General features: G+C 66.8%; 44 protein-coding genes and 1 tRNA gene (1 of these 45 running past the window's edge). 35 read left to right on the top strand and 10 right to left on the bottom strand.

Going from position 1 to position 57,671, the window contains the following annotated elements:
• The 3 genes from clpB to ARC78_RS05680 all read left to right on the top strand — a co-directional run.
• Positions 1-1,184 carry the end of an ATP-dependent chaperone ClpB gene (gene clpB, locus ARC78_RS05690; protein WP_054659008.1) on the top strand. It extends 1,405 nt beyond the left edge of the window, so the window shows 1,184 of its 2,589 coding nt (coding positions 1,406-2,589); its start codon lies beyond the left edge, outside the window; the stop codon is at positions 1,182-1,184.
• Positions 1,185-1,321: 137 nt separating this feature from the next.
• Entirely contained in the window at positions 1,322-1,891 is a 570-nt protein-coding gene (locus tag ARC78_RS05685) for a hypothetical protein (RefSeq protein ID WP_241772679.1), read from the top strand.
• Between the two features lie 145 nt (positions 1,892-2,036).
• A complete protein-coding gene (locus ARC78_RS05680) occupies positions 2,037-3,323 on the top strand; it encodes an O-acetylhomoserine aminocarboxypropyltransferase/cysteine synthase family protein (protein WP_057505896.1) in 1,287 nt (428 codons plus the stop codon).
• A gap of 113 nt (positions 3,324-3,436) precedes the next feature.
• Here ARC78_RS05680 and ybaL read toward each other — a convergent pair whose 3' ends face one another.
• Complete coding sequence (ybaL, locus tag ARC78_RS05675; RefSeq protein ID WP_057505895.1) at positions 3,437-5,131, bottom strand: YbaL family putative K(+) efflux transporter; 1,695 nt, start codon at positions 5,129-5,131, stop codon at positions 3,437-3,439.
• A gap of 238 nt (positions 5,132-5,369) precedes the next feature.
• Positions 5,370-7,748, bottom strand: coding sequence for a TonB-dependent receptor plug domain-containing protein (locus ARC78_RS05670; RefSeq protein WP_054659283.1), 2,379 nt, complete (start codon positions 7,746-7,748; stop codon positions 5,370-5,372).
• A gap of 312 nt (positions 7,749-8,060) precedes the next feature.
• On the opposite strand from ARC78_RS05670, the gene ARC78_RS05665 reads away from it, so the two are divergent.
• A complete protein-coding gene (locus ARC78_RS05665; protein ID WP_057505894.1) occupies positions 8,061-9,938 on the top strand; it encodes an ABC-F family ATP-binding cassette domain-containing protein in 1,878 nt (625 codons plus the stop codon).
• 58 nt (positions 9,939-9,996) lie between these two features.
• Here the strand turns inward: ARC78_RS05665 and ARC78_RS05660 are convergent, their stop codons facing one another.
• Complete coding sequence (locus tag ARC78_RS05660) at positions 9,997-10,875, bottom strand: LysR family transcriptional regulator (protein ID WP_057505893.1); 879 nt, start codon at positions 10,873-10,875, stop codon at positions 9,997-9,999.
• A 168-nt stretch (positions 10,876-11,043) separates the two neighbouring features.
• Here ARC78_RS05660 and blaCESS point away from each other — a divergent pair, with 168 nt between their 5' ends.
• The 4 genes from blaCESS to ARC78_RS05640 all read left to right on the top strand — a co-directional run bounded on the left by blaCESS (position 11,044) and on the right by ARC78_RS05640 (position 16,648).
• Positions 11,044-11,934: a CESS family extended-spectrum class A beta-lactamase gene (gene blaCESS, locus ARC78_RS05655; protein WP_057505892.1), complete on the top strand. Its 891-nt coding sequence runs from the start codon at positions 11,044-11,046 to the stop codon at positions 11,932-11,934.
• A gap of 56 nt (positions 11,935-11,990) precedes the next feature.
• Positions 11,991-13,232 carry a cation:proton antiporter gene (locus tag ARC78_RS05650; protein ID WP_096144908.1) on the top strand — a complete coding sequence of 414 codons (1,242 nt, stop codon included), beginning with the start codon at positions 11,991-11,993 and terminating at the stop codon, positions 13,230-13,232.
• Between the two features lie 82 nt (positions 13,233-13,314).
• Positions 13,315-15,957, top strand: a complete 2,643-nt coding sequence (locus tag ARC78_RS05645; protein WP_158499975.1) for a serine/threonine-protein kinase — start codon at positions 13,315-13,317, stop codon at positions 15,955-15,957.
• Between the two features lie 43 nt (positions 15,958-16,000).
• Positions 16,001-16,648: a hypothetical protein gene (locus tag ARC78_RS05640; RefSeq protein WP_096144907.1), complete on the top strand. Its 648-nt coding sequence runs from the start codon at positions 16,001-16,003 to the stop codon at positions 16,646-16,648.
• Between the two features lie 65 nt (positions 16,649-16,713).
• Here ARC78_RS05640 and ARC78_RS05635 read toward each other — a convergent pair whose 3' ends face one another.
• Positions 16,714-17,394 carry a DUF3011 domain-containing protein gene (locus ARC78_RS05635; RefSeq protein ID WP_241772682.1) on the bottom strand — a complete coding sequence of 227 codons (681 nt, stop codon included), beginning with the start codon at positions 17,392-17,394 and terminating at the stop codon, positions 16,714-16,716.
• Between the two features lie 463 nt (positions 17,395-17,857).
• Between ARC78_RS05635 and aspS the strand changes: the two genes are divergently transcribed.
• From aspS to ARC78_RS05535, 20 genes are all read left to right on the top strand, one after another.
• Positions 17,858-19,615 carry an aspartate--tRNA ligase gene (aspS, locus tag ARC78_RS05630; protein ID WP_054659721.1) on the top strand — a complete coding sequence of 586 codons (1,758 nt, stop codon included), beginning with the start codon at positions 17,858-17,860 and terminating at the stop codon, positions 19,613-19,615.
• Between the two features lie 153 nt (positions 19,616-19,768).
• Positions 19,769-20,290, top strand: coding sequence for a GNAT family N-acetyltransferase (locus tag ARC78_RS05625; RefSeq protein WP_054659723.1), 522 nt, complete (start codon positions 19,769-19,771; stop codon positions 20,288-20,290).
• Positions 20,291-20,402: 112 nt separating this feature from the next.
• On the top strand, positions 20,403-21,035 hold the full coding sequence (locus ARC78_RS05620) for a lipase family alpha/beta hydrolase (RefSeq protein WP_057505909.1): 633 nt from the start codon (positions 20,403-20,405) through the stop codon (positions 21,033-21,035).
• A gap of 64 nt (positions 21,036-21,099) precedes the next feature.
• Positions 21,100-21,831: a YebC/PmpR family DNA-binding transcriptional regulator gene (locus ARC78_RS05615; RefSeq protein WP_054657577.1), complete on the top strand. Its 732-nt coding sequence runs from the start codon at positions 21,100-21,102 to the stop codon at positions 21,829-21,831.
• 76 nt (positions 21,832-21,907) lie between these two features.
• Positions 21,908-22,429 carry a crossover junction endodeoxyribonuclease RuvC gene (ruvC, locus tag ARC78_RS05610; RefSeq protein ID WP_054657579.1) on the top strand — a complete coding sequence of 174 codons (522 nt, stop codon included), beginning with the start codon at positions 21,908-21,910 and terminating at the stop codon, positions 22,427-22,429.
• Between the two features lie 10 nt (positions 22,430-22,439).
• Positions 22,440-23,027 carry a Holliday junction branch migration protein RuvA gene (gene ruvA, locus ARC78_RS05605; protein ID WP_054657581.1) on the top strand — a complete coding sequence of 196 codons (588 nt, stop codon included), beginning with the start codon at positions 22,440-22,442 and terminating at the stop codon, positions 23,025-23,027.
• Positions 23,028-23,070: 43 nt separating this feature from the next.
• Positions 23,071-24,987 (top strand): potassium transporter Kup, encoded by a 1,917-nt coding sequence (locus ARC78_RS05600; protein ID WP_054657583.1) that lies wholly within the window; start codon positions 23,071-23,073, stop codon positions 24,985-24,987.
• A 45-nt stretch (positions 24,988-25,032) separates the two neighbouring features.
• Positions 25,033-26,079, top strand: coding sequence for a Holliday junction branch migration DNA helicase RuvB (gene ruvB, locus ARC78_RS05595; RefSeq protein WP_054657585.1), 1,047 nt, complete (start codon positions 25,033-25,035; stop codon positions 26,077-26,079).
• Positions 26,069-26,494 (top strand): tol-pal system-associated acyl-CoA thioesterase, encoded by a 426-nt coding sequence (gene ybgC / locus ARC78_RS05590; RefSeq protein ID WP_054657588.1) that lies wholly within the window; start codon positions 26,069-26,071, stop codon positions 26,492-26,494. Before ruvB ends, ybgC begins: the two co-directional genes overlap by 11 nt.
• A 20-nt stretch (positions 26,495-26,514) precedes the next feature.
• Positions 26,515-27,294 (top strand): protein TolQ, encoded by a 780-nt coding sequence (tolQ, locus tag ARC78_RS05585; protein ID WP_054657590.1) that lies wholly within the window; start codon positions 26,515-26,517, stop codon positions 27,292-27,294.
• 39 nt (positions 27,295-27,333) lie between these two features.
• Entirely contained in the window at positions 27,334-27,762 is a 429-nt protein-coding gene (gene tolR, locus ARC78_RS05580) for a protein TolR (protein ID WP_054657591.1), read from the top strand.
• Positions 27,752-28,834, top strand: a complete 1,083-nt coding sequence (gene tolA, locus ARC78_RS05575; protein WP_054657592.1) for a cell envelope integrity protein TolA — start codon at positions 27,752-27,754, stop codon at positions 28,832-28,834. Before tolR ends, tolA begins: the two co-directional genes overlap by 11 nt.
• Before the next feature lie 171 nt (positions 28,835-29,005).
• Positions 29,006-30,322 (top strand): Tol-Pal system beta propeller repeat protein TolB, encoded by a 1,317-nt coding sequence (gene tolB, locus ARC78_RS05570; protein ID WP_054657594.1) that lies wholly within the window; start codon positions 29,006-29,008, stop codon positions 30,320-30,322.
• Positions 30,323-30,386: 64 nt separating this feature from the next.
• Positions 30,387-30,902, top strand: a complete 516-nt coding sequence (pal, locus tag ARC78_RS05565; protein ID WP_054657596.1) for a peptidoglycan-associated lipoprotein Pal — start codon at positions 30,387-30,389, stop codon at positions 30,900-30,902.
• Between the two features lie 3 nt (positions 30,903-30,905).
• The gene (gene ybgF, locus ARC78_RS05560) at positions 30,906-31,715 is read left to right on the top strand and encodes a tol-pal system protein YbgF (protein WP_054657598.1); all 810 of its coding nucleotides are present in this window, start codon (positions 30,906-30,908) and stop codon (positions 31,713-31,715) included.
• Positions 31,716-31,751: 36 nt separating this feature from the next.
• A complete protein-coding gene (gene queE, locus ARC78_RS05555; protein ID WP_054657600.1) occupies positions 31,752-32,441 on the top strand; it encodes a 7-carboxy-7-deazaguanine synthase QueE in 690 nt (229 codons plus the stop codon).
• Positions 32,442-32,558: 117 nt separating this feature from the next.
• Positions 32,559-33,224 carry a 7-cyano-7-deazaguanine synthase QueC gene (gene queC, locus ARC78_RS05550; RefSeq protein WP_057505890.1) on the top strand — a complete coding sequence of 222 codons (666 nt, stop codon included), beginning with the start codon at positions 32,559-32,561 and terminating at the stop codon, positions 33,222-33,224.
• Positions 33,225-33,288: 64 nt separating this feature from the next.
• Positions 33,289-33,364: transfer RNA gene (locus tag ARC78_RS05545), tRNA-Lys, on the top strand.
• 136 nt (positions 33,365-33,500) lie between these two features.
• Positions 33,501-34,052, top strand: a complete 552-nt coding sequence (locus ARC78_RS05540; RefSeq protein WP_054657602.1) for an ECF-type sigma factor — start codon at positions 33,501-33,503, stop codon at positions 34,050-34,052.
• A 28-nt stretch (positions 34,053-34,080) separates the two neighbouring features.
• Positions 34,081-36,840, top strand: coding sequence for a serine/threonine-protein kinase (locus ARC78_RS05535; RefSeq protein WP_054657605.1), 2,760 nt, complete (start codon positions 34,081-34,083; stop codon positions 36,838-36,840).
• 28 nt (positions 36,841-36,868) lie between these two features.
• Here the strand turns inward: ARC78_RS05535 and recQ are convergent, their stop codons facing one another.
• Together recQ and ARC78_RS05525 are read right to left on the bottom strand one after the other, a co-directional pair.
• Positions 36,869-38,671, bottom strand: a complete 1,803-nt coding sequence (gene recQ, locus ARC78_RS05530; protein ID WP_057505889.1) for a DNA helicase RecQ — start codon at positions 38,669-38,671, stop codon at positions 36,869-36,871.
• Between the two features lie 303 nt (positions 38,672-38,974).
• The gene (locus ARC78_RS05525) at positions 38,975-39,523 is read right to left on the bottom strand and encodes a Dps family protein (RefSeq protein WP_054660271.1); all 549 of its coding nucleotides are present in this window, start codon (positions 39,521-39,523) and stop codon (positions 38,975-38,977) included.
• Positions 39,524-39,611: 88 nt separating this feature from the next.
• Here ARC78_RS05525 and hrpA point away from each other — a divergent pair, with 88 nt between their 5' ends.
• Positions 39,612-43,724 (top strand): ATP-dependent RNA helicase HrpA, encoded by a 4,113-nt coding sequence (gene hrpA / locus ARC78_RS05520; RefSeq protein ID WP_057505888.1) that lies wholly within the window; start codon positions 39,612-39,614, stop codon positions 43,722-43,724.
• A gap of 19 nt (positions 43,725-43,743) precedes the next feature.
• Here the strand turns inward: hrpA and ARC78_RS05515 are convergent, their stop codons facing one another.
• Together ARC78_RS05515 and ARC78_RS05510 are read right to left on the bottom strand one after the other, a co-directional pair.
• On the bottom strand, positions 43,744-44,277 hold the full coding sequence (locus tag ARC78_RS05515) for a DUF4124 domain-containing protein (RefSeq protein ID WP_241772681.1): 534 nt from the start codon (positions 44,275-44,277) through the stop codon (positions 43,744-43,746).
• 102 nt (positions 44,278-44,379) lie between these two features.
• On the bottom strand, positions 44,380-44,895 hold the full coding sequence (locus ARC78_RS05510; protein WP_054659794.1) for a hypothetical protein: 516 nt from the start codon (positions 44,893-44,895) through the stop codon (positions 44,380-44,382).
• 54 nt (positions 44,896-44,949) lie between these two features.
• Here ARC78_RS05510 and ARC78_RS05505 point away from each other — a divergent pair, with 54 nt between their 5' ends.
• Both ARC78_RS05505 and ARC78_RS05500 read left to right on the top strand, forming a co-directional pair.
• Entirely contained in the window at positions 44,950-47,115 is a 2,166-nt protein-coding gene (locus ARC78_RS05505) for a RelA/SpoT family protein (RefSeq protein WP_338062225.1), read from the top strand.
• Between the two features lie 181 nt (positions 47,116-47,296).
• Entirely contained in the window at positions 47,297-48,700 is a 1,404-nt protein-coding gene (locus tag ARC78_RS05500) for a tetratricopeptide repeat protein (protein ID WP_096144909.1), read from the top strand.
• A 27-nt stretch (positions 48,701-48,727) separates the two neighbouring features.
• On the opposite strand, the gene ARC78_RS05495 is transcribed toward ARC78_RS05500, so the two are convergent.
• Positions 48,728-50,827 (bottom strand): glycosyltransferase, encoded by a 2,100-nt coding sequence (locus tag ARC78_RS05495; protein ID WP_054659643.1) that lies wholly within the window; start codon positions 50,825-50,827, stop codon positions 48,728-48,730.
• A 96-nt stretch (positions 50,828-50,923) separates the two neighbouring features.
• On the opposite strand from ARC78_RS05495, the gene mrcB reads away from it, so the two are divergent.
• The 4 genes from mrcB to tsaB are packed head-to-tail and all read left to right on the top strand — an operon-like array spanning position 50,924 to position 56,695.
• Positions 50,924-53,335 (top strand): penicillin-binding protein 1B, encoded by a 2,412-nt coding sequence (gene mrcB, locus ARC78_RS05490; protein ID WP_057505886.1) that lies wholly within the window; start codon positions 50,924-50,926, stop codon positions 53,333-53,335.
• Between the two features lie 17 nt (positions 53,336-53,352).
• Complete coding sequence (locus ARC78_RS05485) at positions 53,353-53,874, top strand: hypothetical protein (protein ID WP_057505907.1); 522 nt, start codon at positions 53,353-53,355, stop codon at positions 53,872-53,874.
• A 54-nt stretch (positions 53,875-53,928) separates the two neighbouring features.
• Positions 53,929-55,974, top strand: a complete 2,046-nt coding sequence (gene yoaA / locus ARC78_RS05480; RefSeq protein WP_057505885.1) for a DNA repair helicase YoaA — start codon at positions 53,929-53,931, stop codon at positions 55,972-55,974.
• A gap of 10 nt (positions 55,975-55,984) precedes the next feature.
• On the top strand, positions 55,985-56,695 hold the full coding sequence (tsaB, locus tag ARC78_RS05475; RefSeq protein WP_057505884.1) for a tRNA (adenosine(37)-N6)-threonylcarbamoyltransferase complex dimerization subunit type 1 TsaB: 711 nt from the start codon (positions 55,985-55,987) through the stop codon (positions 56,693-56,695).
• Between the two features lie 105 nt (positions 56,696-56,800).
• Here tsaB and ARC78_RS05470 read toward each other — a convergent pair whose 3' ends face one another.
• Positions 56,801-57,634 (bottom strand): energy transducer TonB, encoded by an 834-nt coding sequence (locus tag ARC78_RS05470; protein ID WP_054660928.1) that lies wholly within the window; start codon positions 57,632-57,634, stop codon positions 56,801-56,803.
• Positions 57,635-57,671: the final 37 nt, after the last annotated feature.

Raw genomic sequence — 57,671 nt, 5'->3', positions numbered from 1 at the left:
TGCAGGGGGCGACAAAGATCAAGGAGCAGGTCGAGAAGGCCAAGCTCGATCTGGAAGCGGCCCAGCGCCGCCAGGATTTCGCCAAAATGAGCGAAATCCAGTATGGCGTGCTGCCCAATCTGGAAAAGCAGCTGGCCGCCGCGCAGGAGGTCGAGCGCAAGGATTTCAAGCTGGTGCAGGACAAGGTGACCGACGAGGAAATCGCCGAGGTCGTCTCGCGCTGGACCGGTATTCCGGTCAGCAAGATGCTCGAAGGCGAGCGCGACAAGCTGCTGCGCATGGAAGAAATGCTGCACAACCGCGTGGTCGGCCAGGAGGAGGCGATCAAGGTCGTTTCCGACGCGGTGCGGCGTTCGCGCGCGGGCCTGTCGGACCCGAACCGTCCGAGTGGCTCGTTCCTGTTCCTGGGCCCCACCGGTGTGGGCAAGACCGAGCTGACCAAGGCGCTGGCCGACTTCCTGTTCGACTCGCCCGACGCGATGGTGCGTATCGACATGAGCGAGTTCATGGAGAAGCACAGCGTCTCGCGCCTGATCGGTGCGCCCCCGGGCTACGTGGGCTATGAGGAAGGCGGCTACCTGACCGAGGCGGTGCGCCGCCGTCCGTACAGCGTGATCCTGCTGGACGAGGTGGAGAAGGCGCATCCGGATGTGTTCAACATCCTGCTGCAGGTGCTCGACGACGGCCGCCTGACCGATGGCCAGGGCCGTACCGTGGACTTCCGCAACACCGTCATCGTGATGACCTCCAACCTGGGCTCGCACCAGATCCAGGACATGAGCGGCGACGACAGCCCGGAGGCCTATCTGCAGATGAAGGCGGCGGTGATGGGCGTGGTGCAGGCGCACTTCCGCCCGGAGTTCATCAACCGGCTGGATGACATCGTCGTGTTCCACCCGCTGGACAAGCAGCAGATCAAGCAGATCGCGCGCATCCAGATGCGTGGGCTGGAGAAGCGGCTGGGCGAGCGTGGCCTGAAGCTGGAAGTCACCGATTCGGCGTTCGAGCAGTTGGCCAACGTCGGTTTCGATCCGGTCTATGGTGCCCGTCCGCTCAAGCGTGCGATCCAGGCGCAGTTGGAGAATCCGCTGGCGCAGAAGATCCTGTCCGGCGAGTTCACCAGCGGCGACACCATCCAGGTGGAAGCCGGCGGCAGTGGCCAGCTGCAGTTCGCCAAGGCCTGATCGCGAGAGTGCGACGGCGTGGCCCGGTGCCCGTCGTCGCAGCGATTCACGCCTTGCAGGAGCAGGTTCGATTGGGCTGAGGGCGCGGGCGTTACGCTGCGGGAAGGCCCGCGCACTCCATGGATGAGGAAGATCTGATGCGGTATGCGATTGCATCGTTGCTGGCATCGCTGCTGGTGGTACCGGCGGCGCTTGCGCAGCGCACCGGCACCGAACAGCTGCTGCGCCCGCAGGTACCGGGTTATGTAAAGGCGTTCGAGAACACCGAAGCTGACGGCGCACGCCTGTGGGAATACGTGCCCACTGGCCAGACCGTGCAGCAATGGACGGAGATGTTGACGGTCACCGCCTCCCGTCCCGGCCTGCAGGCGACGCCGCACGAGTTCCTGGGCTTCATTGAACGCGGGTGGAAAGGCGCCTGCCCGGGTGGCGAAAGCCGCTGGATCCGCGAGGGCGAGGAGAATGGCTATCCCTTCGCCTTGTTGATGCTCACCTGCCCGAACAATCCCGCCAGCGGCAAGCCCGAATACACCTGGTTCAAGGGCATCCAGGGGGCAGACCGTTTCTATGTGGTGCAGAAAGCCTATCGCTTCGCGCCGGAACGGGAGCAGGTGGTGTCCTGGGTGCAATACCTGAGCAAGGTGCAGCTCTGCGATACCCAGAGCGCTGCCCATCCCTGCCCGCAGATGAGCCCCGCCAAACCGTGAGGTGCCGCAGGATGCCGGCAGGCCGGGCAGCTGCTGTCTTGCCTATCCGCTGATACCAGGCGCTCACAAGTAACGGCTGCAACCTTCGGCCGGACGCCATTCCTCCTCGGCTATCGTCAGCGGTCCCTCCTGACCGAGCGCTCCGATGACCAACCTGCAGTGGAAGCCTGAAACCATCGCCGTGCACGGCGGCTATTCTCCCGACCCCACCACCCGCGCGGTCGCGGTGCCGATCTACCAGACGGTGGCCTACGCCTTCGACGACACCCAGCACGGTGCCGACCTGTTTGATCTCAAGGTGGCCGGCAATATCTATACCCGGATCATGAATCCGACCACCGATGTGCTGGAAAAGCGCATCGCCGCATTGGAAGGTGGTATCGGCGCGCTGGCGCTGGCTTCCGGACAGGCCGCGATCACCTACGCCATCCAGACCATCGCCGAGGCCGGCGACAACATCCTCGCCTCCAGCGCGCTGTATGGCGGCACCTACAATCTGTTTGCGCACACGCTGCCGCAGTTCGGCATCCAGACCCGCTTTGCCGACTACCGCGATCCGCAGGCCTTCGCCGCGTTGATCGACGAGAAGACCAAGGCGGTGTTCGTCGAGTCCATCGGCAACCCGCGCGGCAACATCACCGACATCGAAGCGATCGCGAAGATCGCCCATGCCCATGGCGTGCCGGTGATCGTCGACAACACCGTGGCCACGCCGTATCTGCAGCGCCCGTTCGATTTCGGCGCCGATATCGTCGTGCACTCTTTGACCAAGTATCTCGGCGGCCATGGCACCAGCCTGGGCGGCGCGATCGTGGACTCCGGTCGCTTCCCGTGGGCCGAGCACAAGGAGCGCTTCCCGCGCCTGAATACGCCGGATGTGAGTTACCACGGCGTGGTCTATACCGAGGCGCTGGGCCCGGCGGCCTACATCGGCCGCGCGCGGGTGGTGCCGCTGCGCAACACCGGCGCGGCGATTTCGCCGTTCAATGCCTTCCAGATCCTGCAGGGCATCGAGACGCTGGCGCTGCGCATGGACCGCATCAACAGCAATACGCTGGCGGTGGCCCACTATCTGCAGAAGCACGCCAAGGTGGCATGGGTGAACTACGCCGCGCTGCCGGACCATCCGGAGCATGCGCTGGTACAGAAGTACCTGCGCGGCCATGGCTCGGGGATTCTCACCTTCGGCCTGCCCGGCGGACGTGAGGCCGGTGCCCGTTTCCTCGATGCGCTGCAGCTGTTCACCCGTCTGGTGAACCTGGGCGATGCCAAGTCCCTGGCCACGCATCCGGCCTCCACCACCCATCGGCAGTTGAATGCGGCCGAGCTGGAGAAGGCGGGCGTCACCCTGGACACGGTGCGGCTGTCCATCGGCATCGAGCATATCGACGACCTGCTGGCCGACCTGGAACAGGCGCTGGCCAGCGCCTGATCAGGGGCGCCGTCGTCTCGTGGCGGTGGTGGAGAGGGTGCCTGCGACGCCCTCTCGGCCCGGTCACGGAACGCCCCCGCCGCCACTGGCGGGCGGGGCGACAGGGCGATGCGTCAGTAGCCGGGGCCGTGGCGCAGGGCGCGATAGGGCGGGGTGGCCATCACCATTTCCGCCAGCGAGTGCGCCAGTTCGCGCTCGGCCATCACCGTGCCGTCGGCGCCGTGCTCCAGCAGGTGCTTCACTTCGGCATCGCTGTGGGCGCGGGCCAGCAGGGTCAGGTCGGGATTGATCGCACGCAGTTTGGCCAGCGCCTCGCCCGATTCCAGTGGCTGCGGAATGGCCAGCACCGCGATCTTGGCGCGCTCCGGGTGCGCTTCGGCCAGCACCCGGTCGGCCGCCGCGCTGCCGCGGATGCCGGGAATGCCGGCCGCATGCGCGCGCTCGACGTGCTCGCGGTTGTCATCGATCACCAGCACCGGCACGCCGCGCTCGCGCAGCACCTGCGCCAGATGGCTGCCGACCCGGCCGTAGCCGATGACGATGGCATGGTCCTGCAGCTCCAGCGACGGGCCCGGCGGAATCTCCGGTTCCTGCGCCACCTGGGTGGCGATCGGATGCTTGGCCTGCCAGCGGTCGAGCAGGCCGAACACCAGCGGGTTGAGCATGATCGAGACCAGGGCGCCGGCCAGCACCAGCGACTGTCCGGTCTCGGGCAGGATCTCCAGCGCCACGCCGAGTCCGGCGACGATGAAGGCGAACTCGCCGATCTGCGCCAGTGAGGCGGAAATGGTCAGTGCGGTGCTCTTGGAGTGGCCGAACGCGCGCACGATGAAGAATGCCGCGGCCGACTTGCCGAACATGATGATCGCCACCGTCGCCAGTACCTGCCACGGGTGCTCGACCAGGATCATCGGGTTGAACAGCATGCCAACGGAGACGAAGAACAGCACCGCGAAGGCATCGCGCAGCGGCAGCGAGTCGTGCGCGGCCTTATGGCTGAGTTCGGACTCGTTGAGCATCATGCCGGCGAAGAACGCGCCCAGCGCGAACGACACGCCAAACAGCGCGGCGGCGCCGAAGGCCACGCCCAGCGCGATGGCCAGCACGCACAGGGTGAACAGTTCGCGCGAACCGGTGCCGGCCACTTTCTCCAGCACCCACGGGATCACCCGGCGGCCGACCAGCAGCATCACCGCCACAAACAGACCCAGCTGCACGAAGGTCCAGCCGATGGAGGCCAGCACACCGGCGATGGAAGGTGCCTTGCCGCTCGCATCGGGTCCGAAGACGTCGGCGATCACCGGCATCATCACCAGCGCCAGTACACAGGCCAGGTCTTCCACGATCAACCAGCCCACGGCGATCTTGCCGCGGGTGGTTTCCAGCAGGCGCCGCTCTTCCATCGCCCGCAGCAGCACCACGGTGGAGGCGGTGGCCAGCGAGAAACCGAAGATCACCCCGTGCAGTACCGGCCAGCCCATCACCGAGGCCACGCCCCAGCCCAGCAGGGTCGCCACGAGGATCTGGCCGACGGCGCCGGGGATGGCGATCGCCTTGACCGCCATCAGATCCTTCAGCGAGAAGTGCAATCCCACCCCGAACATCAGCAGCATCACCCCGATTTCGGCCAGCTGGTTGGCCAGCGCCTGGTCGGCAACAAAGCCCGGGGTGAAGGGGCCGACGATGACACCGGCAACCAGATAGCCCACCAGCGGCGACAGCCGCAGCTTGTTGGCCAGGACGCCGAGTACGAAGGCAAAGCCCAGGCCGATGGCCAGCATGTTGATCAGGGCGGTGTCATGGTGCATTACAGCTCGCAGTTATGGGGGATAGCTCGATTCTACGGACGCGGCCGGCATCGACAAAGCGGAAATACGCCGGAAAAAGCAAAAAATTCAAGATGATGGATTGCCGGCTCCGGCCCGTGCCGTTGGTGGCGGATGCGGCAACGGCGAGTCTGTGCCAGGCGACGGCGGGGCACCGGCCAGGCCCAAAAAGATGCCCCGGTTTCCCGGGGCATCTTCCTTCCACGACGCGGCTGCGGTCTTACCAGGTGTAGCTGATACGGCCGTAGACGTAGGCGCCATTGAAGCCAAACGGCGAGTAGTTGCTGTACGGCAGCATGCCCCAGGTCGAGTTCTGCAGGTCGGCGGTGCGCTCCGGGTAGGTATCCAGCAGGTTGTCCGCACCCAGGGTCAGCTTCCACTGCTCGCTGGGCTTGAAGCTGGCCGAAGCGTCCAGCACCCACTTGGCGTCGTAGGTCTGGTCGCGGGCGGCGGTGGCCGAGTTGCGCACGGTGAAGCTGCCATAGCGGGTGGCTGACAGGCCCAGCTCCCAGCGGTCCGAGCGCCAGGTGCCGCTGAGGATGGCCTTGTCACGCGGGTAGCTGTCCTCGATGCGGCCGATCTCGTCGCGGCCGATCAGCGACTGGGTGATGCCCAGGCTGCCGAATACGGCTGGTGAGGCGAGGAACTTCTTCACCTCGGTCTCGTTGTAGCTGTAGGCGGCGGTCAGCTCCAAGCTGCTGGCCGCCAACGGCAGGGTGTAGCTGGACACCGCATCCACACCGCGGGTACGGGTGTCCATGCCATTGGTGAAGTAGGAGAACGCGGTGACCTGCGGCAGCCCCAGCCCGGCCAGCAAGGCGTTGGCGGCGGCATTGGTGGTGATGTTGGTGGACAGCACGATGCGGTCGTCGATGTCGATCTGGTAGGCATCGACGGTCAGGTACAGCCGGTCCACCGGCTGCAGCACCAGGCCGACGCTGTAGGAGGTGGAGCTTTCGGCCTTGAGCGGGCTGGCACCCAGCACCTGTGCGGCGGTGCTGGTGGTCGGGAAGGTGCCGCGCTCAACGAAGACGCCGTTGATGATGGTGCTGGTCACCGCCTGGTAGCTCTGCTGGGCCAGCGACGGGGCGCGGAAACCGCTGGAGGCGGTGGCACGCAGCGCCACCTTGTCGGTGAAGGCGTAGCGCGCCGACAGCTTGCCGGAGAACTTGTCGCCGAAATCCGAGTAGTCCTCGTAGCGGCCGGTCAGGCCGGCGGAGAACTTCTCGGTCAGGTCGGCTTCCAGGCCGGCATAGACCGCGTAGTTGTGGCGATCGGCGTCGACCGCGTTGATCGGGGTGAAGCCGCCGAAACCCTGCGCGCCGCTGCCGGTGTACGACTCCAGCTGGCCGGCGGTCTGCTCCCACTTCTCGCGACGGTACTCGCCGCCGAAGGACAAGGTGACCGGATAGGCCAGGCCCCAGTCCAGCGACTTGGTGAGGTCGGCGTTGACGATGTCCTGCTGGTACTTCAGCGTGCCGTCGTAGAACGAGCTGGGGCTGTTCACGCCCAGGCTGTAGTTGATGCTGTTGCGGGTGTGGAAATCCAGGGTGTTCTCGCCGTGGTTGAGGCTGACGTCCCAGGTCCAGCCGCTCTCGGTGTTGCCCTTCACGCCTGCCACCAGCGAGCGGTCCTTGGAGTACTGGTTGATCTGCGGCACGTAGCCGTCCGGATAGACCTGGGCCAGCAGCGCGCCCTGGCCGCTGTGATTGGGCGAGCGGTAGAACGCGAACGAGGTGATGTCGCGGTTGCCCAGCAGCGCGTTGGCATAGCCGCTGATGTTGTCGGTGAAGGCGAAGCTCAGGTTGGCCGAAGCGGCGCTGGCGTCCACGCGCGGGTCGCCGACGATGAAGGTGGTCTGGCCGATCGCCGGGAAGTTGCCGGTGTTGGGCGTGGTGCCGCGGTAGGGGCCGGCACGGTTGCTCTCGTCTTGCTGGCTGACCTGGCCGGCCAGGTGCAGCTTGCCGCGCCCGTCGGCGAAGCTGACGCCGGTGTCGCCGGAGAGCTGATATTTGGCACCGTCGCCGGCCGAATACTGGCCCGCGTCCACCGCCAGGCTGCCGCCTTCACCGCTGCCCTTGAGCACGATGTTGACCACGCCGGCGATGGCGTCCGAACCGTACTGCGCCGAGGCGCCGTCGCGCAGCACTTCCACCCGTTCGATCGCGGCGATCGGAATGGCGTTGATATCCACCGCGGCCGAACCGCGGCCGATGCTGCCGTTGACGTTGATCATCGCCGAGGTGTGGCGGCGCTTGCCGTTGACCAGCACCAGCACCTGGTCCGGCGAGAGCCCGCGCAGCTGCGCCGGACGGATGCCGCTGGTGCCGTCGGTCAGCGCCGGGCGCGGGAAATTCAGCGAGGGCAGGGCGCGTGACAGCGCGGTGGCCAGCTCGGAGGTGCCGGTGGACTGCAGCACTTCCGGGGTGATGATGTCGATCGGCGACTGCGATTCGGCCACGGTACGGTCGGCCACGCGGGTACCGGTGACGATCACCGTGTCCAGCGTGTTGGCACTGGACTGGGCCAGGGCGGGGACGGCGGAGGTGCCCAGGGCGAGGGCAATGGCGACGGCGAGGGTACTGGACTTGCGGTTCATCAGGTTGCAGCTCCGGTATTGAGTGGCGGCATCGGCGAGGCGTGGGGTTCGCGGCTGTTGCGGTGCGCCATCAACGGATTAATGGAATTTTTACCTCGTGTCAAACCGGATGCCTCGGCTAATTTGTTGCTTTTGAAAGCTTTTTCAGCTCGGCAGTAGCGATTTGGCAGGGGGAGTAGGGGAGTCCTGCGGTTAAACGCCGGGAGGGCGCCTGCCGGTGCAGGAGGTGAGTCAAGTATTGGATAACGTTAGAATCACGTCGCAGGAATGCTGCTCACATGCACATTCCTTTTCGTTATAACGGACCTATTCATGATTTCCCTTCGTAATTTCGCCCTGCGCCGGGGCGAACGCCTGCTGCTGTCCAATGTCGACCTCACCCTGCATGCCGGCTACCGCGTTGGCGTGGTGGGGCGCAATGGCGCGGGCAAGTCCAGCCTGTTTGCCGCCGTGCGCGGCGAGCTGGAGGCGGACAAGGGAGATGTGTCGCTGCCGGGCAAGATCCGCATCGCCGACGTGGCCCAGGAAACCCCGGCGCTGCCGGACCGCGCCATCGACTACGTGCTCGGTGGCGATGACGTGGTGGCCGCGGTGCTGCTTGAAGAGGCCGCCGCCGCCGCACGCGAGGACTGGGAAGCGGTTGCCAACGCGCACCAGAAGATGGCCGAGCTGGGCGCCTATGACGCCGAGGCCCGTGCCGGCAAACTGCTGCACGGCCTGGGCTTTCCGGCCGAGACCCACAGCCGGCCGGTGGCTGCGTTCTCCGGTGGCTGGCGCGCGCGCCTGAACCTGGCCCGCGCGCTGATGATGCCCAGCGACCTGCTGCTGCTGGACGAACCGACCAACCACCTGGATCTGGATGCGGTGTACTGGCTGGAACAGTGGTTGCTCAAGTACCCGGGCACCCTGTTGCTGATCTCGCATGACCGCGAGTTCCTGGACAACGTCGCCACCCACACCCTGCACCTGCATGGCGGCAGCGCCAAGCTGTACCCGGGTGGCTATACCGATTTCGAGCGCCAGCGTGCCGAGCACCTGCGCCAGCAGCAGATCGCGCACGAGAAGGAACAGGCCGAGCGCGCCCACCTGCAGAGCTTCATCGACCGCTTCAAGGCGCAGGCCTCCAAGGCCACCCAGGCGCAGAGCCGGATCAAGCGTCTGGCCAAGATGACCGGCACCGAAGCGGTGCGCGCCGAGCGCGAGTTCCGCATCGAGTTCTCGCCACCGGCCAAGCTGCCGTTCTCGCTGATCCGGCTCAACGATGTGACCGCCGGCTACGGCCCGGACGCGGTGATCCTGGACAACGTCGGCTTCGGTCTGGAAGCCGGCCAGCGCGTGGGCCTGCTCGGCCCCAACGGCGCCGGCAAGACCACGCTGGTCAAATCGCTGGTGGGCGAGCTGCCGCTGCTGGCCGGTGACCGCATGGCGCATCCGGACCTGCAGATCGGCTACTTCGCCCAGCACACGGTGGAATCGCTGCGCGAAGGCGCCACGCCGATGGACCACTTCCGTGATCTGGACCCCAATGGCGTGAACCAGAGCTTCCGCGATTTCCTGGGCAAGTGGAATTTCCCGGGCGATCGCGCGTTCGAACCGGTCGACGGCTTCTCCGGTGGCGAGCGCGCGCGTCTGGCGCTGGCGCTGATCGCCTGGCAGCAGCCCAACGTGCTGCTGCTGGACGAACCGACCAACCACCTGGATCTGGAAATGCGCGAAGCGCTGGCCGAAGCGCTGGCGCTGTTTGAAGGCGCGATCGTGATGGTCAGCCATGACCGCCATCTGATCGGTCTGGTCTGCGACACCTTCTGGCGCGTGGCCGATGGCGTGGTCGAGCCGTTTGAAGGTGATCTGGACGAGTACGCGGCGTGGCTGCGCACCCGTGCCAGTGCCCAGGGGGCACGCAGCAAGGCCGACAAACAGGAAAAGCCGGCCGCTTCCGCGCCGCCGGCAGCCGTGGCGCCGGTCAAGCCGGCTGCGGCCAGAAAGCCGGTCAATCCGCACAAGCTGGAAGCGGCCGAAAAGAAGGTGGAGCAGCTGGGGGCCGCGTTGGCCGGGATCGACCGCCAGCTCGCCGATCCGGGCAACTACGCCGATGCGGCCAAGATGGCCAGGCTCGGCGGCGAGCGCGAGGTGCTGGCCCAGCAGCTGGAACAGGCCGAAGCCACGTGGATGGAGATGCTGGAAGACTGAGCTTCCCGCGGCGCCTGGCCTCGCAGCTTGGCCGGCGGTGGACAGCTCCCGCCGGTGATCAAGGACCGGCCGGCGCTTCCTGCGCCTGCAGCCAGGCCTTGAACCGGCGCATCGGCTCGCGTTCCGGGCGCGAGCGCAGCCGCGTCAGCCAGTAACGGCCGAGTGACAGTGTCGGCGTGAACGGCTGCAGCAGGCGGCCGTCGGCAAGCTCCTGCTCGAACATGCGCAGCGGCAGCAACGCCACCCCGGCACCGGCCGCCGCCGCGCTGGCCAGCGTCAATGACGAATCGAACACCGGCCCGCGCGCTTGAACGCCGCTGATGCCGGCCAGTTTCAGCCAGCGCGGCCACTCGTCATTGCGGTAGGAGCGCAGCAGCGGCACGTTGCCCAGCTCGCGCGGCTGCCGCAGCCGCCGGGCCAGCGCCGGGGCGCACAATGGCGCGAACGGGGTATCGACAATGGCCGTGCAGTCTTGGCCCTGCCAGTCGCCCTCCCCGAAGCGGATCGCCAGGTCCAGCCCTTCACCGGCCAGGTCGATGCGGTTGTTGTGGGTCTGCACACGCAGTTCGATATCCGGATGGGCAGCCTCGAAGGCCGCCAGCCGTGGCAGCAGCCAGCCGGTGGCGAAGGTGCCGACCACGCCGACGGTGAGCACTTCGCGGAAGCGGCCGTCGCTGAAACGCGCCAGCGCGATCGCGATGCGGTCGAACGCCTCGGTCAGCACCGGATGCAGCGCCGCCCCTTCATCGGTCAGGGCCACGCCGCGTGGCAGGCGGTGGAACAGACTGACCTGCAGGCGGTCTTCCAGCGAGCGGATCTGGTGGCTCAGGGCGGCCTGGCTGACGCACAGCTCCAGTGCGGCCCGGGTGAAGTTCAGGTGCCGTGAGGCGGCCTCGAAGGCACGCAGGGCGTTGAGGGGCAGCGGCGGGCGGATCATGCAAAGCCATTAGGGCGGGTGATGGGTTGTCCGCATTATTCCGCCTTTGCTGCGGCAAGGGCGGGGTCAGCTGCAAATTCAGCTCATGGCTGATGCTGGTTTTTCGCGCTGGTCACAGGCCGCCGCGGCTTTCACCATCGTTGTCAGCCAATGCCCAGGAGAGTCCGCATGTTCGCCCGTCGCCAGTTCCTGAAGTTCGGGGGTGCCGCCCTGGCCAGTGCCGTTGCCGTGCCGGCACTGGCGCGGTTGGCCAACGCTACGGCACCTGCCCCGCCGGCCCGCGATTTCGCCGCGCTGGAAGCCGAAAGCGGCGGTCGGTTGGGCGTGTGCCTGTGGCATCCGGCCAGCGGTGCGCGCTATGGCCACCGCATGCAGGAACGCTTTCCGATGTGCAGCACCTTCAAGTTCCTGCTGTCGGCCGCGGTGCTGTATCGCGCCGATCGGGGCCAGCTCGCGCTGGACCGGCGCGTGCCGGTGCGGGCGGCGGACATCATCGACCACTCGCCGGTCAGCCAGCGCCACGTCGGCAAGGACCTGACGGTGCGCGATCTGTGCCGGGCGACGATGATCACCAGTGACAACGCCGCGGCCAACCTGCTGCTGCCGCTGGTCGGCGAGCCGGCCGGGCTGACCGCCTTCCTGCGGGCGCAGGGCGATGCGGTAACCGTCTGCGCGCGCTACGAGCCGGAGGCCAACCGCTTCGCGCCCGGCGATCCGCGCGACACCACCAGTCCAGCGGCGATGGCCGCCAACCTGCAGCGCTTCGTGCTGGGCGACGTGCTCGCCCCGGCATCACGGCAGCAACTGGCCGACTGGCTGATCGACAACCAGACCGGCGATGCGCGCCTGCGTGCCGGCCTGCCGCGCGGTTGGCGGGTGGGCGACAAGACCGGCAGCAACGGGAGTGACGCCACCAACGACATCGCCGTGCTGTGGCCCGAGGCCGGCGGCAGTCCGTGGCTGCTGGCCAGTTTCCTGCAGGGGTCTGCACTGGATGATGACGGTCGCAATGGGATTCTTCGCCGCGTGGGGGAGCTTGCGGGGGCCTGGTTGCACTGACAGCCGGTCTGTTCCGGCGCCCGCGTTGTCAGTTGTCCATCAAGGATGCCGGGCTCATGAACAAAGATGTCATCTACCTGTTGCTGATCTTCGCGTTGCTGGTGATCCCGCGCGCGATCCAGCGCTTCAGCATTCCCGCCCCGCTGACCTGCCTGGCGTTCGGTATCGGCGCGGTGCTGTGGCTGGACGATGGTGCCCACGATCCGGTGGTGAGCCTGCTGTCGATACTGGGAATCTCCTCGTTGTTCCTGTTCGCCGGGCTGGAGGTGGATATCGCCAGCCTGCGCAAGGGCCTGTGGCCGCTGCTGGCGCACCTGCTGATCCGCAGTGCCTCGCTGGTCGGGGTGGCCTGGCTGGCATGGCGCTACGCCGGCCTGTCGTGGCAGGCCGCGGGGCTGCTGGCGTTGGCGCTGCTGACGCCGTCGACCGGCTTCATCATGGATTCCCTGTCGCAGCTCGGGCTTGGTGACGAGGAGCGGTTCTGGGTGACCAGCAAGGCCATCGCCGGCGAGCTGCTGGCGCTGGCAGCGATGTTCGTGGTGATGCAGGCCGATGATCCGGTGCACCTGGGGCTCTCCAGCCTGGCGCTGGTGGCGATGATGGTCGGGCTGCCGCTGCTGTTCGTCGGCCTCGGCCGCTGGGTGGCGCCGCACGCGCCGGGCTCGGAGTTCTCGTTGCTGGTGATGGTGGGCATGCTCGCGGCCTACATCACCTACTGGCTGGGGGTGTACTACCTGGTCGGCGCGTTCATTGCCGGGCTGGTGGCACGCCTGCTGCAACAGCGGATGCCGTCGCTGGCCTCGCACGAGAACCTGCACGCGTTGCGCCTGTTCTCCTCGTTCTTCGTACCGTTCTACTTCTTCAATTCCGGCACCCATGTGCCCGGCGACGCGCTCAGTTTCGAAGCGCTGGGACTGGGAGTGGTCATCACCCTGGTGGTGCTGCCGCTGCGCATCGCGGTGGTGAGCCTGCAGCGCCGGCTGATCTTCGGCGAGAGCCTGCGTTCGAGCCTGCGGGTGGCACTGGCGCTGTCGCCGACGTTGATCTTCACCCTGGTGCTGGCCGGGATCATGCGCGAGCGTTTCGATGTCTCGCCGGTGCTGTATGGCGCGCTGCTGTTCTACGCGGCGGTGACCACACTGCTGCCATCGCTGGTGTTCCGCACGCCGATGGATGTGGATCCGTTGCAGCACGAACGCGCAATGGACGCCGCGGCGACGAACGTAAGAGCGCAGCTGACTGCAGACGGGCCGCTGGACGTCGCCTCGAAACCGGCTGATCTGTCGCGCAAGACCTGAGGCCTGGGCCAGCCGGCCCGCTATCATCGGCACCCGGAAAGCGGGATGCCAAAGCGGCGCCCTGCAGGCACAGGGGATGCGGGTGGATCGGGACAGTTGGCAGCAGGTGCGGGAGCTTTTCGACTCGGTGTGCGCGCTGGATCCGTCGCAATGGCGGACCGAGCTGGCGCGGTTGAGCGCCGATCCGCAGGTCATCGCGGAAACCCTGGGGCTGCTGGAGGCACAGACCTGCGATCTGGGCCGCGCACGCGCGCCGATGGAACAGTTGCTGACCGCCGCGGCAGTGTCGGAATTGAATGAGGGTGAACGGATCGGACCGTGGCGTCTGTGTGAGCGGTTGGCCAGTGGGGGCATGGGCGTGGTGTTCCGCGCCGAGCGTGCCGATGGCCTGTACGCGCAGCAGGTGGCGATCAAGTTCCTGCTCGGTCAACCCGGACCCCGGGTGGCCGAGCGGCTGGCCGCGGAACGGCGCATTCTGGCCGGATTGCAGCATCCCAACATCGCGCGGCTGTATGACGGTGGCAGCACGCCGGCGGGCAATCCCTATCTGGTCATGGAGTACGTCCGTGGCGAATCGCTGGATCAGTACTGCCGCCGCCAGGCCCTGGATATTCCCCAGCGCCTGGCTCTGTTCCTGAAGGTCTGCGGCGCGGTGCAGGCGGCGCATGCGCAGCTGGTGCTGCACTGCGACCTGAAGCCCTCCAACATCCTGGTGCGCGCCGATGGCGAGCCGGTGCTGCTGGATTTTGGCGTGTCGCGGCTGCTGGAGGGCGAAGAGCGCGGCGTGCGCGAGCCGTTCTTCACCGCGGCCTACGCGGCCCCGGAGTTGCAGTCCAACCAGAACGTGGGTGTCGCCTGCGATGTGTTCAGTCTGGGGGTGGTGCTGGGCGAACTGCTGGCAGGCGGATGCGTGCGCCGTGCTGCCGGGGCTTCCGCCGCGGCGGTGGTCGCGCCCAGCCTGCGGGCCGGTCTTGGCTCAAAGCAGCGGCGCGCGCTGCGCGGTGACCTGGATGCCATCGTGGTACGTGCCGGAGCGCTGCTGCCGGAGCAGCGCTATTCCTCGGTCGAGGCGATGGCGGCCGATGTGCAGCGCTATCTGCAACACCGCCCGGTGCGGGCGCGCAAGGGCGGGCGGGGGTACCGCGCCGGTCGCTGGTTGCGGCGCAACTGGAAGGGGATGGCGGCCCTGTCGGCAGGGCTGCTGCTGGCGGCCGGGTTTGTCTGGCGGTTGGGCCAGGCCCGGGCCGAGGCCGAGCGCGAGGCCATGGTCGCCGAACAGGTCAGCGGCTTTCTGGTGTCCATGTTCCAGGCGGCCGATCCGCGCGAGAAGGGACTGCGGGGCGGAGAAACGATCAGCGCCAGGGAGGTGCTGGACCGGGCCGCCGTGCAGGTGGACACCGATCTGGATACCGCACCGGAAGTACGCGCGCGGCTGAAGGCGGTGATCGGGCTGGCTTACAAGAATCTGGGGGATTCCAGCAGGGCCCGGCCACTGATGGAGGCCGCTGCCGAAGCACTGGCGCAGGCCGGTGGCGCAAAGAACATCGATCTGGCCGCGCAGAGTCTGAATATGGCCTCCAGCACCTATTCGGCCGATCGCTTCGGCAAGGAGGGTGAGCGTCTGGCGCGCCGTTCGCTGGCGCTGCTGGGCGAGGGCGCGCCGGACAGCTTCCGGATTGCGCAGTCCTGCAACTCGCTGGGACTGGCGTTGCTGTCCGAGCAGCGCTATGACGAGGCCGAAGCGGCGTTCAAACAGGCCCTGCAACGGCATGAGGCCGGCCGGCGGGAGCAGTTCATCGGCGTGCTGCAGGACAACCTGGGCATGCTCTACCGGCGCAAGGGCGACCTGGCCGCCGCGCTGGCCATGTTCGACCGTTCCACACCGATGTTCGAGCGCCTGTTTGGACCGATGTCGTTCGACTACTGGGGCAGCCATACCGAGCGCAGCCTGGCCGTGGCCGACAGCGGCAGGCTGGCGGAGGCGGTGATGCTGTTCGAGGCCAACCTGGCGCGGGCACCGAAGATTTTCGGCGAACACAGTGTGTATGTGTCCAGCGAGAACAACCGGCTGGCCGCCACGCTGATCCGCAAGGGTGAGTATGTCCGCGCGCGGCCTTATCTGGATGAAGCGCTGCGGCTGACGGTCGCGGTGCAGGGCAAAGACAGCTACGGCTATTCGCTGGTACTGGAAACGGCGGCGCAGCTGGCGGTGGGGACCGGCGACCTGCGCCGTGCCGAGGCCGACTACCGCACGGTGCTGGCCACGCGCGAGGCGGTGATCGGCGCCGATCATCCCGATACGCTGGATGCGGCGTTGCAGCTGGGCCTGTTGCTGACCCGGCTGGGCAGGAACGAGGGTGACGCGCTGCTGCAGCGGGCGTATCGGCAATGGCTGCCGCGTATTCCCGCCAACAGCGCCAACGGCATCCGCGTGCGCCAGGCCTGGACGGAGTGGCTGATCGGCAAACAGCGTCTGGACGAGGCGGCGGCGATGCTGGCGGCGCTGGAACCGGTCGTGCACGGCAGTCCGTTCGCGGCGATCAACCAGCAGGTACTGCGTGCGCGACTGGCGCAGCAGCGTGGTGCGTGGGCCGAGGCGGTGACGGCGTGGCAGGCGGTGCTCGCCGCGGCGGTGCCGGTATATGGCGATGATTCGCCGATCACCCGCCAGTGGCGGGCGGCATTGGCAACCGCCCGCGCCGCATCAGCCAATGCGAGGCCCTAGGCAGGCGCTTGCCCGGCAATCCACGGCGGGCTAGGGTCGCTGGATGAACAAAAAACTTTCGCATTCCCTGATGTGCGTGCTGGCCCTGGCCGGCGGTGCGGTTTTCCCTGCCTTTGCGGCCCCCCTCAATGCCGGGCGCATCGCCCGTCCGGACCCGGCGCCGGCCGACCAGTTCCTGGCGGCGCTGGCGCGGCATTGTGGGCAGGCGTTCGCCGGGCGCGTGGTCGCCAACCAGCCGGCCACGGCCACACCCGATGCCTTTGAGGGCAAGGCGCTGGTGATGCATGTCCGCGGCTGCGATGCGCCGACCCAGGAGCTGCGCGTGCCGTTCCATGTCGGCGATGACCGGTCGCGGACCTGGGTGCTGACCCGCACCGCCGGGGGGCTGCGCCTGAAACACGATCACCGCCATGAGGACGGCAGTCCGGATGCCACCACGATGTACGGCGGTGACACACAGGACGCCGGCAGCGTGACGCGGCAGCGCTTCCCGGTGGATGCCGAGTCGGTGGCGCTGTTCCAGCGCGAGGGTCTGCAGGGCTCGGTGCGCAATACCTGGGCGATGGAGCTGGAAGCGGGCAAGCGCTTCGTCTACGAGCTGTCGCGCCCGGACGGGCGGCTGTTCCAGGTCGAATTCGATCTCACCGCGCCGGTGGCTTTGCCGCCCGCGCCGTGGGGCAGCGAGAGCTGAGCGGAAAAAGGAAGGGCGCCGAGAGGCGCCCTTCTTCACTGTTCCGGCAGGAGCCGGGCCGGTGCTCAGCGGCTGCCAAAGCGCGCGCGGCAGCCGGCGTTCACCCACACGCTGTTGCCGCTGTAACCCCAGTTGCGGCCTTCGACGCACGGGGTGCTGGACAACTGCTGGATGACCACCGGGCGCCCCTGGCGCCGGTCCCAGGCGCAGGAGCGCATGCGGTTGTCATCGCTGCTGCAGGTGACGCTGTAATCGCTGTTGCCGCCATTCCAGTTGCCACCGTTATTGCCCCAGCCACCGCCACGGCCTTCCGTGAATCCGGCACGGCAGCCATTGCTGACCCAGACCGTACCGTTGCCGCTGCCCCAGTTGCGGCCCTCGATGCACTGGGTCTTGGACAGCTGACGCACCAGGGTGGCGCGGCGCCAGCCCGTGGCGCATTCGCGACGACGGTTGTCATTGCTTTCACAGCGGATCGTGCCGGCATTGCCGTTCCAGTTGCCGCCCTGGCCCCCACGGCCCTCGGCAAACTCAGCGCGGCAGCCGTTGCTGACCCAGACGCTGCCGTTGCTGCTGCCCCAGTTGCGGCCCTCGATGCACTGGGTCTTGGACAACTGGCGGACCAGGGTGGCGCGGCGCCAGCCGGTGTTGCAGACCCGCTGGCGGTTGTCATTGCTCTCGCAGCGGAGGGTGCCGGCATTGCCGTTGCCGCCCCCGCTCCAGTTGCCTCCGCCATTGCCGCGCAGCGAGGTGGCGATGTCCTGCTTGATCCGGGAGAAGCCCCAGCCGGAATTGACCTGGTCCAGGTAGAACTCCAGCTGGTCGTCGGGAATGCGGCGTCCGCCGGACTGGTCTGCGTATTCGCGCTCGATCACCCGGGCGCGGTCGGCGCGATTGAGCTGGCGCAGGTCCTCGGGTGCGTAGGCGCGGGTGGCCTGGGCCTGTGCGGTGGTTGGCAGGGCGGTCAACAGCGCGCCGGGCAGGGTCGCGGCAAGGCAGGCAAGCAGGAGGTGGCGTTTCATGGTGACATCCCCATTCAGTTCCGGAGGTGGCCGACTATAGTCCGCCACCCGCTTAAGCGGGCGTGACTGGTCGCCGGATTTGCTCCCGCACCGCCCGGGCCGCAAAATAACCGGCTTGATCGGCCTTGGCTGATATAAAACCTTCACCGGCGCCGCTGCGCGCTGGCATCCCCTGCGGAGCTTTTCCATGCGTACCCATTTCTGTGGCCTGGTCGATGAGACCTTGATCGGCCAAACCATCACTCTCGCCGGCTGGACCGACGTGGCCCGTAACCAGGGCGGCGTCTGCTTCATTGATCTTCGCGATCACGAAGGCATCGTGCAGGTGACGGTGGAGGTGGACAACGCCGAGGTGTTCGCCGTGGCCGCCTCGTTGGGCTACGAGGACGTGCTGCAGGTGGAAGGCGTCGTGCGCGCCCGCCACGCGGTCAACGACAAAATGCGCACCGGCAAGGTGGAAGTGATCGCCACCGCCATCACCGTACTCAACAAGGCCGCGCCGCTGCCGTTCCACGCCCACGAAAACCCGGGCGAGGAAACCCGCCTGAAGTACCGATACCTGGACCTGCGCCGTCCGGAAATGCAGCGCATGCAGCGCACCCGCATCAAGCTGGTGCAGGCCCTGCGCCGTCATCTGGATGGCCGCGGCTTCCAGGATATCGAGACCCCGATCCTGACCAAGGCCACCCCGGAAGGCGCGCGCGACTTCCTGGTGCCGGCGCGCATGCACCCGGGCGAGTTCTACGCGCTGCCGCAGAGCCCGCAGCTGTTCAAGCAGATCCTGATGGTGGCCGGCTTTGACCGCTACTACCAGATTGCCCGCTGCTTCCGCGATGAAGCCCTGCGTGCCGACCGCCAGCTGGAGTTCACCCAGCTGGACATGGAGTTCGCCTTCGTGCGCGAGCGCGACGTGCAGGATTTCGTCGAGGACATGATCCGCTCGATTTTCAAGGAAGTGGTCGACGTCGATCTCGATGCCAGCTTCCCGCGCATGACCTGGGCCGAGGCGATGCGCCGCTACGGGTCGGACAAGCCGGACCTGCGCATCGCGCTGGAGCTGGTGGACGTGGCCGAGCTGGTCAAGAGCAGCGAGTTCCCGGTGTTCACCGCGGCCGCCAATGACGCCGACGGCCGCGTGGCCGCGCTGCGCATCCCGGGTGGTGCCAGTCTGAGCCGCAAGCAGATCGACGAATACGCCGCCCACGCCGCCAAGTACGGTGCCAAGGGTCTGGCCTACATCAAGGTGGGCGAGAACGGTGAAATCAGCTCGCCGATCCAGAAGTTCTTCGCCGAAGACGCCTTCGCTGCGCTGCTCAAGCACATTGGTGCCGGCAATGGCGACATCGTGTTCTTCGGCGCCGGCGGCTACAACAAGGTCTCCGACTTCATGGGCGCACTGCGCCTGAAGGCCGGCAAGGACTTCAACCTGGTCGCCGATGGCTGGGCCCCGCTGTGGGTCACCGACTTCCCGATGTTCGAGTGGGACGAGGAAGAGCAGCGCTATGTGGCCCTGCATCATCCCTTCACCGCACCGGCGGTGGATGACGTGGCCGACCTGCGCGCCAATGCCAAGACGGCGGTGTCGCGCGGTTACGACATGGTGCTCAACGGCAACGAGATTGGCGGCGGTTCGATCCGTATCCATCGTCCGGAGATGCAGAGCGCGGTGTTCGAGCTGCTCGGCATCGGTGCTGAAGAAGCGCGCGCCAAGTTCGGCTTCCTGCTGGATGCCCTGAACTATGGCGCACCGCCGCACGGCGGCATCGCCTTCGGTATCGACCGCATCGCCGCGCTGATGGCCGGTACCGAGTCGATCCGCGACGTGATCCCGTTCCCGAAGACCACCGGCGCACAGTGCCTGATGACCGACGCGCCCTCGCCGATCACCGACGCGCAGCTGGCCGAGGTGCATGTGCAGGTGCGTCCGAAAGCGGCCAAGGAATAAGTTCCGCTCGCCGTTTGATGGCTGCCCGGTCGCGTTGATGAGCGCCGGGCGCCCGCCGCCAATGCGTCTGGAGGGGGGGCGTTGGCGGTCCTATCCGATGGCAATGCCGCCGGATAGATTGGGCATCGTTCCCATACCGCCGGAAACCCCGTGATCGACAATCGCTACACGCTCCGCCGCGCTACTGCTGACGACGCCGACACCTTGTCGGCGCTGGCTACACGTACCTTTGTCGAGACCTTCGGGCATCTGTATCCGCCGGAGGATCTGCAGGCGTTTCTGGACGAAGCGTATCCGGCGGCCCGCCAGCGGGTGATCCTGGAGCATCCGGACTATGCGGTGTGGTTGCTCGAATGCGATGGGGTGGCCGTTGGTCATGCCGCCGCCGGACCGTGTGGCCTGCCGCATCCGCAGGTGCGTCCCGGCGACGGGGAGCTCAAGCGCCTGTATCTGCTCCAGGGCCATCAGAATGGCGGCTGGGGCAGCCGCCTGTTCCAAGCCGCGCTGGCATGGCTGGAGCGCGAGGGCCCGCGCACGCTGTGGATCGGGGTGTGGTCGGAAAACTTCGGCGCGCAGCGCTTCTATGGCCGGCACGGTTTTGAGAAAGCCGGCGAGTACGAATTCCCGGTGGGCCGGGTCCGCGACCGGGAGTTCATCCTGCGCCGTTCACCCTAGCGCCGGCCGTGGCCACCCAACACCTGCTTCACCCGGGATTGCCCGTGGGTCGGCTATCACTCCCCGTATCGATATGGAGCACGGGCGCCGCAAGCGGCGCAAGGTGGACGCAATGACATCACCGGTACTGCTGCTGCATGGCATCTGGAACGCCCGCGCCTGGGTCGGCCCCCTGGCGTGGCGGCTGCGCGCGCAGGGCTTTTTAGTCAACAGTTTCGGCTATCCCAGCGTGTTCGGTGGCCCGGAGGTGGCGGTGCCGCTGCTGATCGAGCGGTTGCGTGGTCGCGGCCCGGTCGCGCTGGTCGGGCATAGCCTCGGGGGGCTGGTGGCGCTGGAGGCTCTGCGGGTGGCGCCGGAGCTGGAAGTGTCCCGGGTGGTGTGCCTGGGCTCGCCGTTGTGCGGCAGCGAAACCGCGCGCGCCCTGGCCGGGCATGGCTGGGCGGCGGCCTTGGGGCGCAGCGGCGGACTGCTGCGGCACGGATTGCCGGCGTGGCAGGGCCGGGCCGAGGTGGGGCTGGTGGCCGGCTCGGTGCCGCACGGCTTGGGAGCCCTGCTGGGCGCGGTGCATGCCGATTCCGATGGCACCGTGGCGCTGGCCGAGACCCGTCTGCAGGGATTGGCCGACCATTGTGTGGTGCCGGTCAGCCACAGCGGGCTGGTGCTGTCGCCGGAGGTGGCGCGGCAGACCGCGGCGTTCCTGCGTGAAGGGCGGTTTGACCGTGATCGGGGACGACGGGTGGCGTGACAGGTGCCGGCGCGGCGATCGGGTAGAATTCACGCCCTGTTCCTGACAGATGTACGGTATTCCCATGGGTAGAGGTCCTTCCATCGAAGGCCGCAAAAACGCGTCTGACGCGAAGCGCGGCAAGATTTTCACCAAGATCATCCGTGAGATCAGCGTGGCCGCACGCGGTGGTGGAGGCGACCCCAACAACAACCCGCGGTTGCGTACAGCCATCGACAAGGCGCTGTCGGCGAACATGTCCAAGGACGTGATCGAGCGCGCGATCAAGAAGGCGACCGGCGAGCTGGAAGGCGTTGAATATGAGGAAATCCGCTACGAAGGCTATGCCCCGGGCGGCGTGGCGGTGATCGTGGACTGCCTGACCGACAACCGTGTGCGTACCGTGGCCGATGTGCGCCATGCCTTCAGCAAGTGCGGCGGCAATATGGGCACCGAGGGCTCGGTGGCTTTCATGTTCAAGCGCCTTGGCGTGCTGGCTTACGCGCCCGGCGCCGATGAGGAAAAAATCACCGAGGCCGCGATCGAGGCCGGTGCAGATGACATCGCAGTCTATCCGGAAGATGGCGCGATCGATGTGATCACCGCCCCGGAATCGTTCCTGGGGGTGAAGGCGGCGATGGAGGCGGCGGCGCTGACGCCGGACCATGCCGAAATCACCTTCCGCGCCGACAACGACATCGCCGTGGATGCCGACACCGCTGTGCAGGTCAAGAAGCTGCTGGACATGCTTGAAGACCTGGACGATGTGCAGGACGTGTATTCCAACGTCGATCAGGCCAGCCTCGAGCGGGCCTGACCGGCCGTTCCCGTCCTACTGATTGAGACGGCGGTGGCGGATCATGGCCGCCGTCCCAATCCAGGCAGACCCTCCAATGACCCGCATCCTCGGCATCGACCCGGGCTCGCAACGCACCGGTGTCGGCATTATCGATATCGATGCCAGCGGCCGTGCCAGCCACGTCTACCATGCCCCGCTGGTGCTGCTGGGCGCCGATGGCTTTGCGTTGCGGCTCAAGCGGCTGGCCGATGGCCTGCATGCCCTGATCGAGGAATACCGGCCGCAGGAAGTGGCCATCGAGAAGGTGTTCATGGCCAAGAACGCCGATTCGGCGTTGAAGCTGGGCCAGGCCCGCGGCGCGGCGATCTGTGCGGTGGTGATGCGGGATCTGCAGGTCAGCGAATACGCGGCCACCGAGATCAAGCTGGCGGTGGTCGGGCGCGGCAGCGCGCAGAAAGAACAGGTCCAGCATATGGTGGGCCTGATGTTGAACCTGAAGGGCAAGCTGCAGGCGGATGCCGCCGATGCGCTGGCCGTCGCCATCACCCACGCGCATGTGCGCGCCACGGCCAACCGGCTGGGCGTGGATGTGCGCCAGGCCTGGAGTCGCAAATGAGGAACTTGGCATGATCGGACGCCTGCGCGGCATCCTCGCGTACAAAGCCCCGCCGTGGCTGGTGATCGACGTCAATGGCGTCGGCTACGAGCTGGAGGCGCCCATGAGCACGTTCTACGACCTGCCCGATGTCGGCCGCGAGGTGATCCTGTTCACCCATTACGCGCAGAAGGAAGACAGCGTGTCGCTGTACGGCTTCCTGCGCGAAGGCGAGCGCCGCCTGTTCCGTGATGTGCAGAAGGTGTCGGGCATCGGCGCGAAAATCGCGCTGGCGGTGCTTTCCGGGGTCAGCGTCGACGAGTTCGGGCGGCTGATCCAGACCGGCGATGTCGCTGCGTTGACCCGTATTCCGGGCATCGGCAAGAAGACCGCCGAGCGTATGGTGGTGGAGCTGCGTGATCGCGCGGCCAATTTCACCGGCGGCGGTGCGCCCATCGCCGGACAGCTCGGGGCCGATCCGGTGTCCGAGGCGACAGTGGCCTTGCAGCAACTGGGCTATAAACCGGCCGAGGCGGCCAAGATGGCGCGCGATGCCGGCGGCGAGGGCGACGATGTCGCCACCGTCATCCGCAAGGCGCTGCAATCGGCGCTGCGCTGAGGCGCGGTGCCCATCCGGCTGTATGACGTCAATCGAGACTTCCATGTCCCACGTTTCCCCGCAGTCTGATTCTTCCGCGCCACATTCCGGCCACGGTACCGCTGGTGGTCTGGCGCTGGTCATCGGCGCCATCGGCGTGGTGTTCGGCGACATCGGCACCAGTCCGCTGTACACCCTGAAGGAGGCGTTCTCGCCGCACTACGGGCTGACCAGCGACCACGACACCGTACTGGGGGTGCTGTCACTGGCGTTCTGGGCGCTGAACATGGTGGTCACGCTCAAGTACGTGACCATCATCATGCGCGCCGACAACGATGGCGAGGGCGGCATCATGGCGTTGATGGCGCTGGCCCAGCGCACGCTGCGCAACGGCTCGCGCTCGGCCTATGTGGTGGGCATTCTCGGTATTTTCGGCGCTTCGCTGTTCTTCGGTGATGGGGTGATCACCCCGGCCATCTCGGTGCTGGGCGCAGTGGAGGGCCTGGAGGTCGCAGCGCCCGGACTGGGCCATTTCGTTGTGCCGATCACCCTGGTGGTGCTGGCCGCGGTGTTCGCCGCGCAGCGTTTCGGTACCGAGAAGGTCGGCAAGGTGTTCGGACCGGTGATGACGATCTGGTTCCTGTCGCTGGCGGCGATCGGCATCTGGAACGTGATCAGTGCCCCGGAAGTGCTCAAGGCCTTCAATCCCCTGTGGGGCGCGCGCTTCTTCCTGGAGCATGGCTGGCACGGCATCTTCATCCTTGGTGCGGTGGTGCTGGCGGTGACCGGTGGCGAGGCGCTGTATGCGGACATGGGCCACTTCGGCGCGCCGCCGATCCGCCATGCCTGGTACTTCTTCGTACTGCCGTGTCTGGTGCTGAACTATCTGGGCCAGGGCGCGCTGGTGCTGCAGCGGCCGGATGCGGTGTCCAATCCGTTCTTCGAAGCCGTGCCGCAATGGGCGCTGTACCCGATGATCATCCTGGCGACGATGGCGGCGGTGATCGCCAGCCAGTCGGTGATCACCGGCGCATTCTCGGTGTCCCGTCAGGCCATACAGCTGGGTTACATCCCGCGCATGCGCATCCTGCATACCTCGCACGACACCATCGGCCAGATCTACATCCCGGGCATCAACTGGGGCTTGGCGGTGATGGTGTTCGGGCTGGTGCTGGCGTTCCGCAGTTCCAGCAATCTGGCTGTGGCATACGGCATTTCGGTGTCGGCCACGATGCTGATCGACACCCTGCTGCTGGCGCTGGTGGCGCGTGCGCTGTGGCCCAGGGCGCGGCATGCCATCGTCGCGCTGTGCGTGGTTTTCTTCGTCATCGACCTGGGGTTCGTGATCGCCAACGGCGCCAAGCTGCTGCAGGGGGCGTGGTTCCCGGTCGTGCTGGGGGTGGCCCTGTTCACGATGATGCGCACCTGGCGGCGTGGTCGCGAACTGCTGCGCGATGAGATCCGCAAGGACGGTATCCGCATCGATACCTTCCTGCCCGGGCTGATGCTGGCACCGCCGGTGCGTGTACCGGGCACGGCGATATTCCTGACGGCCGATCCGGCGGTGGTGCCGCACGCGCTGATGCACAACCTCAAGCACAACAAGGTGCTGCACGAGCGCAATGTGTTCCTCCACGTGGAAACCCTACCGGTGCCGTATGCGGCCGATGCGCAGCGACTGAAGATCGATTCGGTGGGGGACGAGTTCTATCGCATCCAGGTGCGCTACGGTTTCATGGAAACGCCGGACGTCCCGCTGGCGCTGATGCGCTCGTGCGACCACGGCGGCATCTATTTCGATCCGATGGAGACCACGTTCTTCGCCAGCCGCGAAACCATCGTCGCCAGCGCCAATCGCGGCATGCCGATCTGGCGTGACAAGCTGTTTGCGTTCATGCATCGCAACGCGGCCCCGGCCACCGGCTTCTTCCGGATTCCGGGCAACCGTCTGGTCGAGCTGGGTGCGCAGGTGGAGATCTAGCCCGTATGCCCGTAACTTGCCGCGCGCTTGGCGCATAATTGCGCGATGACTGATCATCGCATCATCGGCGCCGGCGCCACCCGCGAGGACGAGGTGGCCGATGCCAGCATCCGTCCGCGCACCCTGGCCGACTATCTCGGCCAGGCGCCCGTGCGTGAGCAGCTGGATATCTACATCCAGGCGACAAAATCGCGTGGCGAGGCGCTGGACCATGTGCTGATCTTCGGCCCGCCGGGGCTGGGCAAGACCACCCTCAGCCACGTCATCGCCAACGAACTGGGCGTGGCGCTGCGGGTCACCTCCGGCCCGGTGATCGAGAAAGCCGGCGACCTGGCCGCGCTGCTGACCAACCTGCAGCCGCACGATGTGTTGTTCATCGATGAGATCCATCGCCTCTCGCCCGTGGTCGAGGAAGTGCTGTATCCGGCGATGGAGGATTTCCAGATCGACATCATGATCGGGGAGGGCCCGGCGGCGCGTTCGATCAAGCTGGATCTGCCTCCGTTCACCCTGATCGGCGCCACCACCCGGGCCGGGTTGTTGACCGCGCCACTGCGTGACCGCTTTGGCATTGTGCAGCGGCTGGAGTTCTATTCGGCCGACGAGCTGACCCGTATCGTCCGGCGCTCGGCCGCCATCCTCGGGATCGATTGCAGCGCCGAAGGCGCCGGCGAGATCGCGCGCCGTTCGCGCGGCACCCCGCGCATCGCCAACCGCCTGCTGCGCCGCGTGCGCGACTATGCGCAGGTCAAGGCCAGTGGGCATATCGACCAGAACGTCGCGCAGGCCGCCATGCAGATGCTCAAGGTCGACCCGGAAGGCTTCGATGAGCTGGACCGGCGCCTGCTGCGTACTATGGTCGAGTATTTCGACGGCGGCCCGGTCGGGATCGAATCGCTGGCCGCCGCCCTGTCGGAAGAGCGCGGTACGCTCGAAGACGTGGTCGAGCCCTATCTGATCCAGCAGGGTTTTCTGGTGCGTACCGCGCGTGGGCGGATGGCTACGCACAAGGCCTATCGCCACATGGGGCTGAAGCCCAAGGCCGCGCCGGCACCGGTGGATCTGTTTGTGGAGCAGCGTGATGACGATTGAGGCCCGGTTCAGTTGGCCGACACGCATTTACTGGGAAGATACCGACGCAGGTGGTGTGGTCTACCACGCACGCTATGTGGCGTTCATGGAACGCGCCCGCACCGAATGGATGCGCGCGCTGGGTTATGGGCAGGAAGCCATGCGCAATGGGGGCGGGCAGGTGTTTGTGGTCCGTGCCATGAAGCTGGATTTCCTGAAACCGGCCAGGCTGGATGATGCGCTGACCACCACGGTGGAACTGGTGCAATGCCGGCGGGCCAGTCTGCTGATGACGCAGGCGGTGATGCGAGAGGACCAGCTGCTGGTCAGTGCCGAGGTCCGGCTTGCCGCCGTCAGCGCCGCGGATTTCCGTCCGCAGCCCATTGATGAAACGCTGTACGCAACGCTCAAACCCCTTCAAACACAAACCGCTTAAGCAATACTGAGGAAGACCGGATGATCGCTTTGCTTCTGGCCCTGCAGGCCACCGTGACCGAGGCCCTGCCGGCCGATGTCAGCGCCGCAGCTGCGCAGACCGTTGCCCAGGCCAGCCATGGCGGCGGCATCAACTATCTGGATCTGATGATCAAGGCCAGTATCCCGGTCAAGCTGATCGTGCTGCTGCTGCTGGCCGGTTCGTTCATCAGCTGGGTGATCATTTTCCGCAAGGCACGCGTGTTCAAGGCCGCCGATCGCGAGGCCAACGATTTCGAGAACCGCTTCTGGTCGGGGGCCGATCTGGGCAAACTTTATTCGGCGGCGACTGATCGCAACCGGTCGGTGGACGGGCTGGAAGCGATCTTCGAATCCGGTTTCCGGGAATACACCCGGATGCAGAACCGTCGCGGCCTGGACGGCCGCAGCCAGCTGGAAGGCGCGCAGCGCGCCATGCGCACCGCCTATGCCCGTGAAGTGGACGGGCTGGAGCGCAACCTGGAGCTGCTGGCCAATATCGGTTCAACCGCCCCTTATGTGGGCCTGGTCGGTACCGTGTTCGGCATCATGGTGACCATGCACGACATGATCAGCAGCGGTGAGCAGGCCGGCATCGCCTCGGTCGCGCCCGGCATCTCCGAAGCGCTGTTCGCCACCGCCATCGGCCTGTTCGTGGCCATCCCGGCAGTGTGGGCCTACAACCGTTTCACAACCCGCGTGGAGCGCCTGTCGGTGCGTTATGAAACCTTCGCCGAAGAGTTCAGCTCCATCCTGCAGCGCCAGAGCGGCGCTGACGAGTAAGCGCCTCCGCGCTTTCCTCTGACCGCAGGAGCCCAGAACATGACCGCCGCCATACCCCGCCGCAAGCGCCGCAAGCTCAAGTCCGAGATCAACGTCGTGCCGTACATCGACGTGATGTTGGTGCTGCTGATCATCTTCATGGTGACCGCGCCGCTGCTGACGCTCAGTTTCGAAGTCGATCTGCCCAGTTCCACCGCCAAGGCGCTGGAAAGCCGGCAGGATCCGGTGATCGTCTCGGTGCGTGCCGATGGCCAGCTCAGCCTCAAGCTGCCCGAAGCCAAGGACCCGCAAGCCATGGAGGCTGGTGTGCTGCAGGCGCAGCTGGGCGCGTTGGCCTCGCAGGACAAGGATCTGCGCGTGATCGTCGCCGCCGACAAGACCGTGACCTATGAGAAGGTCGTCGCGGCGATGGACGTGATCAAGGCCGCGAAGATCGAGAAGGTGGGTCTGGCGACCGATGCACGCTGACGCTTTGCCGCCGCCGCGCGATTCCAACAGCGAGTGGGGCCTGCCGGTCGTACTGGCCTTGCTGGTGCATCTGCTGGTTGCGGCGATTTTTATCATCGCCTGGGTCTGGTCGCCTTCGCGCTCGACCGACGCCGCTGCCGGGAGCCCGGCGGTGGAGGCCAGCCTGGAGTTGTCAGCGGCTGAAGCCTCGGCCGCGCGGCAGGCCCTGCGCGCTTCGGAAAAGCTGCCCGACCTGCCCGAGCCGGTGGAGGACGTGCAGCCCGAACCGGTGCCCGAAGACACCGTGCCCCCGCCGCAGCCGATTCCCGAGCCGCGCCCGCAGGATGCGCCGACTCCGCAGCAGCACAATGCACAAGAACGCATCGCCCAGCCCGATACCGTGGACCAGGAGCGCGTCAGTGCACTGGCGATCTCGCAGGAGAAGGCCCGGCAGGAGCAGGAGGCCAAGCGCCGCCAGGAGCAGATCGATCTGACCGAGCGCAAGCGCGTGGAGGAGGCCGAGCAGAAGCTGAGGCTGGCCAAGCAGCAGGAAGAAGCCGACCGCCAGAAGAAGCTGGCCGACCAGCAGCGTCAGGCCAACGAGGCCAAGGCCAAGGCCGAGCAGGAGCGGCAGCAGAAGATCGCCGAGATCCGCCGCAAGCGGGAGCAGGCCGAGCGCGAGGCCAAGCTCGCCGAACAGCGTCTGCGCCAGGTGGCCGATGCGCGCGCCAAAGCCCAGGCTGCATCGTCCAGCAGTACCGGAAGTGCCGGGCCGACATCGCCCGCGCCCGGGCAGGGGGGTACCAGCACGGATCTCACTGCCAAATATGCGGCAGCGATCCAGCAGGCGGTACTCAACCAGTGGATACGCCCGGATTCCATCCCGCGAGGCCAGCGCTGCCGCCTCACCATCCGTCAGCTGCCCGGGGGAGAGGTGATGGATGTCGAATTCGCACCGGGCTGTCCCTATGACGAGGCCGGCAGGCGTTCGGTGGAGGCCGCGGTGCGGCGCGCCCAGCCGCTGCCCTATCGCGGATTCGAATCGGTGTTCCAGCGCAACCTCAATTTCAATTTCGAGGCGCAGGATCGCTGAGCGCAGGGCAGGTCGCGGTAGCCACTTGCTCTGATTGCACAAGAAGCCATGGTAGTGGACTCCGTTTTCCGCAGTTGGCGGAATTTCACAGGGTGTTCGTTCACAATTGCGAAACTGTTCATCCGCGTGCTGCTATCCCTCTTTGACTTGATCCGTACCGTTGAGCCTCCCATGAAGAAAATGCATCGCTGGCTGGTTGCCCTCGCTGTCCTGCTGTTGCCGCTTGCGGCGATGGCGCAGCAGAAGGGCTTGGAAATCGACATCATCGGTGGCAATGCATCGGCAATGCCGATCACTGTCGTGCCGATGCCGTATCAGGGCTCGGTCGCGCCGCAGACCGATGTCGCGGCGGTGGTGCGCGCCGATCTGGAGCGCTCCGGCCAGTTCCGCAGTCTGCCCGAGGCGCAGATTGTCGAGCGTCCGACCCGCGGCAGCGAGGTGCAGTACCCGACCTGGCGCGCGCTCAAGCAGGACTACCTGGTGGTGGGGCGTGTGCTCGATGCCGGCGCCGGTGCCTATCGGGTGGAGTACGAGCTGTTCGATGTCGCCAAGGGCGAGCGCATGCTGGGTCTGGCGATGACCGCACGCTCCAACGCGATGCGTGATGTCGCCCATCAGATGGCCGATGCGATCTACGAGAAGATCACCGGTGTCCGCGGCGCGTTCTGGACGCGTATCGCCTACATCACCGCCAGCGGCAAGGGCGCCAACATGCGCTATGCGCTGATGGTGGCCGACTCCGATGGCTTCAATCCGCAGACCATCGTGCGTTCGGCCGAACCGCTACTGTCACCCAACTGGAGCCCGGATGGCCGCAAGCTGGCCTATGTCAGCTTCGAACGTGGAAATTCCTCCATCTACATCCAGGACATTTCCACCGGCGCGCGCGAGCTGCTGACCAGCTTCCGTGGCATCAACAGTGCCCCGTCGTTTTCCCCGGACGGCCGCCGGCTGGCGCTGTCCCTGTCGCGCAGCGGCAATCCGGAAATCTATGTGATGGATCTGGGCAGCAAGCAGCTCACCCAGCTGACGAACCACTTCGGTATCGACACCGAGCCGACCTGGGCGGCGGATGGCGGCTCGATCTATTTCACCTCCGACCGGGGCGGTCGTCCGCAGATCTACCAGGTCCCGGCCAGTGGCGGCAGCGCCAGCCGTGTGACGTTCCAGGGCAACTACAACGCCACCCCCAGCGTTTCATTTGACGGCAAGAAGATCGTCATGGCGCAAGGCAGCGGCAATACGTATAAGATCGCGATGATGGACAGCAGCCTGGGGTCTCCCCGCTGGAGCACGCTGTCACCGGGATCGCTGGATGAGTCTCCCAGTTTCGCCCCGAATGCAAGCATGGTGCTGTACGCCGCCCGCGAAGGTGGCCGTGGTGTGCTGTATGCCGTGTCGGCGGATGCGCGGGTGCGCCAGCGACTGGTTTTGGCGGATGGTGATGTCAGGGAACCTTCGTGGGGCCCCTACCGTGCCGCGCGTTGATAAAATGTTAATATCGCAGTTGCATTAAACCCCAACACCGGCTTAGGAGCCTTGAGTTATCGCCATGAATAAGTCCACTCGCGTTTTGCTCGTTTCGCTGTTGTCCGTGGCCGCGCTGGCCGGTTGCTCCAAGAAGGTCAAGGAACAGCCTGCTGCTCCGGTCGATACCACCCCGACCGCTCCGGCACCGGCTCCGTCCACCTCGGGTCTGTATGGCCCGGGCGACTTGGATACCGACGCCTGCCTGCGCCAGCGCGTGGTCTACTTCGACCTGGATCAGGATTCGGTCAAGCCGGAATTCCAGGCCATCATGGCCTGCCACGCCAAGTATCTGCGTGACCGTCCGTCCTCGCGCATCACCCTGCAGGGCCACACCGACGAGCGTGGTTCGCGCGCGTACAACCAGGCTCTGGGCGAGCGTCGTGGCAACGGCGTGAACTCCGCGCTGCAGGCCAACGGTGGCTCGGCTTCGCAGCTGACCGTCGTGTCCTACGGTGAAGAGCGTCCGGTGTGCACCGAGTCGAACGAGTCCTGCTGGTCGCAGAACCGTCGCGTCGAAATCGTCTACACCGCGCAGTAATCGATGCGTATCGGCATCACACTGATGCTCGCGGTCGCGGCAGCCGTTTCGGCTGCCGCACCCGCGTATGCACAGCGGCAGAGTCTGGCCGATCGCGTTGGCGTGCTCGAGCAGCAGGTCAACAACAGCCAGGCCAATACCGACATGCTCAACCAGCTGCAGCAGTTGCGTACCGAGCTGCAGTCGCTGCAAGGCACGATCGAACAGCTCCAGCATGAAAATGAACAGCTGAAGCAGCGCAATCGCGATCAGTATCTGGACCTGGATAGTCGTCTCAACCGTCTTGAGGGCGGTGTTGGCGCTCCGGCAGCTCCAGCCACTGGCGCAGTGACGCCCGCCGCTGCGGCCGCAAAGCCGACAGCGGCTGCTGCGGAACGTCCGCCCACGGTGCGTGGTGACGCCGGTGCGCTGGCCTCGGTCGGTGACGAGCGCGCCGCCTACAACGTCGCGTTCGATGCGTTGAAAGCAGGCAACTATGCCGATTCGGCGCAGCTGTTCCAGAGCTTCCTCGAGCTGTATCCCAATGCCGCCTACACGCCCAATGCGTTGTACTGGCTCGGCGAAAGTTATTACGCCACCCGCAATTTCAAGATGGCCGAGACGCAGTTCAGTGATCTCGTCGCCCGCTATCCCACCCATGACAAGGCCGCTGGCGGTTTGCTGAAGCTTGGCCTGTCGCAGCTGGGGGAGGGCGATGCCGCGTTGGCGCAGCAGACCCTGGAGCAGGTGGTATCCCGTTTTCCCGGCAGTGATGCGGCCCGTACCGCCCAGGATCGACTGCAGTCGATCCGGCTTGGCCGGCAGCTGCGTTGAGGTGATGCCGCACCCGTCGGTGCGGCTGATGTGACTATGAATTCTCCCAGTGCCGCTGTCCCCAGCGAGATCGTGCAGTCGCCATTGCCGCGACTGAAGATCACCGAAATTTTCCTGTCCCTGCAGGGCGAGGCCGATAGCGTCGGCTGGCCAACGGTGTTCGTGCGCCTGACCGGCTGCCCACTGCGTTGCCAGTACTGCGATACCGAATATGCGTTCCATGGCGGCACTTGGTGGGACATCGACGCGATTGTCGACGAGGTGCTCCGGCAGGGCGTGCGGCATGTCTGCGTGACCGGGGGAGAGCCGTTGGCGCAGAAGCGCTGCGTGATCCTGCTGCAGAAGTTGTGCGATGCAGGTCTGGAGGTCTCGCTGGAGACTTCCGGCGCCTTGGACATTGCCGAGGTGGATCCGCGCGTGTCGCGCGTGGTCGACCTGAAAACCCCGGATTCGGCGGAAATGGCGCGCAACCGGCTTGAGAACATTCCGTTGTTGACGGCGCGCGATCAGCTCAAGTTCGTGATCTGCAGTCGCGCCGACTACGACTGGGCCAAGTCGATGCTGGTCGAGCATGACCTGCCCGGGCGTTGCATGGTCCTGTTTTCGCCCAGCAAGTCGCAGGTCAGCGCCCGTGAGCTGGCCGATTGGATCGTCGCTGACCGCTTGCCGGTGCGGTTCCAGATGCAGCTGCACAAATTGCTGTGGAATGACGCCCCCGGCCGCTGAGCCGCGTACGCGCAAGCGGATGCGGGATTTCATCCGCGCTTTGATTGTTGATCCGATATTTCAAAAATCCGGCGCGGGACAGCGTGCTGGCATTCCCTCCCCAACCGGACGATCCCCATGAAGAAGGCTGTTGTGCTTCTCTCGGGCGGCATGGATTCTGCCGCCGTCATCGCCATTGCCCAGGAGCAGGGCTATCAGGTCTACGCGCTGAGCGTGCGTTATGGCCAGCGCCACACCTCCGAGCTGGATGCCGCGGCACGTGTCGCGGCGGCCCTGGGCGTGGCTGGGCACAAGGTGGTCGACGTGGATCTGCGCAGCATCGGCGGCTCGGCGTTGACCGATGATATCGCTGTGCCCGAAGCCGGCGGCGCCGGTATCCCCGTCACCTACGTGCCGGCCCGCAACACCATCATGCTGTCGCTGGCGCTCGGCTGGGCCGAGGTGCTGGGCGCCAATGATATTTTCTGCGGCGTGAATGCGGTGGACTACTCCGGTTATCCGGATTGCCGACCCGAATTCATTGCCGCCTTCCAAGCGCTTGCCAATCTGGCGACCAAGGCGGGTGTGGAGGGCGCGGGTATCCGCGTCCATGCACCGTTGCAGCACCTGAGCAAGGCGCAGATCGCCAGCGAAGGACAGCGCCTTGGCGTCGACTTCGGCCTCACCGTGTCGTGCTACCAGGCCGATACGGAGGGCAGGGCGTGTGGCCATTGCGATGCCTGCCGGCTTCGCGCCGACGGCTTCGCTGCAGCGGGCCTGGCGGACCCGACGCATTACGTCTGACTTCCTGTTTTCGGTATTTCTGCGGTAGAATGCGCACCCGGCAAACGGCGCATGCTGTTTGTTTGGGCCGTTAGCTCAGTTGGTAGAGCAGAAGACTTTTAATCTTTTGGTCGATGGTTCGAATCCATCACGGCCCACCAGTTTTCAAAAAGGCCCCGGAGCGATCCGGGGCCTTTTTTGTGGCCTCTGCGAGCCGGCCGGCCAGGCACAGGCGGTTGGCAGTATCAGATGTGCGCTCTACCATCAGGGCATCACATCTGTGTACCGGGACGTTCGTTGAGCAACCAGATCACGCAATTGCTGCACCGGTGGCAGCAGGGAGACCTGCAGGCGCGTGAGCACCTGTTCGATGCGCTGTATGCCGATTTGATGCTTGTCGCCCGCAATCGGCTGGCCAACCATACTGCAGGAACGTTGCAGCCGGCGGCGCTGGTCAACGAGTCCCTGCTGCGCTTGCTGGGGACGCAGGCCGACTACCATGATCGTACCCATTTCATCGCGGTGGCGGCGCTGAAAATGCGCTCGGTACTGGTGGATCACCTGCGCGCGCGGTCGGCGGAAAAGCGTGGCGGCAATGCCGAGCAACTCACCCTGTCCCATGCCGAAGGAGCCGCGGATGACAATGGCATCGGCTACGAGGTGCTGGCGCTGCATCAGGCGTTGAACCAGCTTTCCGAGCTGGAGCCGCGTGCGGCGAGCACCATCGAGCTGACCTATTTCGGTGGCATGAGCCGGGATGAGATCGCCATGGTGTTGGGCATTTCCGCACCGACGGTGGATCGTGATCTGCGGTTTGCCCGGGCATGGTTGAATCGCCAGTTGCTGTGAGGCGTCTGGCAAAGGGGGGGGGCTGCCGATGAATGCTCAGCGTTGGCGGGAGGTGCGCGACCTGTTCGAGGCGGTCTGCGATCTTCCGCGGGACCAGTGGCGGGCGACGCTGATGCAACGCTGTGACGATGCCGGCATTGTCGAAGAGGTGTTCCAGTTACTGCGGGCGCAGACCGTGGGTTTGAGCCGGGTTGCCAGCAGGCTGGATACGGCACTTGCACAAGCCCTCGCGCCGGAGTTCGGTGTGGGCGAGCGTCTGGGGCCGTGGCGGCTGACCGAGCGGATTGCCAAAGGTGGCATGGGCACCGTGTTCAAGGCAGAGCGGGCGGACGGGGTCTACCAGCGTACCGTTGCGATCAAGCTGCTTCATGGCTTGCCGGGGACCATCGAGGTGGAACGGCTGGCGGCAGAGCGACAGGTGCTCGCCGATCTGCAGTTGCCCCAGGTGGCGCGGCTTTACGACGGTGGTACGACGCCCGATGGCCATCCCTATCTGGTCATGGAGTACATCGACGGTCTGCCGCTGGATCGCTACTGCGAGATGCACAAGCTGGATCTTCCCCAGCGCTTGCGGCTGTTCCTGGATATCTGTTCCGTGGTGCAGTCGGCGCATGAGCGGTTGGTTCTGCACTGTGATCTCAAGCCCAGCAATGTCCTTGTGGCACCCGGAGGACAGCCGGTTCTGCTGGATTTCGGTCTGGCCCGGGTGCTCAATGATGCGCGCGCGAAAGAGGACTCCGGCTACTGCACGCCGAGCTATGCCAGCCCCGAGTTGATGCGCGGCGCGCATGTGGGAGCGGCCAGCGATGTCTACAGTCTCGGGGTGATGCTGCTGGAGCTGGTCGCGGCACGTACCTGTGTGCGTGAGCCGCAGGACATCGATGTGCCGATGATTCTGCCCAGCGATCATGCGCCCGAAACGTTGCGCTGGCGGCGGCAGCTGAGGGGGGACCTGGACGCGATCGTCAGGCGCGCCTGTGCAGGCATGGTCGCGCAACGGTACCGTTCGGTGGAGGCGCTTAGCGCCGATATCCGCCGGTATCTGGAGTGGCGTCCGGTGGCGGCGCGGCAAGGCGGCCGCCTGTACGAGTTGAAGCGTGGAGCGCGGCGCAACTGGCGGGCAATCGCTCTGGGCTCGGCGGCGCTGGTGGTGATGGGGGCGTTCGTCACCGGCCTGGTCCGCACCCGCCAGCAGGCGCAAGAGGATGCGGCCATTGCAAAGCAGTTGACGGATTTCATGGTAGGCGTGTTCGAAACCGCGGATCCATTCCTGCGCACCGAGCGCGGCGAGGAGGAGCTGACCTCCAGGCAGCTGCTTGATCGCGCGGCGTTGCAGGTGTCACGCGATCTGGACGGCGTGCCTGCCCAGCAGGCGCGGATGCGCGCCGTGCTCGGTATTGCCTATCAGAACTCCGGCGTCTCCTCCCAGGCCGAGCGCCTGTTGCGGCAGGCGTATGAGGGCTTTTTGCGCGAGGATGTGGATCGTCCGGTGGATGCGGCATCAGCGCTGGCGAGTCTTTCCATCCACAAGACACGCCAGGGCAACGGGATCGAAGGGCTGGCGCTGGCCGATCGTGGCTTGGCGTTGCTTGCCCGACACAATGCGCCTGAAGTCGTGGCACAGCTGTACGCCGCCAAGGCCTTGGCGCATACCAATCAGCAACAGTTCGACAAGGCCGAGGCGCTGTTCGACCAGGCCCGGCAGCTGTATGAAACACTTCCGAACGCGCATGCCGAGGTGCTGCTGCCTGAATTGACCTACAACAAGGGCATCATGTACCTGCGTCATGGCCGCCAGGCGGCGGCTGAAGTGGCGTTCCGCCAGGTCCTGGCCGGGCGGCATGGCCGCCGTACCAGCCTGACATTGGCCACGGAAATGCGACTGGCGCAGATCCTCCGGGAGCAGGGCAGATTCGATCAGGCGCTTCCATTGCTGCAATCGGGAATGCATCGCGCCACAGAGCTGTATGGAGACCAAAGCAGCTTCGTACTGATGCAGCATGACGCGCTGGCCGATCTGTACCGGGACGCGGGCAACTACGCCGCCGCCGAGGTGCAGTACAAGCTGCGGCAGCGCCTGAGTGCGGTGCTGGATGGCGCCGATTCGGTCGAGTATTCGATGGGCCTGTTCAACTACGCCCTCCTGCACGATCTGCGTGGCGATGTGGTGCAGGCCGAGCGGCTCTACCGGCAGGCATGGACACTGCGCAGCCAGAAGCTGGGGAGCCAGTCGCCCACCACCCTGCGTGCGCAGAGTGGCCTGGGGCAGTTTCTGATGCGCAGCGGGCGTAGCGAAGAGGCGGGCAAGCTGCTGCTGCATGCCGATGCCGGTCTGGCGGCGACGCTGCCGGTGGACGCGCCCGGGCGGGTGCAGGCCCGGTTGGATCTGATCCGCTGGCACATTCTCCAGAACGAGCTTGCGACCGCGCAGGCCTTGCTGGACGAGTTGCCGGCACGGATGCCTTCCGGCTTCGAGCTGCCGCTGTTGAAGGTACGCGCCGATCTGGCCGAGCACCGTGGCGAAGGTGCAGCGGCGCTAGCATTGCGGCGTACCGCGCTGGAGTACGCCCGGTCGCTGTATGGCGATGACAAACCGGAGACCGCGCAGTGCCGGATGGCATTGGCGGAGGTCCTGCTGCGGTTGGGGCATCGGCATCTGGCGCTGCAGGAGTTGCAGCAGGCGTTGCCGGTGTTCAGACGGCTGTTGCTGGATACGGCACCGTACCGGCGCAAGGGGGAAGGGCTGATGCTGCTTGCACAGCGCGGCCAGGCGCCACGCGAGGAGTGAGCTGCGGCGCAGGAACTGCGCTGCCGCTTCAGCCCTGCTCGCGCACGATTTCAACCAGTCGCTCGCCATAACGGGCCAGCTTGCTGCCGCCGATGCCGCCGACCCGTGCCAGTTCGGCGACGCTGGTGGGCCGCTGCTCGGCGATGTTGCGCAGAGTGCTGTCATGGAAGATCACAAACGCCGGCACGTTCTGCTCCTTGGCCAGTTCCGCGCGCAGTCCACGCAGGGCCTGGAACAGCGCCAGATCCTGTGACTGGACCGGTACGCCGCTGCGGGCGGCGCCGCGGTCGCGGTCGCGGCTGGCCGGACGCTCGCGCCGCATCATCATCTGCCGGCGGCCCTTGAGCACATCGCGGCTGGCGTCGGTCAGGCGCAGGCCACCGTGTGATTCCGGATCGACCTCCAGCAGGCTTGCGGCCACCAGCTGCCGGAATACACCGCGCCAGCTGCGGGTATCGAGGTCGCTGCCGATGCCGAAAGTGCTCAGCTGGTCGTGACCGAGCTGGCGGATACGTTCGTTGTCACTGCCGCGCAGGATGTCGATCAGGTGGCCTACCCCAAAGCGCTGGCCGCTGCGGTACACGCAACTGAGCGCCTTCTGCGCCGGTACAGTCGCATCCCACGCCGCCTGGGGGCTCAGACAGTTGTCGCAGTTGCCGCAAGGCCGGGGATAGGTTTCGCCAAAACCGGCCAGCAGCACCTGGCGCCGGCATTGCATGGATTCGCAATAGCCCAGCAGATGGTCGAGCTTGGAGCGCTCCAGCGCCTTGCGCTCCTCGCCGGCCTCGGACTGCTCGATCATCTGCTTGAGCAGCACTACATCGCCCAGGCCGTAGCACAGCCATGCTTCGGCGGGCTCGCCATCACGGCCGGCGCGTCCGGTTTCCTGGTAATACCCCTCCATCGACTTGGGCAGGTCGGTATGCGCGACGAAGCGCACGTCCGGTTTGTCGATGCCCATGCCGAAGGCGATGGTGGCGCACATCACGATGCCGTCTTCGCGCAGGAAACGGCGCTGGTTGTCGGCGCGGATGTCGGCGGGCATGCCGGCATGATAGGGCAGCGCCTGCAGGCCCTCGTTGCACAGGAACTGCGCGGTTTCCTCGACCTTGCGGCGCGACATGCAATAGACAATGCCGGCCTCGTCGCGATGTGCGCGCAGGAAATCCAGCAGCTGGCGCTTGGCATTGTCCTTCTGCACCACGGTGTAACGGATATTGGGCCGGTCGAACGAGCTGACGAAGTGCCTGGCCGTGGTCAGATCCAGCCGCTCGGCGATCTCACGCTGGGTCGGCGGGTCGGCGGTGGCGGTCAGCGCGATGCGCGGTATCTGCGGCCAGCGCTCATGCAGCACGGTCAGCTGCCGGTATTCAGGCCGGAAGTCGTGTCCCCACTGCGAGACGCAATGGGCCTCGTCAATGGCGAACAGGGCAATCCGGGCCCGACTCAGCAGTGACAGGAAACGCCCGGTCAGCAGCCGCTCCGGTGCCACATACAGCAACTGCAACTGGCCTTCCAGCAGCTCGCGTTCCACCCGCGCGGCGGTTTCGGCATCCAGCGTGGAGTTCAGGAATTCCGCGTGCACGCCTGCCTGGCGCAGTGCTTCCACCTGGTCCTGCATCAGCGCGATCAACGGCGAGATGACGATGCCACAACCCTCGCGCAGCAGTGCCGGGATCTGGTAGCACAGCGACTTACCGCCGCCGGTGGGCATCAGCACCAGCGCGTCATGGCCGCTGGCGACGTGTTCGACGATGGCCTGCTGGTCGCCGCGGAAACTGTCGTAACCGAAAACGCTGGAAAGCAGTTCTTGCGCGGGACTCTGGGGCATCGGCGTAGTTTACCTGCTGCCGGATGCCGGCCGGGCGCCGTGTCAACGCAAAGCTCAGGTTCGCGCGTCTCTACAGGGCAGGGCGCGTTGGGTGCGGCGCCACGCGTGGCATCCGGTACGGCACCGTGGGAGCCCCGTTGTGTGTGGCCGCCCGGAGTCCGGCGGGATGTCGGGCGTTGTGCAGCGCAGCCCGCCTGTGTCACGGCGGGGGGCGAACGCGGGAAGCCGGGGGCTTGATCAATCGCGGGCCAAGGCTCCATGAATGGAACCTTGGATACCGCAGGGCGGCGCAGCCCGAAGCCCTTACTGCAGCAGCGAGCGCAGCATCCAGGCGTATTTTTCATGGGTCTGCAGGCGCTGGGTCAGCAGGTCCTCACTGGGCGCATCGTCGGTTTTTCCTGCCTGTTCCAGCACCTTGCGCGCGGTGCGGCATACCGCCTCGTTGCCGGCCACCAGCTGCTGCACCATCTCGCGCCAGTCGGCGCTGTCCGTCAGGCCCGGCTCTTCGGGAATCGAGGTCAGTGCCACGAATTCGCGGTACGAACCGGGCGCATTGAAGCCCAGCGCGCGGATGCGCTCGGCGATCTCGTCCAGCGCCGTCCACTGTTCGGTGTACTGGGTTTCAAACATGGTGTGCAGCGAGTTGAACATCGACCCGGTGACGTTCCAGTGGAAGTTGTGGGTCTTCAGGTACAGCGTGTAGGCATCGGCAAGGAAGCGGGAAAGGCCGTCGGCCACCTTCTTGCGATCGCTGTCGTTGATCCCGATATCGATATGCGGGGCCGACGGTGCGGCGGCGGCCAGCTTCTTCTTGCCGGCTTCTGGCTTGCTGCTGTTCTTGGCTTTGGCCATGACGCATTTCTCCTTGGCGGGTTGAATGGCTTCACAATAGCGCCCTTGGAACCATACCTGTAATTCACGTTTTCACATTGAACGATCGATGAGCGCTATCCAGAAAGACATTGCCGTGCGCCTGCGCGATGCCCGCAAGGCGATTGACGGGGCGATGAGCCGCGACCGCGGGCGCTTGCTGGGGTTGTGGTCGCGGTGGCAGGGCAAGCCGGGCGATGCCGGCGCCGAACAGGCGTTCACGCAGCTGCTTGAGCGCTCATCGGCGCAGCGCCAACAGCGCGCTGCCACGCACATCGCCATCACCATGGACGACGCGCTGCCCATAGCGCGTGAAGCCGAGCAGATATCCGCGCTGATCCGCGCGCATCAGGTGGTGGTCATCGCTGGCGAAACCGGCTCGGGCAAGACCACCCAGCTGCCCAAGCTGTGCCTGGCGGCGGGCCGCGGTGAGGCCGGCATGATCGGCTGCACCCAGCCGCGCCGCATCGCCGCGCGGGCGGTTGCCGCGCGCGTGGCCGAGGAACTGGGTACCGAGCTGGGCTCGGTGGTTGGCTACCAGGTGCGCTTCACCGACAAGGTGGGCGAAGACAGCCGCATCAAGTTCATGACCGACGGTATTTTGCTGGCCGAGATCGCCTCGGATCGCTGGCTGTCGCGCTATGACACGCTGATCATCGACGAGGCGCACGAGCGCAGCCTCAATATCGATTTCCTGCTGGGCTATCTGAAGCAGTTGCTGCGCAAACGCCCGGACCTGAAACTGATTGTCACCTCGGCCACGATCGACACCGAGCGCTTCTCGCGGCATTTCGACGATGCGCCGGTGGTCAGCGTGGAAGGGCGTACCTATCCGGTGGAGGTGCGTTACCGGCCGCTGGAGGGCGGCGCGCGCGAAGATGACGCCGCTGACGGCGACAGTGACGGCGAGCGCAGCGTCAACCAGGCCATTGTCGCGGCCATCGACGAGATCACCCGCGCCGATCCGCGCGGCGACGTGCTGGTGTTCCTGCCCGGCGAGCGCGAGATCCGCGATGCGCACCAGGCGCTGGAACGGCGCAAGTACCGCGAAACCGAGGTGCTGCCGCTGTATGCGCGGCTCTCGGCCAAGGACCAGGACCGGGTGTTCAATCCCGGTCCGAAACGGCGGCTGGTGCTGACCACCAATGTCGCCGAAACCTCGCTGACGGTGCCGCGCATCCGCTATGTGGTCGATCCGGGCTACGCCCGCATCAAACGCTACAGCCCGCGGCAGAAGCTGGACCGGCTGCATATCGAGCCGGTTTCGCAGGCCAGTGCCAACCAGCGCAAGGGCCGCTGCGGGCGTGTTTCTGAAGGTGTCTGCTACCGGCTGTATGCCGAGGCCGACTTCCAGGCGCGCCCGGAGTTCACCGATCCGGAAATCCGCCGCTCGTCGCTGGCCGGGGTGATTCTGCGGATGCTGCAGCTGGGGCTGGGGCAGATCGAGGAGTTCCCGTTCCTGGAGGCACCGGACGAGCGCGCGGTGGCCGATGGCTGGCAGCAGCTGGCCGAACTGGGCGCGGTCGATGGCGAGCGCAAGCTCACCGCGATCGGCCGGCAGATGGCCCGCCTGCCGGTCGACGTGAAACTGGCGCGGATGCTGGTGGCCGCGCAGAAGAGCGGGTGCCTGCGGGAGATGCTGGTGATCGCCTCGTTCCTGGGCATCCAGGACCCGCGCGAGCGGCCACCCGAGGCGCGCGAAGCGGCCGACAACGCGCATGCGCTGTTTGCCGATACGCGCTCGGAGTTCCTCGGCATCCTGCGCTTGTGGAATGCCTATCGCGACGCGCACGAAGAGCTCACCCAGTCCAAGCTGCGTGACTGGTGCGGGCGCCACTTCCTGGGCTTCCTGCGCATGCGCGAATGGCGCGAGCTGCATCGGCAGTTGCGCCTGCTGTGTGATGAACTGGGCTGGGACAGCAGTCAGGGCGAGGAATTTGGCAAGGCACTGTTGTCGGCACCGCCGGCGCTGCCGGCCGGAGGCGATGCCGAAGCCAAGCGCAAGGCCACCCGTGGCGAGCAGCACAAGGCCGCACGCCTCGCACGCGAAGGCAAGACGGAGCCGCCGCGTGCCGCAGTGAAAAACAACCCGGCCGGCCCCGCTGCCCAGCCGCAGACCGCGATGACCACGGTTCCGGACAAAGCCCGTATCGCCGCCTATCAGACGCTGCATCGGGCCATCCTCGCCGGCCTGCCGACGCAGGTGGGCCATCGCACCGAGAAGGGCGATTTCCAGGCGCCGCGTCAGCGCCGCTTCCATCTTTTCCCCGGCTCGGCGCTGGCCAAGCGGCCGCCGCCGTGGGTGCTCAGTGCCACGCTGCTCGATACCCAACGCATCTGGGGCATGACCAACGCTGCGATCGAGCCGGACTGGGTGATCGCCGAGTTGCCGCACCTGCTCGCCCGCAAGCATTTCGACCCGCACTGGTCGCGCGCGCAGGGGCAGGTTCTGGCCTCCGAACAGATCAGTCTGTTCGGGCTGGTACTGGCGCCGAAGAAGCCGGTGCACTACGGCCGCATCCATCCCGGTGAAGCGCACGACATCTTCGTGCGGCAGGCGCTGGTGACCGGCGAGATCAACACCCGGGCCGGCTTCGTGGCCGACAACCTGAAGGTGCTGGAGCAGGCGCGCGAAGAAGAAGCCAAGTTGCGCCGCGCCGGCATCGTCGCCGATGAGGACTGGCAGGCACGCTGGTATCTGGACCGCATTCCTTCGGAGATCTATTCGGTCGCACTGCTCGACAGCTGGTGGAAAGCGCTGGCACCGGACAAGCGCCGAAGCCTGCAGTGGTCGCTGACCGATCTGCTGCCGGGCGAGGGTAGCGAGCAGGACCGCTATCCGAAATATTTCCCACTGGGCGATGCACGCCTGGCGATGCACTACCGGTTCGAGCCCGGCAGCGAGGATGATGGCGTCACCCTGGATGTACCGCTGCACCTGCTCAATGCGCTGGACCCGGCACGGCTGTCCTGGCTGGCCCCGGGCTTCGTCGCCGAAAAGGCCGCGGCGTTGATCCGCAGCCTGCCCAAGGCGATGCGCCGCAATTATGTGCCGGCACCGGATTTCGGTCGTGCCTTCTTCGAGGCGTGGCCGCAGCCGTCGCCCGACGATATCCGCGGCGAGCTGGCGCGGTTCCTGTCCAAGGCCACCGGCGCCAAGGTGGCGGCCACCGATTTCGATCTCGACGCACTGGAGCCGCATCTGCGTATGAATCTGCGCGTGTGTGACGAGCGCGGCAAGCTGCTGGGCATGTCGCGTGATCTGGAGGCGCTGCGTGCACGTCTGGGCGAACGTGCCGGCACCGCGTTCGCCGCCCGTGCCGGCAAGGCCCTGGCGGCCGAAGGCCTGCGCGAGTTCCCGGCCACCCCCATTCCCGAGCAGGTGCCCGGTGAAGCCGGAGTGCCGGCGTATCCGGCACTGGTCGACACCGGTGAATGCGCGGCGCTGCGCATCTTCGCCGACCGCAACGAGGCCCGTCTTGCCCACCCGCATGGGGTACGCCGGCTGCTGGAAATCGCCCTGGCCGACAAGGTCAAACAGGCCCGCAAGCAGTTGCCGGTAGCGCCCAAGACGGGCTTGTTGTACGCGGCTATCGAGTCACAGGAACGACTGCGCGGCGATCTGGTCGATGCGGCGATGAACGCGGTGCTGGCGGACGGGCTGGGCGATATCCGCTCGCCGGAAGCCTTCGAGCTGCGCCGCGCCGATGCGGCCAAACGCCTGTTCGGCGAGGCGATGGAGCGGCTCAAGTTGGCCGAATCCATCCTCGGGCTGGTCGGTGAGTTGAAGCCGCAACTGGAAGCGCCGCTGATGGGCTGGGCGCGCGGAAATCTCGACGATATGGAACGGCAGCTGGCCGGGCTGATCCACGCCGGCTTCCTGCGGCAGACCCCGGCCGATGCGCTGGCCCAGTTCCCGCGCTATCTCAAGGCGATGATCCTGCGCGCCGAGCGCGCCAAGCGCGATCCGCCGCGCGACCAGGCGCGGATGCTGGAACTGAAGCCCTTCGTCGATGCGCTGGAAGATGCGCGCACCCAGGGTTTGGCGGAACGGCCGGAATGGGCCGCGCTGCGCTGGGATATCGAAGAGTTGCGGGTATCGCTGTTCGCCCAGGAGCTGGGTTTCCGTTCCGGCGTCTCCGCCAAAAAGCTGGCCCAGCGCGTGAGTGCGCTGCGCCGCTGAGCCGCCGCCTGCGCGCGGGTCAGCGCACAGGTGGCGGCGCCGGCCGGTGCCGTTCCGCGCAGCGGCGGCGGGCATCGTTCATCTGTGTATGCGCGTTGCCGTGCTCGCGGGTGATCGCCTGACGCAGGGTGCCCATGCGCGTGCGCAAGGCCTGTGTACGCTGCGGGTCGGTGGTGGCGGTCAACTGGTCGTTCAACGTGGACAGCTGTTGCTGCAGCACGCTCACGCGGTCGTTGGAAGGTCCATAGATCGACGCGGTGACGTTGGCGATGCAGCTGCGCTCAGCGGCGCGTGCGGCTTCCTGCTCGGTGGCCGACGTGGTGGAGGCGGGTGTGGCGGGCTGTACTTCGCCCGTTGCGGCGGCTTCCGTTGTCGGAGCCGGGCCCGACGGCGCTGCGGGCGGCTCATCGCGCAGCTTCATCGGTTGCGCCCTGGCATCGCAGGGAGACTCCGAATAGGCCGTTTCCCCGGATTTCCCTTTGCACTTGTAGACCTGCGCCGCAGCGCTGGCCGGAAGCAGGAGTAACAACAATGTCAGCACGATCACGGGCATGGTGGTCAACGGCGTCTTGAGAGCGGCAGGTGCCGAGGGGAAGAGTGGGGGGGCGGAGCGGGACGCCCACTCGGCGCGTCCGTGATCGCGGCAGCAGGTGGACTACCTGGTGCGACGGACCTTGGCGCGGGTGTTCAGGCCATCGACCTGCAGGTACCAGACATTCATCAGTCCGGGGGTGATGCGCACCGTGGGTGCCTGCTTGCGGATGCCGCCGGCACTGGTGTCATCGGTCTGTTCCCAGACCTGGCCGTTGTCCAGGGTGTATTGGCGGCCTTTGCCGAAGCCCCGGAACTCGCCTTCGAGCTGCGCCTGGATCGGCTCGTTCGAGCCGAAGGCCAGAAAGCCGCGGTTTTTCACGATCACTTCCTGGCGGCCCTCTTCGCGGGCGCTTTCCAAGGCCGAGGCGGCGGCCTGTTCAACCTTGCCCTGCAACCAGTTGTTCAACGCGTTGAGCTCGTCCGCGCTGAGCTTGTCCAGGCCAGCGGCCCTGAACTCGGCGGCGGACATCTGCTGCTGCAGGTCACCTTGGACCAGGCGCTGGGCGTGGGCGGAAAACAGCGGGACCAGCGACAGCGCGGTCACGGCAAACAGAACGGACAGGCGGGGCAGCTTCATGGACGATTGTTCCCGGAGAGGGTTGGGCGCTAGTGTAGGGGGAACTGCCCGTAATTGACTGCTGTGAACCGTTCCTCCTCCCTTGGCCTGGATGCGCTGCTGCAGCGCCCCTCCACCAGTGCGCTGGCCGCGCCCCTGCGACAGGCGCTGCTGGAACTCTGGCAGCAGCCCGATATCCCCACCGAGCCCCGCCTGCCATGGCCGGTACTGGGCGACACCCTGGATGCGCTGGCACTGCTCTCGGCCGATGAGGCGGTGATCATCGCTGCGCTGCTGTTCGATCTGCCGGGCCTGCGCGCGCAACTGGCGGCGTTGCCGCTGGGAGCCTCGGCGGCGGCAGTCAACGGCCTGCTGGAAGGACAGGATGCCGCCGACCAGGTCTGGGCGCTGCACGCCGGTCGCGATGCCGGACGCAACAGCGAGGGCCTGCGCCGGCTGCTGCTGTCGATCATCCACGACCTGCGCGTGGTGCCGATCCTGCTGTCGCGGCAGCTGGCGTGCATGCGCGCGGCCGACAAATTGCCCGATGCGCAACGGCGTGCGCTGGCGCAGCTGACTCGAGACATCCACGCGCCACTGGCCAACCGCCTGGGTATCTGGCAGCTGAAGTGGGAGCTGGAGGACCTGGCGTTCCGTTTCCTCGATCCGGAAACCTATCGGCATATCGCGCGCGAGGTGGATGAAACCCGCATCGCGCGCGAGCGCTACGTCGAGACGGTCAAGAAGAAGCTGTCGGCGGCACTGGCCGAGCAGGGCATCGCCGCCGAAGTCAGCGGGCGGCCGAAACACATCTACAGCATCTGGCGGAAGATGCAGAAAAAGCAGCTGGCCTTCGAGCAGCTGTACGACCTGCGTGCGGTACGGGTGATGGTCGACGATGTGGGCGCCTGCTATGCCACCCTGGGCGTGGTGCACGCGTTGTGGACGCCGATTCCCAGCGAGTTCGACGACTACATCGCCCGGCCCAAGGCCAACGACTACCGCTCGCTGCACACCGCGGTGATCGGCCCGGAAGGGCGCACCATCGAGGTGCAGATCCGTACCCACGAGATGCATGCGCAGGCCGAGCTGGGCGTGGCCGCGCACTGGAAGTACAAGGAAGGCGGCAAGGGCGCGGAGAAGGCATTCGACCGCAAGATCACCTGGATGCGGCAGCTGCTGGAGCAGGCGCAGGATGCGGCCCATCCGGAGGATCTGGCCGGCGCGCTGGATGCGGAGCTGATCGAGGACCGGGTGTACGCGCTGAGCCCCAAGGGCGAGGTGATGGATCTGCCGGCCGGAGCGACGCCGCTTGATTTCGCCTACCACGTGCACACCATGGTCGGACACCGCTGCCGCGGCGCCAAGGTCAACGGCCGCATCGTGCCGTTGACCTATCGGCTGCGCAGCGGCGACCGGGTGGAGATCCTGACCGGCAAGGAGGCCGATCCGCGCCGCGACTGGCTGCTGGCGTCCAATGGCTATCTGGCCAGCAACCGCTCGCGCGAGAAGGTGCGTGGCTGGTTCCACAAGCTCGATCGGGCCCGCAACGTGCAGGCCGGCCGCGAACTGCTGGACAAGGAACTCAAACGCCTTGGCCTGCAGCAGGCGGATCTGATGGTGGCGGCGAAGAAGTTCCATGCCGACAGCGTGGAGGATCTTTACATCCAGGTGGCGCTGGGTGACACCGGCCCCAGCCAGGTCAGTCGGGCGTTGCTGGAGGCCGAGCGGGCGGCATCGCAGCCGGCGGTGCCGGTCATGCCGCGCCCGACCGCACGCCGCGACAGCCTTGGCAAATCCGACTTCACCGTACAGGGCGTGGGCAACCTGCTGGTGCAGCTGGCGCGGTGCTGCCAGCCGGTGGCCGGCGAGCCGATTGCCGGCTATCTCACCCAGAGCCGCGGTGTCACTGTGCATCGTATGGATTGCGCGGCGTTGGCACGCTTGAGTGGCGCGCATCCGGAGCGGGTGTTGCCGGTGGAGTGGGGTCGCGCCGGTTCCGGTTATGAGGTTGATGTGCTGGTACGGGCGGCCGATCGCCGCTGGCTGCTCAAAGACATCACCAACCTGATCGCGCAGGAAGATGCCTACGTGCTCAACATCAACAGCGACAACGTGCGCGACAGTGGCCGGATACAGCTGCGCCTGCGACTGAAGGTCAGTGATTACGGCCAGTTGTCCACCCTGCTCGGCAAGCTCGATGCGTTGCCGGGAGTGAGCGAGGCGCGCCGACTGGGTTGAAGCAAGCTCAAGCCGGTAAGCTGATCGGATGGGAAACAGTTGGCAACGCTGCAGGGAGTGGTCGGGAACCGTTGGCGACCGGTTGCGGCTGTACGTGCGCTGGTGGGTGGCCCGTGGCTGGAGCAGCCCGCGTGCTTGGCGTTCGATCACGGTGGGCGTGGCGGTACTGGCGCTGCTGCTGATGCTCGTGCGGCAACCGTTGGCCGACTGGCTGTGGCCGGAAACGAAAATCCAGCAGTTGCTCGATGAAGGTGAACGCGCGCTGGCCGAAGGCCGTCTGAGCGCGCCTGATGGCAGCGGCGCACGTGAACGCTTCCAGGCCGCCGCCGCCTTGGATCCGGACCGTCGCGATGTCCAGGACGCGCTGGGGCGCACCGGACAGGCGGCATTGCAGCAGGCCCGGCATCACCTCGCCGCAGGCGACTATGACGCAGCCCGATCGGCACTGGCGCTGGCGCGGCAACTGCAGTTGCCGGAGAGGGAGATCGAAACAATCGCCACCGCGTTGCAGCGTGTGAAGCACGATGGCGGCGGCGTGGAGCGGTTGTTGCAGCAGGCGCAGGCCGCGCAAGCGCAGGGGCGGCTGGATGAGGGCCCGGACAGTGCCTTGCCGCTGTATCAACAGGTGTTGGCAATCCAGCCTGACCGGATGCAGGCGCTGGAAGGACGCGAGGATGCGCTTTCGGATCTGCTGCTGCAGGCCAAGTATCTGGCCCGCCAAGGCAAGGTGGAGGATGCCGCGCAGCGGTTGTACCGGGTGGAGGAATTCGATCCGGGGCACTACGACCTGCCCTCGGCGCGTGCGGTGCTCAGCGGTGCCCTGGAGCAGGCCCGGCGCAAAGCCGAACGCGATTTCGCGCGCGGGCGTCTACAGGCGGCGGCCGCAGGCTTGCGGCAGGTGCTGGCGGCCTCGCCGGCCGATGAGGCCGCGCGGCAGGGGCTGCATCGCATCGCGCGTGCGCAGGCGGCTGAAGCGGTGCGTCTGGCTGGCGACTTCCATTTCGACGATGCCGAGCAGGCGCTGGTACACGCGCGTGCATTGGCGCCGGGGATTGTCGAGATCGCCGCGGCCGAACAGACCCTGGCGCGCGCCAGGGCCGCGCAGCGATCAATGGACTCCTCCGTGCCTGCCGCCCGGCGCGAGCGTCAGTTGCGCGTCCTGCTGGCGCAACTGGAGCAGGCCGAGGCGCAGGGACAGTGGTTGCTGCCACCGGGCAACAGCGCCTACGACCGGTTCAAGGCCGCCCAGGCGCTGGCCCCGCGCGATCCGCGGGTGCGGCAGGCGGCGGCACGCATTCTTCCGGCGGCGCGCGCGTGTCTGGAAGACAACCTGCGCGGCAACCGGCTGCGCGCGGCCCGCACCTGCCTGGACGCCTGGCAGGCACTGGCGCCGGGCGACGTGGGACTGGCCGCGGCACGCCGGCGGTTGGCGCAGCGCTGGATCGCGGTGGGCAGCGAGCGGCTCGGGGCCGGGGATGCGGCCTTCGCGGTGCAGGCATTGGCGCAGGCCCGCGAGGTCGATCCGGCAACGCCGGAGATCAACGCATTCGCCGAACGCCTGCGCGGCGTGCAGCCACTGCGTTGAACGGTGCCGGTGGAGTCCGGAGACCGCTCAGGCCAGGAAGACGCGCTCGACCGTGACGCGCGCGGCATCCAGCGAAAAATGCTGCGCGATATTGCGCAGGCTGTTGTTGGACAGCTGCTGCCATAGCGCCTGGTCGCCATACAGGCGCACCACTGCGGCGGCAAACTCGCGCGCACCATCGGCCACCAGTACATCTTCGCCGTCACGCAGATACATGCCCTCCACCGCGCAGGTCGTGGCCACCACCGGCTGGCCATGGGCCATGCTCAGGTTGATCTTGCCCTTCACGCCGGCGCCGAAGCGCAGCGGCGCCACCGAGATCCTGCCGCCGCTCATGTACGGCGCCACATCCGGCACATAGCCATGCACGTGCACTCCCGGACAGGTGGCGGCCAGCGCATGGATCTGCGCCGGGACATCGGCACCGATGCAGTGGAAATCCACCTCGGGCAAGTGTTCGCGGATCAGCGGGAATACCTCGCCGATAAACCACTGCATCGCATCCAGATTCGGTGGATGGCGGAAGCCGCCGACGAAGACCAGATCGCGGCGCTGGCTCCAGTCCAGGCCATGGCCAGCGACCTCATGCAGGTTGGACAGCAGTTCGACCTTGACCTGGGGCGCATCGGTGGCGAGCTGTTTTCTCTCCGCATCGCTGACCAGCAAGGTCACGTCGGTGGCCGCCATCACCGCCAGTTCGCTGGCGCGGGTGCGTTCGGCACTGCGCACCAGGCGCAGATCCCGCGCCAGTTCGGCGCCACGCCGCTCGCGCAGGTAATGCAAGTCCACCGTGTCGAACACCGTGCGCGCCTGTGGCGCGAAGCGCTTCACCAGTGGCAGGCACTCGTGGGCGAGGTGGTAGCGCACCAGCATCACCACCGCGAAGCGCTCTCCATGGCGCTGCAGCCAGCTGCCTACGCCTTTCAGAAACGGTGCATGCCAGACTTCCACACCCAAGGCCTGCAACGCCTCGGTGGCCTTGCCGCCATGCTCGCCCCGGGTTGGAACAAAGACCACGTGTGCACCGCCGGCCAGCAGCATACGGATCAGGTTGAACTGGCGCAGCGAGGCCGAGTCGCGGTCGGGCTGCGGTACCGATTCGTCCAGGATCAGGATCTGCCGCTGCCCGCGGTGCAGCAGGGCCGGCGAAGGAACGCTTCCGACCGGCAGCTGCCCGCGCAGGGCGTCGCGCCACTTGTCCGCGAACACCTTCTGGTTGCGCACCTGGTAGGCCTTTACGCCGCTGCCGGTATCGGTACCGTTGCTGGTGCCTTCGTCATGCACGACACGGCTGGCCGGCTGCACCAGGACGCGGTAGCCGGCCGCGCGGACCTGGAAGGCCAGGTCGGTATCTTCGTAATAGGCCGGCGCGTAGCGGGTATCCAGGCCACCCAGTTGCTCGAACAGCGCGCGCGGCAATGCCAGCGCCGCACCCGAGCAGTAGTCGGCATCGCGCAGGCTGATGTAGCGGGGGTCTTCGGCCGATTCGAAGCGGCCATAGCTCCAGCAGCTGCCGTCATCGAAGACCACGCCGCCGGATTCCTGCAACCGTCCATCCGGATACAGCAGCTGGGCGCCGACCAGACCGGCCTCGGGCACGGTCTGGAACGTGGTCATCAGTGCATCCAGCCAGCCGGGTTGCGGCACCGTATCGTTGTTCAGCAGCACCACGTACTGCCCGCGGCTCAGCCGCAGGCCATCGTTGCAGGCCGCGATGAACCCTCCGTTCTGAGCGCGCACGTGATACCGCAGGCCTTCGATCTGCGGCATCCAGTCAGCGGTTTCATCGCTGCTGCCATCGTCGATCACCAGGATCTCGCAGGGGGTTGCCGGCGGATGGGCGGCCAGCGCGCGCAGGCAGGCCAGGGTGTGCCGGCAGTGGTTGTAGACCGGAATGACGATGCTGGCGACGGGCTGGTCGCTGGCAGGGACGGTGAACGGTGCAAATGGGACTGTGGCGGGGGCGAACAGCGGTTCCCGGCGTGGCACGGGTTGACGACGGGTATGCACCCCGACCCGGTGCAGTGTGGCCTTCCAGCCACGGGTACGCAGGCTGGCCAGACCGCGGCGGATCAGGCCGATGACGCGATTGATGTGGTAGCGCGCATCGGCCAGGGACATCGACATTCCGTTGGAACTCCAGCTTAAGCAGGGAAGGGTGTATCGCCGCGCCGCAGGACATGGCTGCGTTAGACTCGCCTCAACCTACATTCTCGCATTCCTGTGCCACGACGCTACGATTCCGACATGCTGGACGACGATACCGGCGGCAATGGTCCCCTGTGGCGCCAGCGCCTGATCACCTGGGGAATGGCGGCAGTCGCGCTGGGCCTGGGTTTCCTTATTCCCTATACGGCGTATCTGAACACCCAGGTGACGCAGCGCTTCGGCGAGCTGCGCTGGCAGATTCCCACCCGCGTCTACGCGCGACCGCTGGTGCTCAGCCCTGGCCTGGCGATGAATGCCAACACGCTCAAGACCGAGCTGGCCGCGTCCGGCTACCGGGATGACGGCGCGGGCACCAGCCCGGGCACCTACCGGGTGGAGGGCGGCAGTTTCCGCATTTCCAGCCGCGGCTATGTGGATGTGGATGGCCGCGTGGCGCCACGCCAGGTGACGGTGGCGGTATCCGGCGGGCAGGTGGCGTCGCTGCGCGAGGCCGATACGCGCAAGGCGCTGAAGGTGGCGCGGCTGGATCCGGCGCGGATCGCCACGTTGTACGGTCAGAAGCAGGAAGAGCGCCGGCTGGTGCGCCTGGCCGATGCGCCGGAGCTGCTGGTCACTGGCCTGCAGGCGGTGGAAGACCGTGATTTCAACCGCCATCACGGTATCGATATCAGCGGCATCATCCGCGCGGTCTGGGTGATGGTGCGCTCTGGCGGACAGAGCCGGCAGGGGGCCAGTACGCTGACCCAGCAGCTGGCCCGCAGCGGCCTGCTCGGAATCGGCAAGGAGCAGACGCTCACCCGCAAGTTCAACGAGGTGCTGTACGCGCTGATCATGGAGGCGCGCTATGACAAGGCCACGATCCTGGAGGCCTACCTCAACCAGGTTTACCTGGGCCAGCGTGGCAGCCAGGCCATCCATGGTGTGTCCTCCGGTGGCGAGTTCTGGTTCGGCCGCGATCTCGGTTCGCTGACCACCGAGCAGGTGGCGTTGCTGATCGGGCTGGTGAAGGGGCCGTCCTATTACGATCCGCGCCGCAATCCCGAGCGCGCGCTGGACCGCCGCAACTTCGTGCTGGGCAAGCTGCACGAAAGCCAGCTGATCGACGATGCCGAATACCAGCGTGCGCTGAAGGCACCGCTGGGCGTGTCCAAGACCCCGGGCATCGCCGCCGCCAACCGGTTCCCGGCCTACATCGACCTGGTGCGTCGCCAGCTGGGCAACGACTACCCGGAAAGCGTGCTGCAGGGCGCCGGGTTGAACGTGTTCACCGGCATGTCGCCCTCGGCGCAGGCCTATGCCGAAGGTGCCGTGGGCCACACGATCAAGTCGCTGGAAAACAAGCGCCGTCCCGAATTGCAGGCCGGGCTGGTGGTCACCGATGTGCACAACGGTGACGTGCTGGCGGTGGTCGGCAGCCGCGACGTGTCCGAACCGGGTTTCAACCGCGCCATCGAGGCGCATCGTCCGGTCGGCTCCCTGCTAAAACCGTTCGTCTACCTGCTGGCATTGGCGCAGCCGGAGCGTTTTTCGCTGGCCAGCTGGGTGGATGACTCCCCGGTGACGGTGAAGCTCAGCCGCGGCCGCAACTGGACGCCGAACAATTCCGACAACCGCAGCCATGGCACGGTGCGGTTGATCGATGCGCTGGCCCGCTCCTACAACCAGGCCACGGTGCGGATCGGTATGCAGGTCGGGCCGGAGCGGTTGACCCAGCTGATCCACGTGCTGGCCGGGCTCAAGGCCGACTCCAATCCGTCGGTGATCCTTGGCGCGACCGACCAGAGCCCGTATGGCATGGCCCAGCTGTACCAGTTCCTGGCCTCCGGCGGCGAGATCCAGCCGCTGCATGCGGTGCGCGGTGTGGTCGATGCGCAGGGCAAACTGCTCAAACGTTACGACAAGAGCCCGGCGCCCGCCCAGGAAGGCGACTCCATCGCCGCCAACCTGATCAGCGTGGGGCTGCAGCAGGTGGTGTCCAGCGGTACCGCTGCCGGGCTCAATGCCGACGGACTGGGGCGGCTGCATCCGGCGGGCAAGACCGGCACCTCCAACGATGGCCGTGACAGCTGGTATGCCGGTTACACCGGTGACCATCTGGCGGTGATCTGGATGGGCAACGACCAGAACGAGCAGACCGGCCTGTACGGCGCCTCGGGCGCGATGCGGGTGTGGTCGGGCATCTTCCGCAACCTGCCCAGCGCGGCGTTGCGGGTGAGCAACAAGGGGCTGGATTGGCAGTACGTGCAAGCCGAAGGCAGCAACGCTACCGACGAGGGCTGCCCGGGGGCCCGTCGCTTACCGTTCGTGGCCGGATTCGCGCCGCAGTACGTGCCCTGCACCGTGCCGGAAGCGGCGCCTCCGGCCGAAGAGCAGGCGCAAAGCGGTGGTTGGCGCAGCTGGTTCGGGCTCGACCGCAAAGAGCCGGAGCCGGCCTCCACGCCCGCTTCAGAAACGCCTGCGCGATAATGATGACCATGAATGGCATGTCTTTGATCCGCTCTGTACTGGTTGTTTCGGCGACCTCCCTGCTGCTCAGCGCCTGTGTGAGCGCGCCCTCGGCGCCGCCGGTGCCGCTCGACACCACCACGCCGGCGCAGCGGTTGGCGGCGGTGGAGGCCGCGGCCGGCGTCGATGACACCGAGCTGTCGGTGCAGCCGCTGCGTGATCCGCAGGTCGATGACCTGCGCGAGGCGGCCATCGCCCAGCGCAAGGCCGGTGATCTGGCCGCTGCGGCCGAGACCTTGAACCAGGCGCTGCTGCATGTGGACAACGATCCGGGCATCCTCCAGGAGCGCGCTGAAGTGGCGCTGCTGCAGGGCGACTGGGTGCGCGCCGAGACCCTGGCCAAGAAGGCGGTGGACCTGGGCTCGCGTACCGGCCCGCTGTGCCGTCGGCACTGGGCCACGATCGAACAGGCCCGTCTGGCCCGCGCCGAAAAGGAAAACGCGGTGTCCGCGCATGCGCAGATTGAAGGCTGCACGGTGCCGGGGATCAAACGCTACTGATCCGGCTGCCGATTCCGGCCGCGCCGGGGTCGGCTGACGGTTGGCGTGCCCACCATGTCCGATCTGGTCCACCGCAGTTGCCAAGCGCTTGATGAGGGCGGCGATCTGGCGCGCCAGATCGACGCGTTCGTGCCGCGCCCGGCGCAGCTGCGCCTGACCGGCGCCATCGCCGACGCATTCGAGCAGCGCGATGTGCTGCTGGCCGAGGCCGGCACCGGTACCGGCAAGACCTTCGCCTATCTGGTGCCCGCGCTGCTGTCCGGGCTGAAGACGATCATCTCCACCGGTACCCGCGCGCTGCAGGACCAGCTCTATCACCGCGACCTGCCGCGGGTGCGGGCGGCGCTGGGGGTGGGCCATCGCGCGGCGCTGCTGAAGGGGCGGGCCAACTATCTGTGCCGCTACCGGCTCGACCAGGCGCGCGGCGAGCCGCGTTTCAGCAGCCCCGAGCAGGTGGCGCAGTTCCAGCGGGTACTGGCCTGGTCCGGGCGCACCCAGTACGGCGACATGGCCGAGCTGGACGGGCTGGCCGACGATTCGCCGCTGCTGCCGATGGTCACCTCCACCGTCGACAACTGCCTGGGGACGGACTGCCCGTTCTGGACCGACTGTTTCGTCGTGCGCGCGCGGCAGCGGGCGCAGGAGGCCGACCTGGTGGTGGTCAACCACCACCTGCTCCTGGCCGATCTGGCGCTCAAGCAGGAGGGCTTCGGCGAAATCCTGCCCGGCGCGCAGGCGTTCGTGATCGACGAGGCCCACCAGCTGCCGGAACTGGCGGCCAATTTCTTCGGCGAAGGATTCGGCATGCGACCGTGGCAGGAGCTGGCGCGCGACTGCCTGGCCGAATGCCGCAGCGTGGCCGGTGCGCAGGCCACCCTGCAGCAGCCGGCGGCGACGCTGGAGCTGGCCTTGCGTGAGCTGCGCAGTGCCATGGAGGACCTGCCACCGCGCGGTACCCGCTGGCGGGCGCTGGCCCAGCCCGAGGTCGCCGAGGGCTTCGATGCGCTGGCCGCGGCGCTGGCGCAGCTGCGCGATGCGCTGGCGCTGGTGCGCGAGGCCTCGCCGGGTCTGGATGCCTGTCACGCGCGTGCGCAGGAGGGGGTCTCACGGCTGGCGCGCTGGCTGGGCGAGGACCTGCCACTGTTCGATTTCGAAGCCGATCCTGCCGAGGATGCGCAGGCGCCGGCCGATGACAACGACGTGCTCTGGTACGAGCTGACCCCGCGCGGCTTCCGCTGCCAGCGCACGCCGATGGATGTGTCCGGACCGCTGCGCGAGCACCGCCAGCGCTCGCTGGCGGCGTGGGTGTTCACTTCGGCCACGCTGACCGTGGATGGCGGGTTCGCCCATCTGGCCAGCCGGCTGGGGCTGGAGGATCCGGACTCGCTGGTCCAGCCCAGCCCGTTCGACTGGCAACAGCAGGCGCTGTGCTATCTGCCAAAGCAGCTGCCGGATCCAGCGGCGCGTGGCTATGGCGCGGCGTTGATCGCAACGCTGCGGCCAGTGCTGGAGGCCTCGCAAGGGCGGGCGTTCCTGCTGTTTTCCTCGCACCGCGCGCTGCGCGAGGCAGCCGAGGCGCTGCGTGGCGGGCCGTGGCCGCTGTTCGTGCAGGGCGAGGCGCCGCGCGCCAGCCTGCTGCAGCGTTTCCGTGAGTCGGGCAACGGTGTGCTGCTGGGCTCGGCCAGTTTCCGCGAGGGCGTGGATGTGACCGGCGATGCGCTGAGCGTGGTGGTGATCGACAAGCTGCCCTTTGCCGCGCCCGATGATCCGGTGTTCGAGGCGCGGCTGGACGCGATCCGCCGCAGCGGCGGCAATCCGTTCCGCGATGAGCAGTTGCCCCAGGCGGTGATCGCGCTCAAGCAGGGCGTGGGGCGGCTGATCCGCAGCGAGACCGATCGTGGGGTGCTGGTGCTGTGCGACCCGCGGCTGCTGTCACGCGGCTACGGCCGGGTGTTCCTCGATTCGCTGCCGCCGTTCCGCCGCACCCGCGAGCTGGCCGATGTGCAGGCGTTCTTTGCGCGACAATGGGCGCCGGACACGCCGCCCGGGCCATCCGTCGATGACGACGGGACCGCTGCGCCCCCGTTCTCCCTTTCCTGATGTTGATGCCATGAAGCTGCTCGCCTTTGAAACCGCCACCGAAGCCTGTTCCGTCGCCCTGCATGTGGATGGACGGGTACTGGAGCGGTTTGAAGTGGCGCCGCGCCGGCACGCCGAGTTGAGCCTGCCGTGGGCCGAACAGCTGCTGGCCGAAGCCGGTCTTGTCCGCAGCCAGCTCGACGGCATTGCGCTCAGCCGCGGCCCGGGCGCGTTCACCGGGGTGCGGCTGGCGATCGCCATCGCCCAGGGCATCGCCCTGGCGCTGGACCGTCCGCTGCTGCCGGTGTCGACCCTGCAGACGCTGGCGTTGCGCGCACCGCACACCGCGCCGCGGGTGCTGGCCTGCATCGACGCGCGCATGGGCGAGCTCTACAGCGCCAGCTACCTGCGTGATGCGGCCGGCGACCTGGTGTTGCAGGAACACGAGCGGCTGCTGGCACCGGACGCGGTGGATGTGCCCGGTGAGGCGTCGGACTGGGCCGGTGTCGGCAGCGGATTCGCCGCCGGTGAGGGCGTGCTGGCCAGCCGCCTGCAGTCGCGGCTGGCTTTGGTGGATGCGCAGGCGCTGCCGCGCGCGGCCGATGTGCTGCAGATCGCGGTACCGATGATGGCCCGCGGCGAAGGCATCGCTCCGGAGCTGGTGCAGCCGGCCTATCTGCGCGACAACGTCGCGCTGACCCTGATCGAGCAGCAGGCGCTGCGGGCCTCCAGGCAGAGCTGAGTCACGCTGCGAGGTGGATGTCCTGCGCCCGCGCACGTGTCGTAATGGGTCTGTTGATCCTCCGGCGCTGGCCTGCCAGCGGTGGATCTGGCCGGGCCGGTTGTTTCAGCGATCGTCGTGCAGCTCGCCGCCGGGCAGGAACACCCAGGTGCGGGTGACCTGCAGGATGTCGATGTTGTCGTCGGTTTTCGGCAATGCCGGGAAGGGTTTGGCCAGCTCGATCACCCGCAGCGCGGCGGCATCGAGCAGCGGCACGCCACTGCTGCGCAGGATGCGGCTGCTTTCCACGCTGCCATCGCGGCGCACCCCGACGGTGATCACCACCTGTCCACCGAGCCGGCGCTGGCGGGCTTCATCGGGATAGTTCAGGTTGCCCACCCGCTCGGCGCGATCCACCCACGCCCGCAGGTAATTGGCATAGGCGTACTCGCGGGTGCTGGCCGAGACGAATTTGCGGTTCGGGCGTTTGGCGTACTGCTCCGAGCGCAGGTGCACCTCGGCCGCCAGTCGGGCCATTTCCGCATCGCGCTGCTCGCGTGCGCTCATCGGCGCATTGCTGTCCGGGCGATCGGGCAGTGGCTGCGGCTGCACCTCGGCAACGCGGTCCTTTCCCTGCTCGCTGGTGATCACCCGGGCCTGCGGCGGCGGTGGGGTGGCCGCGCTTTGCGCCTGCAGCGGTACCGGCGCCAGGCCGTTCTGGGCCTGCGGTACGATACCGGCCTGCGCATCGCGCGGGCGTTGTGCGGTGTCGTGATCGCCGCCGCCCTGCTGGTTGGCCTGGGCCAGGAAGTCGGCCTGTTTGGGCGTCAATGGCGTGCTGGTCTGGCTGAAGATGACATCCAGTGTCGGCACCAGCGGCGCGTTGTCGCTGACGGCAAAGCCCACGCCGAGAAGCAGCAGGCCGTGCACCAGCGCCGACAGCACCAGGGTGGCGGTCAGGCGCTGGTGCTCGGCCTGCTGCTTCTCGGCGTGGGCT

The sequence above is a fragment of the Stenotrophomonas pictorum JCM 9942 genome, assembly GCF_001431585.1.
GTDB classification, from domain to species: Bacteria; Pseudomonadota; Gammaproteobacteria; order Xanthomonadales; family Xanthomonadaceae; genus Stenotrophomonas; species Stenotrophomonas pictorum.
This window is presented reverse-complemented; position numbering and strand designations above follow the sequence as displayed.

What these genes read in the sequence shown, in the direction of transcription:
- ARC78_RS05685 (WP_241772679.1), top strand. Translation starts at nt 1,322, where the DNA reads ATGCGGTATGCGATTGCATCGTTGCTGGCATCGCTGCTGGTGGTACCG.
- ARC78_RS05680 (WP_057505896.1), top strand. Translation starts at nt 2,037, where the DNA reads ATGACCAACCTGCAGTGGAAGCCTGAAACCATCGCCGTGCACGGCGGC.
- ybaL (WP_057505895.1), bottom strand. Translation starts at nt 5,131, where the DNA reads ATGCACCATGACACCGCCCTGATCAACATGCTGGCCATCGGCCTGGGC.
- ARC78_RS05670 (WP_054659283.1), bottom strand. Translation starts at nt 7,748, where the DNA reads ATGAACCGCAAGTCCAGTACCCTCGCCGTCGCCATTGCCCTCGCCCTG.
- ARC78_RS05665 (WP_057505894.1), top strand. Translation starts at nt 8,061, where the DNA reads ATGATTTCCCTTCGTAATTTCGCCCTGCGCCGGGGCGAACGCCTGCTG.
- ARC78_RS05660 (WP_057505893.1), bottom strand. Translation starts at nt 10,875, where the DNA reads ATGATCCGCCCGCCGCTGCCCCTCAACGCCCTGCGTGCCTTCGAGGCC.
- blaCESS (WP_057505892.1), top strand. Translation starts at nt 11,044, where the DNA reads ATGTTCGCCCGTCGCCAGTTCCTGAAGTTCGGGGGTGCCGCCCTGGCC.
- ARC78_RS05650 (WP_096144908.1), top strand. Translation starts at nt 11,991, where the DNA reads ATGAACAAAGATGTCATCTACCTGTTGCTGATCTTCGCGTTGCTGGTG.
- ARC78_RS05640 (WP_096144907.1), top strand. Translation starts at nt 16,001, where the DNA reads ATGAACAAAAAACTTTCGCATTCCCTGATGTGCGTGCTGGCCCTGGCC.
- aspS (WP_054659721.1), top strand. Translation starts at nt 17,858, where the DNA reads ATGCGTACCCATTTCTGTGGCCTGGTCGATGAGACCTTGATCGGCCAA.
- ARC78_RS05620 (WP_057505909.1), top strand. Translation starts at nt 20,403, where the DNA reads ATGACATCACCGGTACTGCTGCTGCATGGCATCTGGAACGCCCGCGCC.
- ARC78_RS05615 (WP_054657577.1), top strand. Translation starts at nt 21,100, where the DNA reads ATGGGTAGAGGTCCTTCCATCGAAGGCCGCAAAAACGCGTCTGACGCG.
- ruvC (WP_054657579.1), top strand. Translation starts at nt 21,908, where the DNA reads ATGACCCGCATCCTCGGCATCGACCCGGGCTCGCAACGCACCGGTGTC.
- ruvA (WP_054657581.1), top strand. Translation starts at nt 22,440, where the DNA reads ATGATCGGACGCCTGCGCGGCATCCTCGCGTACAAAGCCCCGCCGTGG.
- ARC78_RS05600 (WP_054657583.1), top strand. Translation starts at nt 23,071, where the DNA reads ATGTCCCACGTTTCCCCGCAGTCTGATTCTTCCGCGCCACATTCCGGC.
- ruvB (WP_054657585.1), top strand. Translation starts at nt 25,033, where the DNA reads ATGACTGATCATCGCATCATCGGCGCCGGCGCCACCCGCGAGGACGAG.
- ybgC (WP_054657588.1), top strand. Translation starts at nt 26,069, where the DNA reads ATGACGATTGAGGCCCGGTTCAGTTGGCCGACACGCATTTACTGGGAA.
- tolQ (WP_054657590.1), top strand. Translation starts at nt 26,515, where the DNA reads ATGATCGCTTTGCTTCTGGCCCTGCAGGCCACCGTGACCGAGGCCCTG.
- tolR (WP_054657591.1), top strand. Translation starts at nt 27,334, where the DNA reads ATGACCGCCGCCATACCCCGCCGCAAGCGCCGCAAGCTCAAGTCCGAG.
- tolA (WP_054657592.1), top strand. Translation starts at nt 27,752, where the DNA reads ATGCACGCTGACGCTTTGCCGCCGCCGCGCGATTCCAACAGCGAGTGG.
- tolB (WP_054657594.1), top strand. Translation starts at nt 29,006, where the DNA reads ATGAAGAAAATGCATCGCTGGCTGGTTGCCCTCGCTGTCCTGCTGTTG.
- pal (WP_054657596.1), top strand. Translation starts at nt 30,387, where the DNA reads ATGAATAAGTCCACTCGCGTTTTGCTCGTTTCGCTGTTGTCCGTGGCC.
- ybgF (WP_054657598.1), top strand. Translation starts at nt 30,906, where the DNA reads ATGCGTATCGGCATCACACTGATGCTCGCGGTCGCGGCAGCCGTTTCG.
- queE (WP_054657600.1), top strand. Translation starts at nt 31,752, where the DNA reads ATGAATTCTCCCAGTGCCGCTGTCCCCAGCGAGATCGTGCAGTCGCCA.
- queC (WP_057505890.1), top strand. Translation starts at nt 32,559, where the DNA reads ATGAAGAAGGCTGTTGTGCTTCTCTCGGGCGGCATGGATTCTGCCGCC.
- ARC78_RS05535 (WP_054657605.1), top strand. Translation starts at nt 34,081, where the DNA reads ATGAATGCTCAGCGTTGGCGGGAGGTGCGCGACCTGTTCGAGGCGGTC.
- recQ (WP_057505889.1), bottom strand. Translation starts at nt 38,671, where the DNA reads ATGCCCCAGAGTCCCGCGCAAGAACTGCTTTCCAGCGTTTTCGGTTAC.
- ARC78_RS05525 (WP_054660271.1), bottom strand. Translation starts at nt 39,523, where the DNA reads ATGGCCAAAGCCAAGAACAGCAGCAAGCCAGAAGCCGGCAAGAAGAAG.
- hrpA (WP_057505888.1), top strand. Translation starts at nt 39,612, where the DNA reads ATGAGCGCTATCCAGAAAGACATTGCCGTGCGCCTGCGCGATGCCCGC.
- ARC78_RS05515 (WP_241772681.1), bottom strand. Translation starts at nt 44,277, where the DNA reads ATGCCCGTGATCGTGCTGACATTGTTGTTACTCCTGCTTCCGGCCAGC.
- ARC78_RS05510 (WP_054659794.1), bottom strand. Translation starts at nt 44,895, where the DNA reads ATGAAGCTGCCCCGCCTGTCCGTTCTGTTTGCCGTGACCGCGCTGTCG.
- ARC78_RS05500 (WP_096144909.1), top strand. Translation starts at nt 47,297, where the DNA reads ATGCTCGTGCGGCAACCGTTGGCCGACTGGCTGTGGCCGGAAACGAAA.
- ARC78_RS05495 (WP_054659643.1), bottom strand. Translation starts at nt 50,827, where the DNA reads ATGTCGATGTCCCTGGCCGATGCGCGCTACCACATCAATCGCGTCATC.
- ARC78_RS05485 (WP_057505907.1), top strand. Translation starts at nt 53,353, where the DNA reads ATGTCTTTGATCCGCTCTGTACTGGTTGTTTCGGCGACCTCCCTGCTG.
- yoaA (WP_057505885.1), top strand. Translation starts at nt 53,929, where the DNA reads ATGTCCGATCTGGTCCACCGCAGTTGCCAAGCGCTTGATGAGGGCGGC.
- tsaB (WP_057505884.1), top strand. Translation starts at nt 55,985, where the DNA reads ATGAAGCTGCTCGCCTTTGAAACCGCCACCGAAGCCTGTTCCGTCGCC.